The sequence below is a fragment of the Bradyrhizobium sp. Y36 genome, assembly GCF_002531575.1.
Classification (GTDB): domain Bacteria; phylum Pseudomonadota; class Alphaproteobacteria; order Rhizobiales; family Xanthobacteraceae; genus Bradyrhizobium.
Window position 1 is genome coordinate 56,108 of sequence record NZ_NWTI01000028.1, and the last position, 43,938, is coordinate 100,045.

The window sequence follows — 43,938 nt, forward strand, 5'->3', positions numbered from 1 at the left end:
CCGACCACGCCGGTCAGGCCGGGCTCGATGACGAAGTCCGTGGGCTCGACGAAGGACTTGAAGCCGTGAAGTCGCAGGCGGGTGATTTTCATAAGCACGCATCTCTGTTGGCAGGCGCGAATCCCCCTGCCGGGACAATACCATGGAAGGCAGTGTCGCTATCCGGGGCGAGTCGCGCGAGGCGCCTCATGCGGCTGGACAATGGCCGCGGTGCGCCGCGAGGGCAACCGGCGAAAGCCGCTTTTCCCAAGGGATTTATGCCGGGAAAGATACGGCTTTCGAGATGCGAATCAGGATCTTGACGAGCGAATCAGCTCTTCAGCAGCGGATTGATCTTCTTGGCGAACTCCTCGAACGAGGCCTCGCCCTTGATCTTCTCGCCGTTGATGAAGAAGGTCGGCGTCGAATCCACCTTGAGCACGTCGCTGGCGTATTTCTGGTCGGCGGCGATCTTGTCGAGCAGCGCCTGGTCCTTCAGGCAGGCCTCGACCTGCTGCTGGGTGAGGCCGGCCTGCTTGCCGATCCGCGTCAGGGTTTCCGTGGTGTTCTTCACCACCCAGTCGTTCTGCTGGCGGAACAGCATGTCGGTGACGGCGAAGTATTTCGGCCCATCGCCATTGGCGATGCAGCGCGACAGCATCGAGCCGGCGGCGGCTTTGATGTCGAGCGGAAACTCGCGGAAGATGTAACGCACCTTGCCGGTGTCGATGTATTCCTTCTTGATCTTGGGGAACACCTGCTCGTTGAAGGCGGCGCAGTGCGGGCAAGTCATCGAGGCGTATTCGGTGATGGTGACGGCGGCATCGTTCGGGCCGAGCGCCATGTCGGGCAGCGACACCGGCTTGGCGACGTCGGCGGCGGACTGCGCCGCGGCCTCCGAGATGAACCGCAGCGGCGAGAACCCGGCGAGCGCGGCAAGCCCGGTCAGCGACAGCATCGTGGTGAAGGCGCGGCGGGTGATGATCAAGGTCGGCTCCCGGATTGGTGTGGTCTTGCCCCAAGGACTTATGGCGGTTCCCGTTCGGGCGGCCTGTCGCTAGCTCGAAACGTCGATTGAGGCAATGGCGCGCGGCCGGGACAGGTCCAGATTGGCTGCGAAATAAGGCTCAATTTCGCTTGATGGCGGCCCCAAGTCGGGCCAGCGCCGTCTTCAGGTCTTCATCTTCGATGGCCCCGAGGCTCTCCGCCACCTTGGCGACGCTCTTGGGGTCCGGCGGGGCGGGTCGCTTCCGGGCCCGGGGCCGCGACAGGGGCGCCTGGCGGAAGGCAAGCCTGCCGACCGCGCTCCAGCCGAAGAAGCGGTTGACCCGCTCCAGGATCACGTCGGCTGAGTGCTGGATCTCCAGCGCCATCGGCCCCTCGACCCGCAGCACCAGGGTCGCCGGCTCCTGCGGCTGGCCCTCCACCGGCCGCGGCCATTGCATCTTGAGCGGCTCGGCATGGGCCGCGATTTCCGGCCCGGCGATCTGCTCCCACCGCGTCACCAGCTCGCGCGCTGCAAACCCCTGCTTGGCGTAGGCCTCGGCAAAGACGTCGTTGAGCAGGATCCCGAGCGGCTTGGCGCTGACGGGGCCGGGTTTGTAGATGGGAGGAAGCTTGGCCATGGGCCCTTATAGCACTCCGGGGCGCGACCCACAGACTCCTCGAGGTGAAGAAAGACGGGGATGCCCGCGAGGAGCGCGGGCATGACGTGGAGAGATCAGGCCGATGTCGCTACAGTGTGAGCATGAGCCCCAAATCCGCGCTGAAGGCGAAATCGGAACCCCGTCAGGCGGAGACCTCGTCGCGCCCCCTCGCGCTTCTCCAATGGTACGACCGCCACCGCCGCCGACTGCCCTGGCGAGCCGCCCCCGGCGAGACGTCGGACCCCTACCGTGTCTGGCTGTCGGAGATCATGCTGCAACAGACCACGGTGAAGGCGGTCGGCCCTTACTTCGAAAAATTCGTTGCGCGCTGGCCCGATGTGACGGCGCTCGGCAACGCCTCGCAGGACGACGTGCTGCGGATGTGGGCCGGGCTCGGCTATTATTCGCGTGCGCGCAATCTCTATGCCTGCGCGGTTGCCGTGACGCGCGAGCATGGCGGCAGCTTTCCGGATACGGAGGAAGGCCTTCGCGCGCTGCCGGGGATCGGGCCGTACACGGCGGCGGCGATCGCGGCGATCGCGTTCGATCGTCACACCATGCCCGTCGACGGCAATATCGAGCGCGTGATGTCGCGCCTGTTTGCGGTCGAGGAGGAGCTGCCGCAAGCCAAGCCGCTGATCCAGCAACTGGCATCGACACTGCTTGCCAATTCACGCGCCGGCGATAGCGCGCAGGCACTGATGGACCTCGGCGCTTCGATCTGCACGCCGAAGAAGCCGGCCTGCTCGCTGTGCCCGTTCACCGAGGATTGCGCGGCGCGCCTGCAAGGCACGCAGGAGACGTTCCCGCGCAAGGCGCCGAAGAAGAGCGGAACGCTGCGGCGCGGCGCCGCTTTCGTGGTGACGCGTGGGGACGAGCTGCTGGTTCGATCGCGGCCCGAAAAAGGCCTGCTCGGCGGCATGACGGAAGTGCCAGGTTCGGACTGGCGCGCGGGACAGGAGGATTCGGCCGCGAAGCAGCAGGCGCCGGACTTGAAAGGGCTGTCGCGCTGGCAGCGCAAGGTGGGCGTGGTCACCCACGTCTTCACCCATTTTCCGCTGGAGCTGGTGGTCTACACCGCGAAGGCGAAGGCGCACACGCGGGCGCCCGCGGGCATGCGCTGGGTTCCGCTCGCGACGCTGGCCGACGAGGCGCTGCCGAACGTCATGCGCAAGGTGATTGCGCACGCGCTCGACTAAGCCCCGTCAGGCCGCGCGGGCAGCGCGCTGGTCCTCCGCCGGCATCAGGAAGGTGCGGTTGCGCCCGGTCTTCTTGGCGACATAGAGGCCCTGGTCGGCGCGCTCGATGACGTCCTGCACGTCGCGATCGTTCTCGTCGAACAGCGCAAGCCCGACCGAGACGGTAATCGGAATGACGACGTTGTCGTGGCTGACCCTCGCGCCTTCGATTGCGGTCCGGATGCGCTCGGCGAGCAGCACGGCGGTCTCCTGGTCGATCTCGCGCAGCAGCACCACGAACTCCTCGCCGCCGAAGCGGGCGGCCTTGTCGGTGGTCCGGATCGACTGGCTGACGATCTCGGCGACGTGCTTGATGGCGTCGTCGCCGGCGGCGTGGCCGTGGGTGTCGTTGATCTTCTTGAAATGGTCGATGTCGATCATCAGCGTCGCCATGTTGCGCTTGTAGCGTCGGCAGAACGCCATCGTGTCGTCGGCAATTGCGAGAAAGGAGCGGCGGTTCATCAGGCCGGTCATGAAGTCGGTGTCGGCGAGCTGGCGCAGCTTGAGCATGTCCTCCTGAAGCTGCATCGCGTTTTCGGACGCGCGCAGCTCGGCTTCCTTGGTGCGCTCCTCGGCAAGGCCGATGCGGCGAAGCAGCGAGCGCAGCGCGCGCGAGAGCCGGACGACCTCGGCGGAGCCGCTCTGCCGCGCCAGCATGGTCGGGCCATGGGCGCGTCCGATGCGATCGGCTTCCTGCGTGATGGCGATGATGGGGCCCGCGATCCGGCGCGAGACCAGCCAGGCCAGCGACAGCGCGATCAGGGCAATGACCGCGCCGATCGCCAGGATCGTCTGCGCCGACGAGATCGCGGCTGCGAGCGCCACGCTCGCCGGCTGGCTCGCGGTGACGATCCAGTTCAGCCCCTGATAGTCGCGATAGCCGCGGCCGACATGGAACGCCGTCAGCAATTGCCGCCCGTCCGCCGTTTCCTGGAAAGTGCCGTCACGGGCGTTCAGGATGTCGGAGAGCTCGTTGCCGGCATAGCGGATGGTTTCCTTCTGCCGACCGACCAGCACCATGCCGCCCTTGCTGAGGATCGAGAGCTGGGTGTCGGTATTGCCGTCATTGGCTTCGGCGTCCTTGATCAGGTTGGAAGCCCAGTTCCAGTCCAGATGTCCGCCCAGCACGCCGAGCAGCTTGCCGGAGGCGTCATGGACGGGGACCGCAATGTCGACGAAGCGATACGGCTCGTTGTCGGCGCGCTGCATCAGCAAGGAGGCGAGCAGGATGGCCTCATGGACGTCGCCGATCGCTATTCGTTCAAGGCCCTGCTTGAACCATGGCCGCGCGGCCACGGACTTGCCCTGCAGCAGGCCGCCGGTCGAGGCGACGACGTTGCCGTCGAGATCGGCAAAGCCGATCCAGGCGAAGTCGAAGGAATGCTGGAGCGCCTCGAGCGCGCTGCGCAACTCGTCGGGATTGCCCTGCCACAACCGCTGCATCGGCTGAAGCTCGGCAAACAGCTTCATTTCCTGCTGCCGCGTCGCCATGAAGCGGTCGAGCCTGCCGGAGGTGCTGGAGGCGATCCCGGCCAGGCTGCTTTCGATCAGGGCGGAGGTGTTTCTGTAGCTGATGAGCGCCGCGCCGGCGGCCAGTGTCCCGACCAGCACGATGGACATCGCGGCAACGGCTGCGGCGATCTGCGTCCGCACGGTCAGTCGATCTTCGATGGCGTGCAGGCGGTCAGCTGCCTGCTGCAGAAAGGTCCGCATGGAAAGGCTCCGGTTTCGCCGTCGCTTTTCTCATGAGGTAACTGCCAACCGCTTACCGGCGGATTTCCCAATTGGATCGTATTGAACCGGTCGTAAATCCGCTTGGTTGAAGAGAGCTGAATTCACAGGGTTCCATGGGTTCCATTGTTGCAGGGGACGCTGGTCGGCCGCCTCGCGCTGCTGACAGGATGCTGTCAGCAGACTTGCGCTACCTCCAGACTGGAGGTGCCGCATGGTCAAGACCGCGCTCGACGATTTTCCAAGACCGCCCTGCGCCGAACTGCTCGGCTGGCGGCTGCTCGATGCCCGCCCCGCGGAAGGTTGGATCAGGCTTTCCTTCGAGGGCAAGACGGAGTTCTGCAATCCGGCGGGCTTCATCCAGGGGGGCATGCTCTCGGCGATGCTCGACGACACCATGGGCCCGGCCGTGCTGGTGATGAGCGAAGGCCGGCTCTACACCACCACGATCAGCATGACCGTGAATTTCCTCAGCCCCGCCAGGCCCGGCCCGATCATCGGCGAGGCTAGGGTCACGCAGCTCGGCAAGACCATTGCCTTTGTCGAAGCCAGGCTGATGGCGGAGGATGGCACGGTGTTGGCAACGGCGAGTGCGAGCGAGCGGCTGCTCGAAGCGGCAAGGGTGGTGGGGAAATAGTCTGGCCGCGCACTCCTGCCTTCTCCCTTGCGGGAGAAGGTGGCGCGGAGCGCCGGACGAGGGGGATTTCTCCGCGGATTCAAACTGTGAGTTCGACTCGCGGAGAGATACCCCCTCACCGAAGCGAGTTCGCATCTACCAGCGGCGCTGCCCTCTCCCGCAAGGGGCGAGGGCACATCAACGCGCATCCCGCTTCCCGCGCAAGCTCAACCGGCCGCGCGGGCGTCTCTGCTCACGATCGGCGGCTTGGCGTTCAGCGCCTCGACCTGGAATCCGGCGACGCGCTTGTAATTCGCGGCGATGTCTTCCAGCTCTTTCTGCGACAGCACATCGGTGACCACCTTGTACCCGTCGGGCGCGCGCTCCTCGACCAGCTGCATCACCTGCTCCGGGCCGTTCTTGCGGTTGAGCAGCACGAGGTCGGTGGTGGCGGGCCGGCGCTCGGCCTCATAGGCGAGCAGTGCCGCGGTGGTCGGACCATGCGCGAGAATCTCGCGGGTGATGGTGCGCGCGTCGAGGATCGCCTGCGAGGCGCCGTTCGAGCCGATCGGGTACATCGGATGTGCGGCGTCACCCATCAGCGTGACCTTGCCGAAGGTCCATTGCGAGACCGGGTCGCGGTCGACAAGCGGATATTCGTAGGCGTGTGGGCAGTTCCGGATCAGGCCGGGCACGTCGAGCCAGTCGAACTGCCAGCTCTCGAACCAGGGCAGAAACTCCTCCAGCCGCGCGGTGCGGTTATAGTCCTCGCGCCGCCATTGATAGGTCGGCGGCATGTGGCGCTCGGCGACCCAGTTGATCAGATGGTTGCCGGAGGCGTCCGGTTCCTTGCTGATCGGATAGCAGACGAACTTCAGGATCTCATGGCCGGCCATGATCATGGTGCGGCCGGTGAGGAAGGCTTTCGCCGGCGTGACGCCGCGCCAGAGGATGCGGCCGTTCCAGATCGGCGGTCCCTCGTTCGGATAGAGTTTTTCTCGCGCGGCGGAATGAATGCCGTCGGCGGCGATCAGGATGGCGCCTTCGTAGGTCCCGGCAGCCTTGCCGGTCGCCCGGTCGATGAAGTCGGCGCGCACGCCGTTTGTGGTCTCGGTCCAGCCGGTCAGGTGATGGCTGGTGAGAATGTTGTCGCGGCCGAGCCGCTCGATCGCGGTGTCGAGCAGGATCTGTTGCAGCGTGCCGCGATGGATCGAGAATTGCGGCCATTTATAGCCGGCCTCCAGCCCGCGCGGTTCGCTCCAGATCGGCTTGCCGTGCTTGGAGAAATAGGCGAGCTCGCGCGTCCGCACGCCGCTGGCGTCCAGCTTGTCCAGCAGCCCGAGCTCGATCAGCTCGCGCACCGCATGCGGCAGCACGTTGATGCCGACGCCGAGCGGCTTCAGCTCGGCGACGCTCTCGAACACTTTTACGGGAACGCCGATCTGGTGCAGGCTGAGCGCAAGCGTCAGCCCGCCGATGCCGCCACCGGCGATGAGTACCGTCATGACAAAATCCCCCTCCGATTGACGGCGTCTTCGCACGGCCGGGCGGCGGTGGGCAACTGCGAAAAGTCCCCTATGGACGGCGCGGCGGAGGGCCGTTAACCTCGGGTTTTCCCCATGAGGTCCGACATGCTCAAGCTCTACTACGCAACCGGCACCTGCGCGCTCGCCACCTACATCACCCTGGAGGAGGCCGGCGCCGACTACACGGCGGAACGGCTGAGCTTCAAGGACAACCAGCAGAACAGCCCGGATTATCTCAAGATCAACCCGAAGGGCCGCGTGCCGGCCCTGGTGACCGATCGCGGCATCCTGACCGAGACGCCGGCGATGCTGGCTTACGTTGCCCAGACCTTCCCCAAGGCGAAGCTCGCGCCGCTCGACGATCCCTTCGACTTCGCCCAGGTGCAGTCGTTCAACTCATATCTGTGCTCGACCGTGCACATCAACCATGCCCACAAGATGCGCGGTGCGCGCTGGGCGACGCAGGAGAGCTCGTTCGCCGACATGAAGGCGAAGGTCCCGCAGACCATGGCCGCCTGCTTCGCGCTGATGGAGCAGAAGATGTTCAGGGGACCCTGGGTGATGGGCGATCAGTACACGATCTGCGATCCCTATCTCTACACGCTCTCGACCTGGCTCGAAGGCGACAGTGTCGACATCAACGCGACGCCGAAGATCGCCGATCATTTCAAGCGCATGTCGGACCGTCCCGCCGTCGCGAAGGTGATGGCCGCGCAGAAGGCGTGACACCCTCGGTGTCGTCCCGGATCGGCGCTCCGCTTCGCTACGCTTGTCCGGGACGACACCGTGTTTGGTGAAGCAGTCTCGTAGGGTGGGCAAAGGCGCGAAGCGCCGTGCCCACGATCTCCCTCGACAACGACGGGATGGTGGGCACGCGTCGCTTTGCCCACCCTACGAGAGCTTGTGTCGGGCTTGCTCCAGCTCCCGCCCCGTCTGAAGCATCAGCCGCCGCAGCCAGATCGAGCCGGGGTCCATCTGCGCCCGCGTCGGATGGAACATGAATTGCTCGTCAATGCCGGGGTCCAGCGGCGGCGTCACCGCGACGAGACCGAGCCGTTTCGAAAGGGCCGCGATCAGCCGTTGCGGCACGAAGGCGACGAGGTCGGTGCGCGCGGCAACGTGCAGCGCTTCGAGATAGCCCGACACGACCAGCGAAATGTGCCGCTCGATGCCTTTGGCGCGCAGCCAGGTGTCGATCAGGTCCTCGGGCTGGCCGCGGATGATCACGCCGACATGGCGCGCCGCCAGGAACGTCTCGCGACGCTTCAGCTTCGTCGACTGCGGATGGCCGCGCCGCACCGCCAGGGCGTCGCGGTCGGTGTAGAGCAATTGGCGGTGGAAGCCCTTGAAGGCATTGCCGATCGAGATCACGAGATCGATGGTGCGGGCGAACTCGGCGTGGAAGATCGCAGGCCCTCGCCACGGCACGACGTCGATGCGGACGTTGGGCGCAAGGCGCGTCACCTTCTCCATCAGCGGCGGCATCAACAGCTCGACGGCGAGATCGGGCATCATCAGGCGAAACTGCCGCTCGCTGCGTGCCGCGTCGAACTCATCCGGCACGAACAGCCCGCGCACCTGGTCCAGTGCCTGCGCCAGCGGCGCGCGCAGGGCCTGGGCCCGCGGCGTCAACTCCATGCGGGCGCCGGTGCGCACCAGCAGCGGCTCGCCGAAGATGTCGCGCAGGCGTTGCAGCGCGTGGCTGGTCGCGGGCTGTGACAGGCCGATCCGCATGGCCGCGCGGCTGACATTGGCCTCGCGCAACAGCGCATCGAGCGCGGTCAGAAGATTAAGGTCGAGCGAATTCAAATTCATGAGGTGAATAGATATCATACCCGCTATCGATTTGAAGAATTATCCGGGCGCGGCGATGATCCCTGACGTTCTCACCGAAGGAGATGCCGCCATGAGCGCCGCCGCCAACAAGAAACTGATGCAGGATATTTTCGCCGCCGCCGCCAATCCCGATCCGGCCGCGCGCGATCGCGCCCTGTTCACCGCAAGCCTTGCCGAGGACGCCAAATGGGTCGTGACCGGCCAATATTCCTGGTCGCGCACATTTTCGGGCAAGGCGGCGATCCTCAACGACCTGCACGGCTATGTGCGCAGCCGCCTTCGCGACCGGACGCGCACGCTGGCTCACCGCTTCATCGCCGACGGTGACGTCGTCGTGGTGGAAGCCAAGGGCGACAACGTCACGCCCGAAGGCGTGCGCTACGACAACGACTACTGCCTGGTGTTTCGTCTCGAGGACGGCAAGATCAAGGAGATCCGCGAGTACTGCGACTCGATCCTGACCGAGCGGGCGCTGGGCCCGTTTCCGCAAGCAGCGGTGAGGGCTGCGGGCTGACCGGGGTGACTACCGTCTCGTCCGTCGACCGCTGCCGTCTCCACCAGTCGACGCGGTTGGTGCGGTTCTGGCGGGAACTGGCGAAAATGGTCCGCCTCAGGCGCGGGCGGTCCGTAGCGCGGTATCACCTCGCCGCCATGAGCGAGCGAGAGCTTCAGGATTGTGGAATGACCCGGGCCGAGATCGAGTACGAACTCTATCGGCCCCGGCGACGCGAATAGAGAAGGGCGGGGCGCGGGCCCCGCCTTTTTCCCAGCCCCAGCGGGAACCTTTGGGTTCCTCGCGGCGTTTTCTTCGCTTCCGGGGCAATCGCGCCCGCGGCATTGCGCGCGTTTGGGAATTTTATGCTGGCTGGGGCTTTGGACGTTTCAACGGGAGTAGGCCACAGCCTTACCGGACTTCGCGAACGATTGAGAGACGCCACTTCCGCGGCGCATCGGAAGCTCGATGCCCAGCTCTCTTCGTTCGATCTCACGGTCTTTTCCGGCTATCGTCGTTTCCTTCAGGCCAGCGCCGGCGCCCTGCTGCCGCTCGAAGCGGCCCTCGTCGAGGCCGGTGTCGCCAGGATGTTCCCGGACTGGCCCGAGCGGGCGCGCAGTCACGCGATCGCGACGGATCTGGCGCGGCTCGGCCAAGACGCGCAGGCGACCGTGTCGGTATCGCCGATGACGCCCGGCGGCGTGCTCGGTACGATGTATGTGCTCGAAGGCTCGCGCCTCGGGGCGAAATTTCTGCTCAAGACGATCGCGGATGCGACCGATTCGCGTGTCGCCGAAGCGACGGCCTATCTCAGCCATGGCACCGGCAAGCGGCTCTGGCAGAGTTTCCTGTCGAAGCTGCAGAGCGAAGAGCCCTGCGATGAGGATGAGGTGATCGAGGCGGCGAGGGCGGCCTTCGCCGCGTTCGAGCGGGCGGCGGACCGCGCATGAACGAGGCGGTCAATCTCACCAATTGCGATCGTGAGCCGATCCACGTTCCCGGCAGCGTGCAGCCGTTCGGCTTCCTGCTCACGGTGCTGTCCGATTTCACGATCTGCATGGCGTCCGAGAATGCCGGAAGCTTCCTCGGGACCGAAGTGGCCGATCTGCTCCAGCAGCCCCTGTCGAGGGTCTTCTCGGAAGCCGCGGTAGAGGCCATCCGCGGCCGCGTCGATCATCTGAGCGGTCCTGATGCGACGGAGCGCATGTTCGGCGTCGCGCTGCAGGACGGCAAGCCGGTCTACGATCTCTCGATCCATTTCTCCGGCGTCTATCTCGTGATCGAGGCGGAGCCCAGCGTCAACGAGCCCGGTGTCAATTCTGGGGAGCTCGTTCGCCTGATGCTGGAGCGCATCCGCAAGACGCGCGGCATGAGCGAGCTCGCGCGCGAAGCTGCGCGCCAGCTCAAGGTGCTGACCGGCTTCGACCGCGTCATGGTCTACCAGTTCCACCCGGACGGATCCGGGGAGGTCATCGCTGAGACCGCGGAAGCCGGGCTCGAATCCTTCCTCGGCCTGCATTATCCAGCCTCCGACATCCCCCGCCAGGCCCGCATCCTCTATCAGCGCAACTGGCTTCGCATCATCGCCGACATCAATTCCGTGCCGGCTCCGCTGACGTCCACCCCCACGCACAATGCCGGGCTGCTCGACCTTTCGATGAGCGTGCTGCGCTCGGTCTCGCCGATTCACATCGAATATCTGCGCAACATGGGCGTCGCCGCCTCGATGTCGGTGTCGATCCTGCGCGACGGCAAGCTGTGGGGGCTGTTCGCCTGCCATCATTATTCGCCGCGCTACATCTCGTTCGACAAGCGCACGGCCTCCGAGCTGTTCGGGCAGATGTTCTCCTGGATCGTCGAGGGACGCGAGCGCGAGGGCGACGTCGCCTATGAGGCCCGCGCCCATCAGGTTCAGGAGCGCTTGATCGAGATCGCGGCCTCGCACGACCACAGCCGCCGCGCCATCGTCGACTTCCTCGGCGACTATCGCAAGATGATCGACTGCGACGGCGTCGCGGTGTGGTCCGACAACAAGATCGCGATCGAGGGAGATACGCCGACCGAGGACGAGGTAAAGGACCTCGTCGCCTTCATCAACCGGACCTCGCCGGGGCGGATCTTCGCCAGCGCCGAGATCGCCAAGGTCTACGCCGCCGGGCAATCGTTTCGCGATCGCGCCGCGGGGTTTCTCGCCATCCCGATCTCGCGGACCCCGCGCGACTGCCTGATCTTCTTCCGGCGCGAGGTCACGCGGTCCGTGAACTGGGCGGGTGCTCCCGACAAGGTCTACGACGAGGGCCCGAACGGGCCACGGCTGACGCCGCGCAAGAGCTTCGAGCTCTGGCAGGAAACGGTGGCGGGCCAGTCGAAGCCATGGTCTGCGGCCGATATCCGCATCGCCGAGAGCCTGCGCGTCACGCTGCTGGAGGTGATCCTGCAATTGTCCGACCTTGCCGCGCGCGAGCGCCGGGGTGCGCAGGAGCGGCAGGAGCTGATGATCGCCGAGCTCAATCACCGCGTCCGCAACATCCTGAGCCTGGTCCGGGCGCTGGTGGCGCAGAGCAAGGACACCGCGACGAGCGTGGAGGAGTTTGCCGCTGTTCTCGGCGGTCGAATCCAGGCCCTGGCCCGCGCCCACGACCAGATCACCAATCTGAACTGGGCGCCGGTGGCGCTGCGGACCCTCGTCGAATCCGAGGCCGGCGCCTATCTCGGGGCGCGTGCCGGCCGGGTGAAGATGGGCGGGCCGGACGTCGCGCTCGATCCCAAGGCGTTTGCCACGCTGGCCCTCGTCGTCCACGAGATGATGACGAACTCCGCCAAATATGGCGCGCTCGCCGATTCCACCGGCAACGTCGAGGTGGTCTGGCGCCTCGATCCCTCGTCGAGCCTCGTGATCGAATGGAAGGAAAGCGGCGGTCCGCCGGTGCAGCCACCGACGCGGCGCGGCTTCGGCACCACGATCATCGAGCGCTCGGTGCCGTTCGATCTCAAGGGCGATGCCGAAATCCGTTTCGATCTTCTGGGCGTGCAGGCGAAGTTCGTCATTCCCGCCAACTTCGTCGAACTTGTGCCGTCAATAGCAGGAGCCGCCATGCGCATCGAGGAGCAGCAGTCCAATCGTCCCCGGATCTCCGAGACCGCGCTGATCGTCGAGGACAATCTGATCATCGCCATGGCGGCGGAAGTCATCCTGCTCGATCTCGGCGCCCGCCACGTCGACACCGCAGCCAGCGTCGACCAGGCGCTGCGCTCGATCGAGCGCACGCGGCCGAGCTTCGCCCTGCTCGATCTCAACCTCGGCAGCGAGAGCAGCATCAAGGTGGCGCAGAAACTGAAGGAAATCGGCGTGCCCTTCATCTTCGCAACCGGCTATGGCGAGCGCGCGCCGCTTCCTGCGGAGCTGGCCTCGGTGCCGGTGGTGCAGAAGCCCTACACGCTCGAGGTGGTCGAGCATGCGCTCGGCAAAATGCAGCAGGCCGCCGCCCAGTAAGGGCTCGCTGCCACGCTATGCATGCCGCCGCGGATTCTGGCGTGACTTCGCATGGCTGCCGATAAAATCAGCAGGTCTTGGCGGTTGCGTTGCGCATACGCGCGAAGAATTTGAAGGTTCAATTAACGAGTGTCCCCCATTGTGTCGCGGTGCAGCGTGGGTCGCAAGGATGCGACGCGCGGCTGCCGGGGTGGCCGGTGACGCTCGCCGGAATCGTTCGGCCGCTCGAAGTGGAATGCATCTGGGTGGACAGTGGGAATGCCGAAGTTTCGTTTGCGGATCAGGGGACGCCTGTACGCAGGCTTCATGGCCTTGGTGGCGGTTGGTCTCGTGATGGCGGTGGTCGCCGTCTGGAATTTGCGCTCGGTGCAGGATCAGGTCGCAAGACAATCTGCATTGTCGGACAGCACGGCCCGGGTTTTGGAGATATCGGCCCATCTTCAGGCGATCCAGCGCGCCAATCTGCGTTACGTCTACGACGCCAGCGAGCCCGCGATGAAGGAGGCGCAGGAGCGGGAAACCGCGGCGACCGAGCTGTTGCGGGTCGGCGCGAAGGGGACGCTCTCGGAGGAGCGGCGATCGCTTTACAACGGCCTCGTCGACGACATCGCCAAGATGCGACGCCTGCGTGACAACCTCGGTGACGCCGTCAACGAGGCGAGGACGGGCAAGGCGACCTTGCTGCCGAGCGGCGAGGACCTCGCCGTCAAGATGGGCAAGCTGGCCGACACGGCGCGCGCGGCCGTTGACGAGGACACCGCGGCCCTCGTTGCCGACCTCGAATCCAGGATCCTCCTCGTGCGGGTCGCGAACTGGCGCTTCCTGGCGCTGCGCGATGCGCAGGGTCCGGCGAATTTCCGGGCCAGCGTCGACAGGGCGGCACAACGGCTCGCGGCGATCGAGAAAAGCCCGCAGGCGACGGAGTTGCGCTCCACGCTGGGGCCGGTGAAGACCGCGCTCGGCGTCTACAAATCCGCGTTCGAGACGACCTCGGCCGCGATGCTTCAGGCCGACGAGATCTACCACAAGAACCTCGCCCCCCTCGTCGTCGACAGCATCGGGCGGCTCAAGGCCGCGGAAGCGACCCTGAAGAAGGATTATCAGGACTCGCGCAGCCAGGCCGAAGCCGTGATCGAAGGCACGACGACCGTTCAGGAGATCGCGGGCGGCCTTGCCGTCCTGTTCGGCGGCATCGTCGCCTTCATGATCGCCCGCAGCATCGTCGGCCCCCTGGCTTCGATGACGCGTGCGATGGGGCTGCTCGCCGGCGGCAATCTCGCGGTCGAGATTCCCGGCCGCGGCAAGGCCGACGAGATCGGCGACATGGCCAAGGCGATCCAGGTGTTCAAGGACAACATGATCGACACCGAGCGGATGCGCGGCGAGCAGTCCGAGCTCGAGGCGCGGCAGGCCGAAAGCCGCAAGAAGGACATGGTCAGGCTGGCCGACCAGTTCGAGCAGGCGGTGGGCGAGATCGTGAATACGGTGTCGTCGGCGTCGAATGAGCTCGAAGCCTCCGCCGGCACGCTGACCACGACCGCCTCGCGGGCGCAGAATCTGTCGACGGAGGTCGCCAGCGCCTCGCAGGAGGCCTCGGCCAACGTCCAGGCGGTGGCCTCGGCGACCGAGGAGCTCTCCTCCTCGGTGTCCGAGATCGCACGCCAGGTGCAGGAATCCGCGCGCATCGCCGGCGAGGCCGTCGGTCAGGCGAGCCGGACCAACGCGCGCGTCGGCGAGCTCTCCAAGGCCGCGGCACGGATCGGCGACGTGGTCGAACTGATCAGCACCATCGCCGGACAGACCAACCTGCTGGCGCTGAACGCCACCATCGAGGCGGCCCGCGCCGGCGATGCCGGCCGCGGTTTTGCCGTGGTCGCCTCCGAGGTGAAGGCGCTCGCCGAGCAGACGGCGAAGGCGACCGGCGAGATCGGCCAGCAGATCTCCAACATCCAGGCTGCCACCGAGCAATCCGTCGGTGCCATCAGGGAAATCAGCGGCACCATCGAGCGGTTGTCCGAGATCTCCTCGACGGTTGCGGCCGCGGTGGAGCAACAGGGCGCGGCGACGCAGGAGATCTCGCGCAACGTCCAGCAGGCGGCCCACGGCACGCAGAGGGTGTCGTCCAACATCGGCGACGTGCAGCGCGGCGCCTCCGACACCGGGTCGGCTTCATCGCAGGTGCTGTCCGCGGCACGCTCGCTGTCGGCCGACAGCAACCGCCTGAAGCAGGAGGTCGCCAAGTTCCTGAGCTCGGTCCACGCCGCCTGAGGCGTGAAAAGCAAAGGGCCACGCGTTTGCGCGTGGCCCGACAAGCGGCGTGTGCGCTCAGGCGACCTTGGTCGTCATATGCTTGAACATGTTGGCACGCGCCTCGTCGTCCATCTCGGCCTTGAAGGTGAACTTGTCCTTCAGCGCGATCGCGCGGGCTGCCGCCGGCCGTGCCGAGATCTCGTCCACCAGCCGCTTCACGTTCGGGTAGCGCGCGAAGGCGTCGTCGCCGAGCTTGAACGGCAGCATCCGCGCCCAGCCCCACAGCGCCATGTCGACGATGGAATAGCTGTCGCCGACCATGTAGCGGCGGCCGTTGAGGTGTGCGTCGAGAATCCCGTAGTGGCGATCGGTCTCGTACTGATAGCGGTTATGGGCGTAGTCGTGGTTCTGGTCCTTCGGCGCGAAATGCTTGAAGTGCACGGCCTGGCCCGAATACGGCCCGACGCCGGTCGCGATGAACATCAGCCATGACAGCGTCTCGCCGCGCACGCTGGCGGCAGGCAGGAACTTGCCGGTCTTCTCGGCGAGATACAGCAGGATCGCATTCGAGTCGAACACGATGGTCCCGTTGTCGTCGATCGCCGGCACCTTGCCGTTCGGATTGACCTTCAGATAGTCGGGCGTGAACTGCTCGCCCTTGCGGGTGTCGATCTTCACCGGCTCGAAAGCAAGGCCGGCCTCTTCCAGGTAGAGCGCGACCTTGGTCGGGTTCGGCGAGCCGTTGAAATAGAATTTGAGCATCACACATCTCCCCAGAGTTTCATGCCAATATCTCGTGCCGAGCGCGAACGCAGCATCCTTGCCGCTGGCGCCCTTCTCTTGCCCGAACCTCGTCGGAGAGGGCAACCGGCGAGTTTGCCGGGCGGTATCTGCGCTGTGCGCAGATCAGCCGGCGTAACAAAGGCCGATCGCCGCCGTAAGAACCATCGCCGCGCCGACGGCCTCCAGGCGCAGCCCGAGCCGCGCGGCAAGATGCATGTCGGAGGCCCGCGCCGCGCGCTCCGAGCCGCGGGCATAGCCGTGCACGATGACGTCGTGATTGAAATTGTCGTGCGCCTCGTTGCTGCCGGCGAGCCCGACGCAAATCACGAGCACCCCGAACAGCGCGAGGCCGAAGAAGCCGAGCAGGGCGATCAGGAACATCGGAAACATGCCGAGCAGGAAGATCGGCAGCAGCGGCACCAGCAGCAATGTCTCGGACTGTCGTCGCATGGGACCAGGCCGGTCAGGACGGGGCTGATCGGGGGAATCTAGTCCCGGCCGTGGCGGCTTTCAACCACTGCCGCCGTCATTCCGGGGCGCGCTTCTTGGCGAGCCCGGAATGACGGAGAAACTACTCCGTCCCCATACCCGCGCGGATCTCGGCGCGCAGCTCGTCGATCAGCTTGAGACCCTTCTTGGTCTCGATATGCCAGAACGTCCAGCCGTTGCAGGCCTGGGCGCCTTGCGCCACGGCGCCGATGCGGTGGATCGAGCCGACCTTGTCGCCGAACATGATGGCGCCGTCGGCACGGACCAGCGCGCCGAGCTTTTTCTTGGCGTCGAACAGTTTCGTGCCGGGCATGATCATGCCGCGCTCGATCAGCTCGGAGAACGCCACGCGCGGCGCTTCGCGTGCGGTCATGAACGGGGCGAGGCTCTCTTCCGGCAGCGGCTCGACCTTGGCGATGCGCTGCTCGGCGGCCTTCGCATACGTCTTGTCGCGCTCGAAGCCGATATAGGAGCGGCCGAGGCGTTTGGCGACGGCGCCGGTGGTGCCGGTGCCGTTGAAGGGGTCGATCACGAGATCGCCGGGCTTCGACGAGGACAGCAGCACGCGCGCCAGCAGGCCTTCCGGCTTCTGGGTCGGATGCACTTTCTTGCCGTCGGCGCCCTTCAGGCGCTCCTCGCCGGTGCAGAGCGGGATCAGCCAGTCGGAGCGTGCCTGCACGTCCTCGTTGGCGGCCTTCAGCGCCTCGTAGTTGAACGTGTAGCCCTTGGCCTTCTCGTCACGCGCGGCCCAGATCATGGTCTCGTGCGCGTTGGTGAAGCGGCGGCCGCGGAAATTCGGCATCGGGTTCGACTTGCGCCACACGATGTCGTTCAGGAGCCAGAAGCCGAGGTCCTGCATGATCGCGCCGACGCGGAAGATGTTGTGATAGGAGCCGATCACCCAGATCGTCGCCGACGGCTTCATCGCGCGGCGTGCGGCAAGCAGCCAGGCGCGGGTGAAATCGTCATAGGCGGAGAATGAATCGAACTTGTCCCAGTCGTCGTTGACGGCGTCGACGTGGGACTCGTCGGGGCGCTTGAGATCGCCCTTGAGCTGAAGGTTGTAGGGCGGATCTGCGAACACCAGATCGACGCTACCTGCCTGAAGCTTCGACATCTCGGCGACGCAATCACCGAGGATGATTCGATGCGACGGAGACTCAAAATTTGTGCGGGGCGCCCTTGCAGACGCCCCGCGACGCGACTCTACCATGACTCAAGAACTCTGACTCAGGCGACGCTGTCGGCGACGCGGGACCAAACAACCGACTGACCGTTACAATGAAGCGGCAAAGTAAAAATCGACTTAACCCGCCGTTTTGTTGAGCAGGCCGCGCATCGCGTTCTGCGTGCATGTCGACGTGCGCATTCGCTGTTTTTTACAGGGGATTTCGCGTTCGCCTGGGTTGGGGGAGCATCGTGGCTTCAAAAAGGCTGCAAATTTCTCTCGGAAAAAATTGCTCGACCCTCGGAAAAAATTGCTGGCTTCGGCGTGCTGTCGCACTAGGCAATAATTGCCGAGCGGGATATTGATAAAAGCAACGGAAATTTTACGTGTGTGGCGCGTTGAGCTTTCGCGCTTCTGCGCCCTAATGACGCCAATCGAGGACTGAGGGAAACCCGCCATGCGCTACGATGATTTCCGCCGCAGCGACGACATCGAGGATCGTCGCGACGATGGTGGAGGCGGCGGTGGCGGAGGCGGGTTCGGCCTGCCCATGGGCGGCGGCGGGCTCGGCATCGGCACCATCATCGTGCTCGGTCTGGTCGGCTATGCCTTCGGCATCGATCCGCGCATCCTGATCGGCGGCGCCGAGATCCTCACCGGCGGCGGCCAGGCGCCGAGCTACCAGACCGATCGCCAGTCGTCTTCGACCGCCAAGCGCGGCGCGCCGACCGACGAGATGGGCAGCATGATCGCCGGCATTCTCGGCGAGATCGACGACCGTTGGAGCGAGATCTTCCAGGCTTCGGGCCAGTCCTACACCGGCCCGAAGGTCGTGCTGTTCCGCAACGTCACCAATGGCGGTCGCTGCGGCCGGGCAGAGTCGGCGATGGGGCCGTTCTATTGTCCGCCGGATCGCACCATCTTCCTCGACACCTCGTTCTTCCGCGAGGTCGAGACGCGCTTCCGCGGCTGCTCCGGCAAGTCCGCCTGTAACTTCACCACCGCCTACATCATCGCGCATGAAGCCGGCCATCACATCCAGAACCTGCTCGGCATCATCCCGCGCGTGACGCGGCTGCAGCAGCAGGCCGGCTCGAAGGCGGAGGCGAATGCGCTCCAGGTCAAGGTCGAGCTGCAGGCGGATTGCCTATCCGGCGTCTGGGTCAATCGCGAGGCGAAGAAGCGTCCGAACTTCCTGGAAGCCGGCGATATCGACGCCGCGCTGACCACGGCGAGCGCGATCGGCGACGACACGCTGCAGCGCCAGGCCACGGGGCGCGTCGTGCCCGACTCCTTCACCCACGGCTCGGCGGCGCAACGCAAGCAGTGGTTCATGACCGGCTACCAGCAGGGCACGGTCCAGGCCTGCAACACGTTCGGCGGCGGGACGCAGTAACGACGATCGTGTGCCCCGGACGCAGCGCAGCTGTGAACTATGATGCGCGATTGCACGTCCGGGAATCCGGGAGTAGTGGCGTCATCCTGAGGTGCTCGCCGCTTCGGCGAGCCCTCGGGGGATGGCGAAGCCCGCGGGCCATCCTTCGAGGCTCGCTGTGCGGTGCGGTTGCACCGCGTAGCGCGCACCTCAGGATGACGGCGGCGGGTGGGAGAGAAGGTGCGGTTCAATGGCCTCCATCGACGAAACCAAGCAGTTCATCCCGCTCAACATCGCGGTGCTCACCGTATCGGACACGCGCGCGCTCGCGGACGACAAGTCCGGCCAGACGCTCGCTGATCGCCTGCTGGCAGCCGGCCATCATCTCGCCGCGCGCGAGATCGTCACCGACGACGTCGAGGCGATCCGTGCCGTTGTCCGCCGCTGGATCGCAGATGGCGGCGTCGACGTCGTCATCACCACCGGCGGCACCGGCTTTACCGGGCGCGACGTCACGCCGGAGGCGATCGAGCCGTTGTTCGAGAAGCGCATGGATGGTTTCTCGATTGCCTTCCACATGCTGAGCCACGCCAAGATCGGGACCTCGACGATCCAGAGCCGTGCCACCGCAGGCGTCGCCGGCGCCACCTACATCTTCTGCCTGCCGGGCTCGCCCGGTGCCTGCCGCGACGGCTGGGACGGCATCCTGGCCGCCCAACTCGACTACCGCACGCGCCCCTGCAATTTCGTCGAGATCATGCCGCGGCTGGACGAGCACCTGCGAAGGCCGAAGGCGCAAGGCGCGACGGCGTAGGGGCTTACTTCCCTTCTCCCCTCATGTCCGCCGAGGCCTTGGCGAAGGCGGATGTGGGAGAAGGTGGCGCGAAGCGCCGGACGAGGGGCATCTATCGGCGTGTACAATGCGAGAGAGTGCGTGCGCGGAGCCATACCCCTCACCCAAGTGAGTTTGTGTCGACCAGCGTCGCTGCCCTCTCCCGCAAGGGGCGAGGGCACATTTACGGGCATCTTGCTCGCTGCGTGATCGCTACAGATCCCGCTCCCACGTTTCCCCGATCAGATCCTGCCCGAAGCTGTGATGCGGCTCGGTGGCGACCAGCTTGAATCCGGCGCTCTTGTAGATGCCGCGCGCGGCCACCAGGATGCTCTGCGTCCACAGCGTCATCTTGCTGTAGCCCCTCTCACGCGCGCCCTGAAGGCATTGCTCGACCAGCGCGCGACCGACGCCGAGGCCTCGCGCCTTCTTCTCCACCTGCAGCAGGCGCAGCTTGGCGATCTCGTCCGTGGCCTTGACCAGGAAGATCGACCCGACCGGCTCGCCGCTCATTTCCGCGATCCAGCAGTGCTCGCGCGCGGGGTCGTAGTTCTTGATGAACTGCGCGCAGATCTCGGCGACCAGCGCCTCGTAGCTGATTTCCCAATTGTAGTCGGCGGCGTAGGCGGCGGCCTGTCGGGAGATGACCCAGCCCATGTCGCCGACGCGATGGCTGCGCAGCATGAAAGCCGCGGGCTGGCTGCGACGTTGCTCCAACACGGCCTCGATGGTCGCCATCGCCTGTGTGAGCCGCGTCGCGTCATCGGAAGAAAGCTCGGCCAGCATGGCGGCGACTTCGTTTTGCGAACTCTGATTGAGTTTGGCGAAGGTCTGTCGGCCCTTGGCTGTGAGGCTGAGCTGGTACTGCCTGCGATCTGCGGGCAGGGGCTTTCGCGTGATCAGCCCCTTCTCGTCGAAGTTCTGGACGATGCGGCTGAGATAACCGGGGTCAAGACCAAGCTCGATTCCGATCTCTTTCGCCGCCAAATCGTCGCGGTGAGCGAGTTCATAGAGCACCCGGGCTTCGCTGAGCGAAAACGGGCTCTTTCCAAGGTGCTGGTCGAGCACCCCGAGCTTGCGGGTATAGAAGCGGTTGAAGGCGCGGACCGCGGTGATGGGGTCGGTAGCTTCGAACGACATGGGGCACCTCGATACTTGCCATTGTCAAATAACTATTTGACTTTGGCAAGTATCGAGGTGGCCTCACGTGACCATGACGATCCGGCTGCGCAGCATGGTCCGGGACGATCGGCCGAGCCGCCGGAGCAGCCGCGCTTCGGAATGGCGGGCCTGCGGCGGGTAGCCGCCGATCCGGTCGTAATGATCACGCGCGATCAGGAGTCCCTGGTCGCCGAGCGGGCCGACAAGCTTGCGCGCCAGGGCCCGGAGGATGTCCCGCAAGCCGGTATCGGCGTAAGGCGAGCGCGCATAACGGAAGACCGCGGCCCGATCCCGGCCGCTGGTCGCAACGGCCTGGATGAACTGGGTGGTTTCCTCGATCCAGCCGGTTTCCAGCACCGCGCCCGCGGGCAGGAACATCAGCCAGGGCGAGCGGGCCTGGAGCGCGCCGGCCGCGAGGGCGGCGCCTTGCGAGGATCCCTCGAAGCCGACGAAACGGCAGCCTGCGACGTCGGCAACGCGCTCGATGACGCCGTTGCGGGTGCCGTCGACCAGGAGCACTTCCCGGATGATTCCGGCGGCGGCGCCGGGAACCAGCGCGGCCAGCGTGGCGACCGCCGTCTGCTCGACGCCTTCGGTCGGAATGATGACGCTCAACATGATTGAGGCTTCAATGTCTGCACTTCGGAAAGAAGCGGAGCTCGTTATGATGTTGTCATAAACATGCGGCGTTGCCGAGTGCAACTTTCCGGCCGCGCTTCAGCATGCGATGGTAAACCGTCGCCCGTCATCGCAGCCAAATGTGTCACGGGCGGGCCCGCGATATTGCCGAATGTTTCGGCATTACCCCGACTGTATTTACCGGAGCTGCGCGGCAACGGAGGTCTTGCATGAACGCCGATCAACTCGCCGTTGGTACGGCGCCAACTTCGCCGAAGCAGGGGGCTGCGCCGACCCTACGGGTCCGGGCGCTGATGCTGGGAGACCGCATCAATGCCTCCGGCCTGGAGATCGGGACGCTGGTCTCGTCCACTCCGGCCGCCTTCCGCGTCCACGCCGGTCTTGTCGTGATCTTCCGCTACGGCGTCGTGGTGCTGATCGGCCTGCTGCCTTCGGAGGAGAAGGTCCTCATTGACAATTTGAAGTCGCGCGTGACTGGCGAGCTCAGCCCGTATGAGGAGGAGATCGCCCAGGCACAGCTTTGCAACGACGAGGCCGCCGAGGCGATCCAGCCGGGCGGGCCGATCTGCCTCGCCAAGTTCTCCGACGACCGGCTGCTGGTGGTTGCCGACGCGCTCGCCAAGAGCACGTCGCTGGCGCGCGACGAGCGCCGCGTCGCCGCGGTCTTCGATGTGATCGAGCCGTTTGCGCGGGAGCTAGCCGAACACGGCCGCACGCCGCGTCGGCGCAAAGGCATTCTGCAACTGATCGGCAATGCCCTCCTGGTGCAGCAGCGCGTCGCCGGCCGCGTCGCGATCGCCGAGAAGCCCGACGTGCTCTGGGAGAAGCCCGAGCTCGACCGGCTCTATTCCCGTCTCGAGGACGAGTACGAGCTGAAGGAGCGCCTCGACACGCTCGAGCGTAAGCTCTCCGCGGTGTCGGAGACCGCCAATGCCCTGACCGACATCATCGACACCCAGCGCTCGCTCCGGCTCGAGATCGCGGTCGTGGTGCTGATCGTGATCGAGGTCGCGATCGGGTGTTTTCAGATCCTGACCGGCGTTCACTGAGGCGCGGCGACGTGCCTGCCATGTTGATCCGATTGGGCCTGCCACGATGCGATCTCGGCAAGCTCGGCTTCGGGCCGAGTCCGGATCGTCTCGCAGCGTCCGAGATAGAGCTCTCCGGCGTCGCCCTCGATCGTAATCCATTCGCCTTCGGCAAGGCTGAGATTGCCGACCCGGGCCCGCTTCGCGACAGGATCGATCTTCAGCTCGCGGCAGCCGACGACGCAGGGCTTGCCCATTTGCCGCGCCACCAGGGCCGCATGCGAGGTGCGCGCGCCAACTGACGTGACGATGCCCGCCGACAGGGCAAAGCCGGCGACGTCGGCGGTGCTGGTATCGGGCCGCAGCAGGATGACCGGTTCACCCGCCGCCGAGAGGCTTTGAGCGCCTTCGGACGAGAACGCCGCCCGTCCGATCCCGATGCCGCCGGAGGCGCCAATGCCGGTCGTCGCGGGCTCGCCTGATGACGCCAATCTGGTTTCGGTCAGCGCGGCGAGGTCGATCTCCGCAATCCGTTCCAGGGCCTCGTCTTTCGAGATCAGGCCTTCGTGCACGAGGTCGATCGCGATCCTGGCGGCGGCCCGCGGCGTGCGCTTTGCGGTGCGGGTCTGGAGGATCCACAGCTTGCCGTTCTCGACCGTGAACTCGACGTCCTGGACGTCGGCGAACGTGCGCTCGAGTTGCCTCAGGATATCGCCAAGCTCCGATTCGAGCTTCGGCAACTCGCGGGCAATGGCCTCCGCCGTATCGGGCGCGCGCCTCCCGGAAACGACGTCTTCCCCCTGCGCATCGAGCACGAGGTCGATCATCGGGCGCCGCGCGCCCGTCGACGGATCGCGCGAGAATGCCACGCCCGCCCCGGAGGCAAGACCGCCATTGCCGAAGACCATCGCCTGAACGGTCACGGCGGTGCCCTCGAGCGCTTCAAGACGTTGCAGGCTTCGATAAGTCTGCGCGCGCTCGCTCATCCAGGATTGATAGACGGCTCGGGCTGCCGCCTCCAACTGCGCGAAGGCATCCTCCAGCGAGCCATCGGCGCGATCCTCGATCAGCGTCTGCTCCCGGATGGCGAGCCGCGCCAGCGCCTCGCTGTCGAGCTCGCGGTCGCTGCCGGCGCTTTCGGCTGCGACGAGTTCGCAGATGTGCGTGGCAAATTCGGCCTGGTCGATATTGAGCACCGTCTCGCCAAAGCTTTCCAGGAAACGGCGCCGGCAATCCCAGGCAAGCCGCGGCCGGCCGGTCGCACGGATCAGGCCATGCACGGCGTCGGACGTGCAGCCGACATTGAGAACGGTGTCGAGCATGCCCGGCATCGATCGCGCCGCGCCCGAGCGCACCGACACCAGCAGCGGCTGCCGGCGGTCGCCAAAGCGCTTTCCGGTAGCGCTCTCCAGGAACGAAATTCCTTCCTCCAGGCCGTCGCGCAGATGTCGCGCGGCGTGGGCATGGCCGGCAACGATGTCGGCGCAGAGTTTGACCGGGAGCACGAAGGCAGGCGGCACCGGCAGGCCCAGTGACGCCATGCGGGCAAGGTTGGCGGCCTTGGCGCCGATCTCTTCGGCGGGGCGCAATTCGGAGGCGTCAGCGCCGATACGCACGATATGCATGGTGGCTTCCTCAAGCTGAGAGATCGATCATGATGTGACGGCGGAGCAGATGACCGAACGCGGCGAAGCGATCGGTGGCGCGCTCGACGGCGCGGGCGAGCTCGATCACCGACAGCGAGGTCGCGACGTCGAAGCCGCCGCCGAAGACCAGTGCGGTCGTCGCGCGCTCGCAATTGTCGGCGGCGTGTTCGGCATCGATCAGGCGGGTCACGGCGGCGAGCGCGTCCTCGGAATCGGCGTGCCGTCCTTCCGGCACGTCGATCGCGGCGGCGATTCCGCTCGCGGCGACTTCGGTCGCGGTCTCCGCCACGGCGCAAAGCCCGGCCAGCGCCGCCAGCAGGGATGGATCGGTTCTTCCCGGCATCAGCGAGGCGATGAACGCAGCCTGCTCCAGCTCATCGACGGCCTCCTCGGCGCGATCGATCAACTGGCCGATCAGCGGACGCGCATTGAGCCGGTCCACCTCGTTGCGGCCCTCGAATGCGATTCTGTCGGCCTTCTGCTCGATCATGCCGCAGCGCTGCGTCAGCAGGGCGGCGTCGGCGGGCTGGCCGGCGCGCAGGGCGGCGATATGGCGCGAGATCGCCGCGACGAGATCGTGGGCGAGGCCGATCTGGCGCAGCACAGCTGCCAGCAAGGCTCCGTCGACGCGGTCCAGATGCCGCATCAGGTCGGCTTCGATCTGGTCGCGCACCGTCCTGACCGAGCGGCCCGCGAGCAAGGCCTCGGTGGAGGCACGCAGCGAGGCCTTGAGAAAATCGATCGCGGCGCTGCGGCCGAGCGCCTGGTCGAGCCGCTCGCCGAAGCCGATGCGCGCCGGGGCGGCGTTCCGCACCGCAGAGCCCAGCAGATCGTTGCCGCCGAGCTCGAGGAAGCCGCGATGGCCGATCCGCTGCCGGGCCGCCCATTCCAGGATGTGGACCGCGTCCTCCTTGGCGACCCAGGTCCTCAGCAGCTTGCGCGCCTTGTTCCAGTCGATCAGAAACACCAGCGCGGCGCCGACCGCCGCGAGGAATTCGTTGCGATCGGCGGCGTGTCCGGTCTGATACTGGCCGGTGACGAGATAGAAGGAATTGTCCTCGCCGAGCCCTGCGGCGGTGTGGCGATCGAGGCCGCTCCAGCTCGCCTCGAACTTGTCGAACAGCGAGATGAAGAATTTGGCGCGGGCCAGGTGCACGTCGGTGTAGGTGACCGTGACCGCGTTCTTCTTCACCGCAATCACGACGACATGGGCGTCCGTGGTGCCGATGTCGTTCTGGATCAGCAGCCGGCCGTCGGTTCGCGTGGCCATGGTGTCGAGGCCCGGATGATTGAACTTGAGGCCGCGCGTCGCGTTCAGGCCCTTCATGAAAGCGGCGACCGCCGTGCGGTCCTCGCTGTGCAGACCGAAGACGTGGGCGCCGTCGAGCGTTTCTTCCGCGCAAGCCGTTGCCAGCCTGTTGAGCTGCTTGTGCAGATCCATGACGAGGCGATGCAGGCTGTCGCCGCCCGCGTCCGCGACGCCCGTCAGCCGTGCGATATGGGACATCGCGATCTCGCCGGTGGACTCGAGCAGGCCGGCCGCGCGGATCGTCTCGAGGCGCGCCTGCGCTTTTTCTCCTTCGTTAGCTGCGCCGGCGCCGACGGCGCGGATCATGGTCGCTGCGTCGTCCGCGATCTCCCGCATCAGCCTTGCAAGTTCGGGCGCCGCGAGCCGGCCGTGCCCGACCAGATGTGCGCCGCCGATCAGCGTCGCGATAGCGGTGGGGGCGATGCCGGCCGTCTGGCTTTCGATGCCGAGGTCGCTCGCGGGCCGGTTCGGCTCCTGCGCATGCTGGGCCGCCGCTTGCAGTGCGCTCATCCGCACCTTGATGCGATCGTTGGCGGCGAGCCCTTCCGCCACCAGTGCGGGCAACAGGATGCCGCCTTGTCCGAGCTCTTCGATGATGTGGGTCTTCATGATCTGTCCGCTCGCTGATTGATGCGGACTCCATGCCACGAGACGTAGACGGCCTCGTTGCGGCAGATCATTCATAAAAATGTCACGTGACGGGGCGTCCGCGGATCAGCGCGGCGCACTGCCGCGCGATCGTCAGTTCCTCGTTCGTCGGGATGACGAACACGTCGACCGCACTGCCGCCATCGCTGATCCGCTCGCGCGTCTCTTCGTTCGCGGCCGCATCGATCCGCACGCCGAGCCAGCCGAGCCGTTGGCCGATCGCGCTGCGGATCTCCCTGGCGTGTTCGCCGATGCCGCCGGTGAAGGCCAGGCCATCGAGCCCTTCGAGCGTGGCCGCCATCATCGCGATCGCTTGCGCCGCGCGGAACGTGAAGAGATCGACCGCCTCTCGCGCCGTTGGTTCGCTGCTCGCGAGCAGCGTGCGCATGTCGGCGGAGAGGCCGGAGACGCCGAGGAGGCCGGACTGGTGATAGAGCAGGTGCTGGACCTCCTCGGGCGACATCTTCTCGTGCTGTTGCAGGTAGAGCAGCACGCCGGGGTCGATCGTGCCGCAGCGCGTGCCCATCACGAGACCGTCGAGCGGCGTCAGCCCCATCGTGGTGTCGATGCTGCGGCCGTGGCGTAGCGCGCACAGGCTGGCGCCGTTGCCGAGATGGGCGATCACGGTGCGCTTTGCGATCAGCTCGGGCGCAATCTGGGCGAGGCGCCCCGCGACATATTCGAACGACAGGCCGTGAAAACCGTAGCGTCGGATGCCTCGCGCCTCGAAGCGCCGCGGGATCGCAAAGCGGTTCGCGGGCGGCACCATGTTATGATGGAAAGCGGTGTCGAAGCAGGCGATCTGCGTCAGCTCGGGCTTGATTTTCCCGATCGCGCGGACCGGCGCAAGGCAGCGCTGCTGGTGCAAGGGCGCCAGCGGCGTCAGCGCCGAAAGCTTCGCCATGACATCGTCCGTCAATACGACGGGGCCCGAGTAATCCGGTCCGCCATGGACGATGCGGTGGCCGGCCGCGCGCAAATTGCCCGCGCCGAACCGGTCCTCGATGAAGCCGAGCACGTCGGCGAACAGATGGGCGCCGTCGGTATCTGCCGCGTCCCGTCGGGTCTCGAACAGGTCTTCGCCCGCGGGGCCCTTCACCACCAGCCGGGGTTTGGCCTCGTGCTCGTCGAGCAGGCCCTTGCACAGCAGGCTCGGCTCGGTCGCCGAGATCTCGAACAGGCCGAACTTGATGCTCGACGATCCCGAATTGAGGACGAGGACCGTGTCCGGCATGGCTAGCCGCCGGCTCCGGCCGGACTCTTGCGGCCGGCGCTGTTGGGCCAGGCCCAGCCCTGGATTTCCGGCATGTCCTCGCCGTGCTCCCTCACATAGCGCGAATGCTCGATCAGCTTGTCGCGGAATTGCTGCTTGGCCTGCGCGGCCTTGGCCGCGAGCCCGGGCACGCGCTCGATCGCCTCGATCGCGAGGTGGTAGCGGTCGAGCTCGTTGAGCACGACCATGTCGAACGGCGTCGTCGTGGTGCCTTCTTCGGCAAAGCCGCGCACGTGCAGGCCGGCATGGTTGGTGCGGTTATAGGTCAGGCGGTGGATCAGATAGGGATAGCCGTGATAGGCGAAGATCACGGGCTTGTCCGTCGTGAACAGGCTGTCGAAGTCGCGATCCGAAAGCCCATGCGGATGTTGCTCCTTCGGCTGCAGCGTCATGAGGTCGACGACGTTGACGACGCGGATCTTCAGGTCCGGCAGCGCCTTGCGCAGGAGGTCGACGGCGGCGAGCGTCTCCAGCGTCGGGACGTCGCCGGCGCAGGCCATCACCACGTCGGGCTCGCTGTTCGCGTCCTCGTTGCCGGCCCAGCTCCAGATGCCGATGCCGGCATCGCAATGCGTGGCGGCGTCCTGCATCGACAGCCATTGCGGCGCCGGCTGCTTGCCGGCGACGATGACGTTGATGCGGTTATAGGTTCGCAGGCAATGGTCGGCGATCCACAGCAGCGTGTTGGCATCCGGCGGGAAGTAGATGCGGACGATGTCGGCCTTCTTGTTGGCGACGAGATCGACGAAGCCGGGGTCCTGATGGCTGAAGCCGTTATGGTCCTGGCGCCAGACGTGGGAGGTCAGCAGGTAGTTGAGCGAGGCGATCGGGCGCCGCCATGGCAGGTGCCGCGCCACCTTCAGCCATTTGGCGTGCTGGTTGAACATGGAGTCCACGATGTGGATGAAGGCCTCGTAGCAGGAGAAGAAGCCGTGCCGCCCGGTGAGCAGATAGCCCTCGAGCCAGCCCTGGCAGAGATGCTCGCTCAAGACCTCCATGACGCGGCCGTCCTGTGCCAGATGCACGTCGTAGGGCTCGATCGGCTCCATCCAGACCCGCTCGGTCTCCTCGAACACCGCGTCCAGCCGGTTTGACGCGGTTTCGTCCGGGCCCATGATGCGGAAGTTGCGCTCTTGCGCGTTGAGGCGGATGACGTCGCGCAGGAATTTGCCGAGCTCCCGCGTCGCTTCGCCGGTGACGGAGCCGGGCTGCGGCACGTCCACCGCAAAGCTGCGGAAGTCTGGCAGCTTCAGTTCCTTCCTGAGCAGCCCGCCATTGGCATGCGGATTGGCGCCCATGCGCCTGTGACCATCGGGCGCCAGGGCCTGAAGCTCGGGGATCAGCGCGCCGTTTTCGTCGAACAGCTTTTCAGGCTCGTAGCTGCGCATCCAGTCTTCGAGCACTTGCCGGTGCGCGGGATTTTCACGACAACCCGCGACAGGCACCTGATGCGCGCGCCAAAAACCTTCGACCTTCTTGCCGTCGACCTCTTTTGGGCCGGTCCACCCCTTCGGGCTGCGCAGCACGATCATCGGCCAGCGCGGCCGCGCGACGCTGTCGCGTCCATCGCGGGCATGCTGCTGGATCGAGCGGATGCTGGCGAGCGCGACGTCGAGCGCGTCCGCCATGGCCTGGTGCATCGGTTTGGGATCATCGCCCTCGACGAACAGCGGCTCGTGGCCGAATCCGCGGAAGAGATCGCGGATCTCGCTGTCGGGCATCCGGCCAAGCACGGTCGGATTGGCGATCTTGTAGCCGTTGAGATGCAGGATCGGCAGCACCGCGCCGTCATGGGCGGGGTTCAGGAACTTGTTGGAGTGCCAGGATGCGGCGAGCGGGCCGGTCTCGGCTTCGCCGTCGCCGACGACGCAGGCGACGATCAGATCAGGGTTGTCCAGCGCGGCGCCGTAGGCGTGCACCAGCGCGTAGCCGAGCTCGCCGCCCTCGTGGATCGAGCCCGGCGTCTCCGGCGCCGCATGGCTCGGAATGCCACCGGGGAAGGAGAATTGCCGGAACAGCTTGCGCATGCCGTCCGCATCGCGCGCGATATCGGGATAGATCTCGCTGTAGCTGCCTTCGAGATAGGTGTTGGCGACCATGCCCGGTCCGCCATGGCCGGGGCCGCAGACATAGATCACGCTGACGTCCAGTGCGCGGATGACGCGATTGAGATGGGCGTAGATGAAGTTCAGGCCGGGCGTCGTGCCCCAATGGCCGAGCAAGCGCGGCTTGATGTGCTCGGCCCGCAGGGGCTCGCGGAGCAGGGGATTGTCGAGCAGGTAGATCTGCCCGACGGAGAGGTAGTTTGCGGCACGCCAGTAGCGATCGAGGAGATCGAGATCATTGCTCGCTGAGGCCGATTGTTGTTGATTTGTCATGTTCTTGCCGATTGTTGCCGAGCTAAGCCCGCGATCGTCACCAACATTGTTCCGGCGCGATCGATCCCTGGACGGCATCAAACGAGATCGGTGCGACAGGCATGTTGCGTGAGGTCAAAGGACCGCGCCCGAAATTTGGGCGGGCTACTGTGCATGGGGTTGTTTTCCCATTTTTGGTTTGTGTTCTTGATTTGTTCCTTTGGCGTGCTATCTTGGCTTCATGAGTCCAGCAGCATCCTCTCATGCTCTCAAGCACCCGCCGGTCAAGGCGCCCTCCGAGCCGGCGGGTGTGGACTCTGATTTCCCGGAGCTTGGCGTTGCCATCGACCGCGTACGCCGGCGCGGACGGGGCGCGCAATCCAACGCCAGCGGCCGCTATGAGGCCGAGGCACGGGTCGCCTTCGACGACGGCTGGCAGAGCCTGGAAGAGCTGCCGCCGTTCAAGACGACGGTCGCGGTCGACACCTCGCGCAAGGTGATCACCCGCAACGATTCCCCCGATATCGGCTTCGACCGCTCGATCAATCCCTATCGCGGCTGCGAGCATGGCTGCGTCTATTGCTTCGCGCGGCCGACCCATGCCTATCTCGGCCTGTCGCCCGGGCTCGACTTCGAGTCGAAGCTGTTCGTGAAGCCGGAGGCGCCGGCGCTGCTGGAGAAGGAGCTCGCCGCGCCCGGCTACGAGCCGCGGATGATCGCGATCGGCACCAACACCGATCCCTACCAGCCGATCGAGCGCGAGCGCAAAATCATGCGCGGCATTCTCGAGGTGCTGGAGCGTGCCGGGCACCCCGTCGGCATCGTCACCAAATCGGCGCTGGTGGTGCGCGACATCGACATTCTCGCGCGCATGGCCAGGCGCAACCTCGCCAAGGTCGCGATATCAGTGACCTCGCTCGATCCAAAGCTGGCGCGCACCATGGAGCCGCGGGCCTCGACGCCGCCGAAGCGGCTGGAGGCGCTGAAGCAGCTCTCGGATGCCGGCATTCCCACCACCGTGATGGTGGCACCCGTGATCCCCGCGCTGAACGATTCCGAGATCGAGCGCATTCTCGATGCCGCCGCCCATGCCGGCGTCAGGGAAGCCTCCTACGTGCTGCTGCGGCTGCCGCTGGAGGTGCGCGATCTCTTCCGGGAATGGCTCATGGCGAACTATCCGGACCGCTATCGCCACGTCTTCACGCTGATCCGCGACATGCGCGGCGGCCGCGATTACGACGCGAAATGGGGCGAGCGGATGAAGGGCACGGGACCGATGGCCTGGACCATCGGCCGTCGTTTCGAGATCGCCTGCGAGCGGCTCGGGCTCAACAAGCGGCGCTCCAAGCTGACCGCGGATCACTTTGCGCGGCCGGAGCGGAACGGCGACCAGCTCAGCCTGTTCTGAGCGGGGGACGTGGACGGAGTAGTTATGAGTAGGGACCTTCACCCGCCGCTGCCGCGGCTCACCGTCATCACGCTCGGCGTCAGCGATATCCGCGCCAGCATCGCCTTTTACGACGCGCTCGGTTTCTCGCGCCGGCTGAAGGCGACCGGCGAGGCGGTTGCGTTCTACGATACCGGCGGGCCGGTGCTCGCGCTGTATCCTTGGCATCAACTCGCGGCCGATGCCAAGCTGCCTGACGATCCCAGGCCATCGACCTTCCGCGGCATGACGCTCGCATGGAACTGTGCCACGCGCGAGGAAGTGGATGCGGTGCTGGCCTTCGCCCTCGGCAAGGGCGCGAGACTGCTGAAGGCCGCGCACGAGACCGATTATGGCGGCTATTCCGGTTATTTCGCCGACCCTGACGGCCATCCCTGGGAGGTCGTGGTCGCGCCCGGCATCGAGGTCGGCGATGACCGGCGGGTGCATCTGGCGGAGTAGGGTACCAGCCTGAATATCGGGAATTGCGCGGGGTTCCCGGTTGCGCCGGCCGGGGCGGTTGCGCACGATCCCGGCCATGATTCGGGACAGATCCACGACGAAACCAGCCAAAGGCGCGCCGAAGAAAGACGTTGCGAAGACGTCTGCGGCGGCCAAGGTGGTTGCGGCCAAAACAAAGACCGCTCCCGCCGCAAAGGCCGGGAAGAAAGGCATCATCGCCGTCGCATCCCCGAGCTTCCGCCGCGAGCGCGCGCTGATCAAGCGCGGGATCTGGCCGGTCGCCGGCTGCGACGAGGCCGGTCGTGGGCCGCTCGCAGGTCCCGTGGTGGCGGCCGCCGTGATTCTCGATCCCGACCGCATCCCGCGCGGCATCGACGATTCCAAGCGCCTGACGGCCGAGGCGCGCGAAAGGCTGTTCGACAAGATCTGTGCGACCGCGCAGGTCTCCGTCGCCGTCGCCTCACCGTCGCGAATCGATCGCGACAACATCTTGCGCGCCTCGCTGTGGGCGCTGAAGCGCGCCGTGGTGGCGCTGCCGGAGGCGCCAAGGCATGTCCTCGTCGACGGCCGCGACCGGCTCGACACGGCTTGCGATTGTGAGGCCGTGATCGGCGGCGACGGTATCGTGCTGTCGATTGCCGCAGCCTCCATCGTCGCCAAGGTGACGCGCGACCGCCTGATGTGCGCGCTGGCGCAGGATTGCCCCGGTTACGGTTTCGAGCAGCACAAGGGCTACGGCGTCCCCGAGCACCTCGATGCGCTGAACCGCCTCGGCCCCACCGCCCATCACCGCAGCTTCTTCGCCCCCGTCGCCGCCGCCCGCGCCAAGCACATGCCATGGACGGTCGAGCCGGTGCCCGATCTGTTTGCGGTCACCGAGGTCGAAGTGCAGGCGGAAGCCAGCATCGAGATCGGCGCCGCGGCGAATCTCTAGGCTGGCCCCGCAGCTTCTCCGTCGGTCATGGCCGGACGAAGGACGGCGTCGCTTCCGCTCGCCGATGACCCGGCCAGCCACGTCTTTCCTGCGGTACGAGAACGTGGAAGCCCGGGCATCACGAGCAAACCGTCGTTGCCACGACGCATGACGCCCTTTATCAAAACAGATGTGAGCGAATAGGGCCGGCTGGACGGGTTGGCTGCATCTTTCGGGCGTTGCATGCGGTTTACCTCCCTGGTCATCGAGCTCATTCGCGCCCGGCCGCGGCTGATCGTGTGGATCGCCGTGCTGCTTCAGGCCGCAATGTGGTTGTTCGTGGCGCTGGTGTTCTACCGCAGCCCGCCCGGCACCCTGGCGACGCTCCTGGCTTTCGGACGCGAATACCAGGTCGGCACCGATCTCGGCCCGCCCTTGCCGGTTTGGCTCGCCGACATCGCCTATCGCGCCGCGGGCGGCCACATGTTCGGCGTCTATGTCCTCGCCGAGCTCTGCGAGATCGCGACCTTCATCGCGCTCTATCATCTGTCCCGCGCCGTGGTCGGCTCGCAGCAGGCGGTGCTCGCCGTGCTCCTGACCATGACGGTGCTCGCCTTCTCCTCGTCGGCGCTCGACTTCGGTCCCCTCGTCCTGGCCCGCCCGCTCTGGGCGCTGCTGCTGCTGCACTCCTGGCAGATCATCGGCCAGCGCCGCGGCAATGCTTGGTTCGCCTGGTCGATCGAGGCCGGCCTGTTGCTGCTGACGACGCCCGCCGCGATCTTCCTGCTGCTCCTGCTCGTCGTCTTCGCACTCTCGACCGCGGGCGGCCGCCGCACGCTGCGCGCGCTCGATCCGTTGTTCGCGTTGATCGTCGTGGCCGTGCTGGCGCTGCCCTATGCGGCCTGGCTGATGCGGGCGCAGACGCTGGTTCTGCCGGCCTTGCCTGAGGTCGCCGAGCTGAACGCCCGCGCGATCCACGCGGCATGGCTGCTCGGCGGCCTCGTGCTCGGGGCCGCCGCGATTCCGGCGCTGACCTTCCTCAACACCGGCCTGTTCGTCGCCAAGGGCGAGGAGGCGCCGATCATCTATCGTCCGCCGGTCGAGCCGCTCGCGCGCAATTTCGTTTACTTCTTCGCGCTGGCGCCGGCGCTCGGCGCCGTGCTGATCTCGGGCCTGCTGGGTCTCGATTCCGTCGTGGGCGGAGCCGGGGTCGTGCTGGTCCTGTCCGGGCTTGCCGTGGTCGTCGCGGCCGGCGACCTCATCGCGATGCGCCGCGCGCGGATGCTGCGGATGGTCTGGGCCGTCGCCGTCGTCGCGCCTGCCGTGGGCGTCGTGCTCGCCGTGCTGTTCCTGCCCTGGACCGGGGCCAACGAGATCGCGACCTCGATGCCCGCGCGCGCGATCTCGGATTTCTTCGACGAGAGCTTCGCCCGCCGCACCAACCACCGCCTGCGGGCGGTTGCCGGCGAGACCCAGCTGGCGAGCCTGATCACGCTGCATTCCGGCCGGCCGCATCTGTTCATCGACGCCAACCCCGCGCGCACACCCTGGATGAATCAGACGAAATTTGCCGAGACCGGCGGCGTCGTGGTCTGGCGCGCCTCCGATACCGCCGGCACGCCGCCCCCCGAAATCCTCGCGCGCTTCCCCGGCATCGTGCCCGAAGTGCCGCGCGCCTTCGAATGGCTGGTGACCGGGCGCCAGCAGCTGCTGCGCGTCGGCTGGGCCATCGTGCGGCCGAAGGGGTCGTAGGCAGCTCTCGTGCCCCGGACGCCGCGCAACGCCTCTTCGGCTCTGCGGAGCGTCACTGCGTGCCGCACCGCGTCCGGGACACGCGAGCATCAGCCCGCCAGCAATTTCGCGATCGCGCGCAGGTCCTGCCAGGCCAGCCGCTTGTAGGACGGCGAGCGGAGCAGATAGGCCGGATGGAAGGTCGGCAGCGCGCGGATGGTGCGTTGGCCCGTCTCGTAGTCGAACCAGCGCCCGCGCGTGCGCATGATGCCTTCGCGCGTTCCGAGCAGGGTCTGCGTCGAGGGATTGCCGAGCGTCACCAGCACGTCGGGATTCACCAGCTCGATCTGGCGCTGGATGAAGGGCAGGCACACTTGCGTTTCCTGCGGCGTCGGCGTGCGGTTGCCGGGCGGCCGCCAGGGTATCACGTTGGCGATGTAGGCGGTGCTGCGGTTGAGGCCGATCGCGCCGATCATGAGGTCGAGCAGCTTGCCGCTGCGTCCGACGAAGGGCAGGCCCTCGATATCCTCGTCGCGGCCCGGCGCCTCGCCGACGAACATGATGCGCGCCTGCGGATTGCCGTCGGCGAACACCAGCCGCGTCGCGGTGTGCTTCAGCGCGCAGCCCTCGAAATTCTGCATCAGCTCGCGCAGCGCCTCCAGCGTCGGCGCGGTGCGCGCCGCCTCGCGCGCCGAAGCAATGGCGATGTCGGGCGCAGGCGCGGCCTCGCCGCGCATCACCGCAGGCGCGGCCACCGGCCGAGGCGCCTCGGCTGGCGCTACGCGCGGGGCCGGCGGCGGTGCGTCGATTTCCGCCAGGCGGTCTATCGGTTCCTCCGCGAGCGCGCAGTCGACTCCCGCCTCCAGATAGAAGGCAAGCAGCTCTCGGACGGTGGGTGTGGGTTCGGGGATCATGGAAAGTCAGACTTTTATATCACTTTGGGGCGCCTTGCATCCCAGCGAAACGCATTTCCGCTGTTGTCCTGCCCGGAAAAATCGGAAACAAGGGGGCCGCAAACGACCGAGGACCGTCTCAAGGGCTGCGATCAGATGAGCACCGAAGAACTTCCCCCGCGCGAATCCATGGAATTCGACGTCGTCATCGTCGGCGCCGGCCCCTCGGGCCTGTCGGCTGCGATCCGGCTGAAGCAGCTCAATGCCGATCTGAACGTCGTGGTGGTCGAGAAGGGCTCCGAGGTCGGCGCGCATATCCTCTCCGGCGCCGTGATCGATCCCGCAGGTCTCGACAAGCTGGTCCCGGACTGGCGCGACGATCCCGATTGCTCGCTCAAGACCCAGGTGAAGGACGATCGCTTCTTCTGGTTCACCGAGACCAACGCGATCAAGCTGCCGAACTTCATTATGCCGCCGCTGATGAACAATCATCATTGCTACATCGGCTCGCTCGGCAATGTCTGCCGCTGGCTGGCGCGCAAGGCCGAGGCGCTCGGCGTCGAGATCTATCCGGGCTTTGCCGCCGCCGAGGTGCTCTATGACGAGGCGGGCAACGTCAGGGGTATCGCCACCGGCGACATGGGTATCGGCCGTGACGGAAAGCCGAAGGACTCCTTCACCCGCGGCATGGAATTGCTCGGCAAGTACACGCTGTTCGCGGAAGGCGCGCGCGGCAGCCTGACCAAGCAGCTGATCGCGAAATACGCGCTCGATGCCAAGAGCGAGCCGCCGAAATTCGGCATCGGCCTCAAGGAGGTCTGGCAGATCGATCCGGCCAAGCACCAGAAAGGCCTGGTCCAGCACGCGGTCGGCTGGCCGCTGAAGAACGATACCGGCGGCGGCCTGTTCTTCTATCATTACGACGAGAACCTGGTGTCGATCGGCTTCGTCGTCCACCTCAACTACAACGATCCCTATCTGTCGCCGTTCGACGAATTCCAGCGCGTCAAGAACCATCCGGCGGTGCGCTCGACGCTCGAAGGCGGCAAGCGGCTGGCCTATGGCGCCCGCGCCATCACCGAAGGCGGCTATCAATCGGTGCCGCGGCTGAGCTTCCCGGGTGGCGCGCTGATCGGTTGCGCTGCCGGCTTCGTCAACGTGCCGCGCATCAAGGGCGTGCACAATGCGATGGGCACCGGAATGCTCGCTGCCGAGCATGTGAATGCCGCACTGGCCGCGGGCCGCGCCAACGACGAACTCGTCGAATACGAAAATGCCTGGCGCGACTCCGTCGTCGGCAAGGACCTTTACCCCGTCCGCAACGCCAAGCCGCTGCTGTCGAAATTCGGCACCTTCCTCGGCGCCGGGCTCGGCATCTTCGACATGTGGTGCAACACGCTGTTCGGCGCCTCGCTGTTCGGCACCCAGTCTCATGCCAAGGCCGACCGCGCCACGCTCGACGCGGCGAAGAGCCACGCTCCGAAGACCTACCCGAAGCCGGACGGCAAGATCTCCTTCGACAAGCTGTCCTCGGTGTTCCTGTCCAACACCAACCACGAGGAGGACCAGCCGGTCCATCTCAAGGTCGCGGACATGAACCTGCAAAAGACCTCCGAGCACGACGTCTTCGCCGGTCCTTCGAATCGCTATTGCCCCGCCGGCGTTTACGAGTGGGTCGAGGAGGGATCGAGCCCGCGTTTCCAGATCAACGCCCAGAACTGCGTCCACTGCAAAACCTGCGATGTGAAGGATCCCAACGGTAACATCACCTGGGTTCCGCCGGAGGGCGGCGGCGGCCCGAACTACGAGGCGATGTAAGCGCGGGCCGGGCAGGCGGCCCCCGATCACACACCAAGGTGGTCCGGCGCACGTTCGCGTGAGGAGTGGGCCGCGGCCACGGGTCGCGGCCACGATAAGGCCATAGTGGCGGCGTCTTGGGGCTGCTCCCCGACCTGTTACTGGCCGATTTGGGGCGTGCGGAGGAGGACGTTCGGTCCGAATCCTTGCGGCGAAGCGCCAAAAGCGGCATTGTCGGCCTGACGGTTCCGGGTCCGGATGCCTCCGGCCGCGTTCGCATGCGATACGGCCTTCTGCTGCAAACCCAGGCACTACCAACTCAAGGCGAGCCCTGATGCTTTCAAATCGTTTCAACCGCTGGACTGTTGCCGCCATCGCCCTCATGGGCACAGCGATGGCAACCGTCCCCGGCAGGGTCCTGGCGCAGACGCCGGATCATCCCTCCGATACGGCGGCGCAGTTTCCGACCCGGAACGATCTGAAGTCGCTCACCACCGCCGGCAGCTATCTTGCCGCCCGCCATGCCAGCGTCGAGCGCGACGCCGCCTCCGCCGCCGCGTTTTATCGCTCGGCGCTGCGCACCGATCCGAAGAACAACGAGCTGCTCGACCGCGCCTTCATCTCCTCGGTCGCCGATGGCGACATCGAGGAAGCCGTCAAGCTCGCCGAGCGCATCCTCACCATCGACAAGACCAATCGCGTCGCGCGTCTCGTCGTCGGCGTGCATGACCTCAAGGTGAAGAAGTACGCGGCCGCGCAGAGCAACATCAACCAGTCGATCCGCGGTCCGATCACCGATCTCGTCGCCACGCTGCTGTCGGGGTGGGCCGCCTATGGTGCCGGCGATGCCAAGGGCGGTGTTGCCACCATCGACAAGCTGGCGGGACCCGAATGGTATCCGCTGTTCAAGGACCTTCACGCCGGCATGATCCTCGAGCTCTCCGGCAAGGAGAAGGACGCCGGCACCCGCTTCGAGCGCGCCTACAAGCTCGACGATTCCATGCTGCGCGTGACCGAGGCCTATGCGCGCTGGCTGTCGCGCAACAAGGATTCCGCCGCGGCGACCACGGTCTATCAGGCCTTCGACAAGAAGCTCGCGCGCCATCCGCTGATCCAGGAAGGCCTGCGTGATACCAAGGCCGGCAAGAAAATGCCGCCGCTGGTCGATTCCGCCCAGGCTGGCGCTGCCGAAGCGCTCTACGGCATCGGCGCGACGCTGACCCGCCGCGGCGGCGAGGATCTGGCGCTGGTCTATCTCCAGCTCTCGCTCTACCTGCAGCCGACGCATCCGCTCGCGCTGCTTTCGCTCGCCGATCTCTATGAATCGGTGAAGCGGCCGCAGATGGCGATCAAGGTCTATGAGCGCGTGCCGGCGAGCTCGCCGCTGAAGCGCAACGCGCAGATCCAGCTGGCGATCGACCTCGATTCCGCCGACCGTACCGACGAGGCGATCAAGATCCTCAAGGGCGTCACCGCGGAGGATGGCAAGGACCTCGAAGCCATCATGGCGCTCGGCAACATCGAGCGCGGCCGCAAGAGATTCGGCGATTGCGGCGCGACCTATTCGCGCGGCGTCGACGTGCTGCCGCCCGGCAACGACAAGGCCAACAGCGTCTGGTACTATTATCGCGGCATCTGCGAGGAGCGCTCCAAGGAGTGGGCCAAGGCCGAGGCCGACATGAAGAAGGCGCTCGAGCTGCAGCCCGACCAGCCGCATGTGCTCAACTATCTCGGCTATTCCTGGATCGACCAGGGCGTGAACCTCGACGAAGGCATGAAGATGATCAAGCGCGCCGTCGAGCAGCGTCCCGACGACGGCTATATCGTCGACTCCCTCGGCTGGGCCTATTACCGCATCGGCAATTACGAAGAGGCGGTGAAGAACCTCGAGCGCGCGATCGACCTCAAGCCGGAAGATCCGACCATCAACGATCACCTTGGCGATGCCTATTGGCGCGTCGGCCGCACGCTGGAAGCCAAGTTCCAGTGGTCGCACGCCCGTGATCTCAAGCCCGAGCCGGAGGAGCTTCCGAAAATCGAGGCCAAGATCGCCAACGGGCTCGCTGACGACAATTCGAACTCTTCGGCCGCGCAGGCGGAAAAGAAGAAGGACGACGGCAAGGGCGGCTAGTCTTGCGCGTGATCCGGAAAAGTGTGTAGCGGTTTTTCCGACAAGATCATGCGCGACAAGGAACTGAAGTTGGGGGCGTTTCGCCGATGCCGGCGTTGATTGAAGAAGGACGGGCGAAGGTCAATTTGAGCCTTCGCGTCGTCGGCCGTCGTGCCGACGGTTATCATGATCTCGAGAGCGTGGTCGCGTTTGCCGACTGCGCCGACCGGCTGACGCTGGCGCCGGGTGGCGAGCTCAAGCTCACCACCACCGGGCCGCTTGCCGCGGCCTGCGGCGATCCTTCCGACAATCTCGTGTTCAAGGCCGCCAGGCTGCTGGCCGAGGCGGTGCCGAACCTGAAGCTCGGCGCGTTCGCGCTCGACAAGGTGCTCCCCGTGGCAGCCGGCATCGGTGGCGGCTCGGCCGACGCCGCGGCGGCGCTGCGGCTCCTGGCGCGTCTCAACGATCTGTCGCTCGATGATCCCCGCCTGCAGAAGGTCGCGCTGGCGACCGGCGCCGACGTGCCGGTGTGCCTGTTCTCGCGCGCCTGCGACATGACCGGCGTGGGCGAGCAGCTGCTGCCGCTCAAGCTGCCCAGCATGCCCTGCGTGATGGTCAATCCCCGCGTGCCTGTTGCCACCAAGGACGTGTTCAGGGAGCTCGGCCTGCGTAACGGGGAGCTCCTGGTCGGTGCCACCTCGGTGCTCCGGGCGCCGGCCTGGCCGGAAGAGGGCGGATCAATCGCCGATTGGGTCGAGGTGCTCGAACGCGTTCCCAACGATCTCGAAGCGCCTGCATTGCGGATCGAGCCGGTGATCGGCGAGGTGCTGGACGGCTTGCGCGACTCCGCCGGCGTCAAGCTCGCCCGCATGTCCGGCTCGGGTGCAACGTGCTTTGCGATCTATGGTGCCGCCAACGAAGCGCATGCCGCCGCCGAGAAGATCCGTCGCGATCACCCCGGCTGGTGGGTGCATGCGGGGACGTTGAGCTAGCTCGTTCCGCGATCACGGTGCCGTAGGGTGGGCAAAGGTGCTCTTGCGCCGTGCCCACGACACTTCTGATGCGGTGACCGAGCGTGGGCACGCTCCGCTTTGCCCACCCTGCGGCAGCGGAGCTAACCCGCGCTTTCCTCGGCCAATCCCAGGAACCGCCGGATCTCGCCCAGCACCTCGTCCGGCTTGTCGTGCTGCAGCCAGTGCCCCGCGCCGGCGATGGTCTCGACGCGCGCATCCCGGAAATAGCGCTCGAGGCCCGCGGCCCTCGCGCCGCCGAGAAAGCTTTCGCCGGCATTGAGCAGCAGCGTTGGGCAGGCGATGCGGGACCACAGCGCGACGTGATCGTCCGGCCAGAGCCGATGCGGCGCCGAGGCGCGCTGATAGGGATCGAACTTCCAGCTATAGGTGCCGTCCTCGTTTTGCCGCGTGCCGTGCGTGGCGAGATGCAGCGCGAGGTCGCGGGCGAGGCGCTTGTTGTGGAGCACCATCTGCGCGGCGGCGGCCTCGAGGGTCGCATAGCGGCGCGGCGTGCGGTCGTGAAGCTTGTCGAGCTGGCCGACCCATTTGCCGATGCGCTCATGCGCCGGCGGTTTTGGCGTATCCGGCAACATCGTCACGCCGTCGAGCACGACCAGCTTCTTGATCTGCTCGGGAAACGCCCCCGAGAAGATCAGGCTCACCATGCCGCCCATCGAGTGGCCGATCAGCGTGACCTCCGTTGCAGCGATGACACGGAGGAGCTGGGTGAGATCGTAGACATATTCGGTCAGGGCGTAGCTGCCGCCGCGGGTCCAGTCGGAATCGCCGTGGCCGCGCAGGTCGGGTGCGACCACGTGAAAATGCGGCTGCAGCGACCGGGCGATGACGTCCCAGCTTCGGCAATGATCGCGGCCGCCATGAACCAGGATGAGAGGCGGTGCGGGCTCATTGCCCCAATCGGCGTAATGCAGCCGCAGGCCATGGGACTCGTAGAAGCGGCTTTTCGGGGCGGGCATCGCGGCGCTATCCATGTGCCGGCCGCCGAACCAGCGCGAGCGACAGGCCGAGGCCCGCGATGAAGACGCCGGAGCCCTGGGTGAGGCGCCGCATCAGATGCGGCCGTCCGATCAGCTGCGTGCGTGTTGCGGAGGCCATCAGCACCACGATGATGTCGGCGAGCGTGTTCAACGCCACCGAGGTCGCGCCGAGCACAATGAATTGCAGCGTGGGGCTCGCTCCCGCAGGATCGAGGAACTGCGGAATGAAGGCGAGGAAGAATGCGGCGGTCTTCGGGTTGAGCGCCTCGACCAGCACGCCGTCGCGGAACGCGCGCGTGTCACCGGCCGGCTCGCTGTCGAGCGGCAGCGCGCGGCCGGCGCTGCGAAAGGTCTTGATGCCGAGCCAGACCAGATAGAGCGCACCGGCGAACTTCACGGCGGCGAACAATTCGGCGCTCGCAAGGATGATTGCGGAGATGCCGAGGCTGCCGGCGGCCACGTGAACCAGCCCGCCCAGTGCCGTTCCCGCGGTCGATGCAAAACCGCTGGCCCGTCCTTCCGACAAGGTCCGCGCGGCGACGTAGAAGATGCCGGGGCCGGGGACGGCGGCAATGACACAGGCCGCGGCGAGGAACAGCCAGAAATTGGTTTCGATCATGCTGTTTTCGTAGCGGAGCGGGCCGCGATTGCAAGTCCTCTCGCTCAAAGTCCTCTCGCTCGAAGTCCTCTCGCTTGAAGGCCTCTGGCTCAAAGCCCTCTCGTTTAGCCCGTGCGGCGGAAGATCACGCTGGCATTCACCCCGCCGAAGCCGAAACCGTTGGAGATGGCGTGTTGCATCGGCATTGGCCGCGCCTGGCCTGCGACGATGTCGATGCCGTCAGCGCCCGCATCGGGGTCCTCCAGATTGAGCGTCGGCGGGGCGATTTGGTCACGCAGGGCGAGCACGGTGAAGATCGCCTCCAGGCCGCCGGCGGCGCCGAGCAGATGGCCGGTGGCGGATTTGGTCGCGCTCACCGCGATGCCGCGATTGCGGCCGAACAGCGCGGCGATCGCGCCGAGCTCGCTCTCGTCGCCGGCCGGCGTCGAGGTCGCATGTGCGTTCAGATGCTGCAGATCCGCGGGCGCGAGCCTGGCCTGCCGGAGCGCGATCTCCATGGCGCGGCGGGCGCCCTCGCCATCGGGCGGGCCCGACGTCATGTGATAGGCGTCCGCGGTGGTGCCGTAGCCGACGATCTCCGCGATTGGCGTCGCGCCGCGCGCTAGCGCGTGCTCGCGCTCTTCAACCACCAGGATTCCGGCACCTTCGCCCATGACAAAACCGTCGCGCTTGCGATCGAACGGGCGAGAGGCGCGCGCGGGCTCGTCGTTGAATCCGCTCGACAGTGCGCGGGCCGCGGCAAAGCCGCCGAGGCTGACGATGTCGATGCAGGCCTCCGCGCCGCCGCAGATCGCGACGTCGGCTTCGCCCGCGCGGATCATGCGCGCGGCGTCGCCGATCGCCTGCACGCCAGCGGCGCATGCGGTGACCGGCGTGCCCAGCGCGCCCTTGTAGCCGTATTTGATCGAGACGTGGCCGGCGGCGAGATTGGCGAGGAAGGAGGGAATCGTGAACGGCGAAAGCCGGCGTGCGCCGCGCTGCTCGGTGATGCGCACCGCCTCCGCCATCGCCGGGAAACCGCCGACGCCCGAGGCGATGATCGTTGCCGTGCGCTCCTGCGCGCTTGCATCCTGCGGGGCCCATTTGGCCTGCGCGACCGCTTCGGCCGTCGCGAGCAGGGCGAACAGGATGAAGCGGTCCATCTTGCGCTGGTCTTTTGGTGCGGCGGCCTCCGCAGGATCGAAACCGCCCTCGGAATCATCGGCCTTGTCGGGCACGCGGCCGGCAATCCGTGCCGGCAGCGCCTGTGCCCATTCGGGCAGGGGACGTAGCCCGCTCTGACCGGCCAGCAGCCGGCGCCAGGTCAGTTCGACACCGCAAGCCAGCGGCGACACCGCGCCCATTCCCGTCACGACGATCCGACGCATGTTTCAGTCTCCCGCCGGCACGACGGCCGGGTTCATGGCCTTGAGCGAAGCGATGCGGCGACGCATTCCGCGGCTGGCACGCGGCCCGGCAATCGCGACCGTGTTGGCGAGCGTGATGGGCTGCTTGCTGCTGGCGTCGACGACCACGGGATCGAGCGGGCGGACGTCGTCGCGGCTCGCCAGCAGAATGGCTTCGCCCCCCGGCGCGAGATGCCTGTTGCCCCAGGCCAGCAGCGCCACGACGACGGGAAAGAAATCCCGCGCCTTGTCCGTCAGCACATATTCGTAACGCGGCGGCCGCTCAAGATAGCGGCGGCGCACGAACATGCCGCTCTCGGTGAGATGGGCAAGCCGCCGCGACAGGATGTTCGGCGCGATGCCGAGGTTTTGCGAGAACTCGTCGAACTTCGTCGCGCCCTGAAACGCATCGCGCAGGATCAAAATGCTCCACCATTCGCCGACCGTCTCCACGGCGCGGCCGACCGGGCATTCCAGGATTGAGGGCGATTTGGGCTGCATGGCGGGGAGGTTAGGGTAGTTACTTGCAAAATGCAAGTGACTGGTGAAGTGCTGGTTGTTTGAGCAAGAGTGCGGTGAGAATACAGAGGCAGGTGGTAGGTATGTTGAGGCCGCGTCCCGACGGCTCTCGTGCCCCGGACGCAGCGCAGCGCTCCTTCAGCGGTGCGCTGCAGAGCCGGGGCCTATGTTGCCGATCTCCGGGTGTCGCGTGGGTCCCGGCTCTGCGCAGCAGCGTTGCACGCTGCAGCGCGTCCGGGATACGAGGAAGGGAGCGCCGCACTTTCCTCCGTCATTGCGAGCGCAGCGAAGCAATCCAGACTGTTTCCGCGGAGGGCTTCTGAATTGCTTCGCTGCGCTCGCAATGACGATGAGGGGACAGTGGGCGCCTAACTCACCAATGTCGTCCCTGCGAACGCAGGGACCCATAACCACAGGAAGGAGTTTGGCGAAGACTGCTCGTTGTCGGTACTGACACCGGGCTCTCTCGATGGATCACCCGGTATGGGTCCCTGCGTTCGCACTAGGTAGTGGACTCAAACCTAGCCCATAGACGGGTGGCGGCGAGCAGAACGGC

The 43,938-nt window shown here is 66.2% G+C and carries 38 protein-coding genes (1 of these 38 running past the window's edge); 18 read left to right on the forward strand and 20 right to left on the reverse strand.

Annotated features, from left to right (window positions below; genetic code table 11):
* From smc to CO669_RS32050, 3 genes are all read right to left on the reverse strand, one after another.
* Positions 1 to 92, reverse strand: partial view of a chromosome segregation protein SMC gene (smc, locus tag CO669_RS32040; RefSeq protein WP_097666171.1) — the start only. The gene continues 3,373 nt to the left of window position 1, outside the view; only the first 92 of its 3,465 coding nucleotides appear in the window; the start codon lies at positions 90 to 92; its stop codon lies beyond the left edge, outside the window.
* A 218-nt stretch (positions 93 to 310) separates the two neighbouring features.
* Complete coding sequence (locus CO669_RS32045; RefSeq protein WP_097666173.1) at positions 311 to 967, reverse strand: DsbA family protein; 657 nt, start codon at positions 965 to 967, stop codon at positions 311 to 313.
* A 139-nt stretch (positions 968 to 1,106) separates the two neighbouring features.
* Entirely contained in the window at positions 1,107 to 1,604 is a 498-nt protein-coding gene (locus tag CO669_RS32050) for a DUF721 domain-containing protein (RefSeq protein ID WP_097666175.1), read from the reverse strand.
* A gap of 122 nt (positions 1,605 to 1,726) precedes the next feature.
* Between CO669_RS32050 and mutY the strand changes: the two genes are divergently transcribed.
* Complete coding sequence (mutY, locus tag CO669_RS32055; RefSeq protein ID WP_198964370.1) at positions 1,727 to 2,824, forward strand: A/G-specific adenine glycosylase; 1,098 nt, start codon at positions 1,727 to 1,729, stop codon at positions 2,822 to 2,824.
* Positions 2,825 to 2,830: 6 nt separating this feature from the next.
* Here mutY and CO669_RS32060 read toward each other — a convergent pair whose 3' ends face one another.
* On the reverse strand, positions 2,831 to 4,576 hold the full coding sequence (locus CO669_RS32060; protein ID WP_097666179.1) for a sensor domain-containing diguanylate cyclase: 1,746 nt from the start codon (positions 4,574 to 4,576) through the stop codon (positions 2,831 to 2,833).
* A gap of 232 nt (positions 4,577 to 4,808) precedes the next feature.
* Between CO669_RS32060 and CO669_RS32065 the strand changes: the two genes are divergently transcribed.
* Positions 4,809 to 5,231, forward strand: a complete 423-nt coding sequence (locus CO669_RS32065) for a PaaI family thioesterase (RefSeq protein WP_097666181.1) — start codon at positions 4,809 to 4,811, stop codon at positions 5,229 to 5,231.
* A 206-nt stretch (positions 5,232 to 5,437) separates the two neighbouring features.
* On the opposite strand, the gene CO669_RS32070 is transcribed toward CO669_RS32065, so the two are convergent.
* Positions 5,438 to 6,715: a flavin-dependent oxidoreductase gene (locus tag CO669_RS32070; protein WP_097666183.1), complete on the reverse strand. Its 1,278-nt coding sequence runs from the start codon at positions 6,713 to 6,715 to the stop codon at positions 5,438 to 5,440.
* A gap of 126 nt (positions 6,716 to 6,841) precedes the next feature.
* On the opposite strand from CO669_RS32070, the gene CO669_RS32075 reads away from it, so the two are divergent.
* Positions 6,842 to 7,462 carry a glutathione S-transferase family protein gene (locus CO669_RS32075; RefSeq protein ID WP_097666239.1) on the forward strand — a complete coding sequence of 207 codons (621 nt, stop codon included), beginning with the start codon at positions 6,842 to 6,844 and terminating at the stop codon, positions 7,460 to 7,462.
* A gap of 165 nt (positions 7,463 to 7,627) precedes the next feature.
* Here CO669_RS32075 and CO669_RS32080 read toward each other — a convergent pair whose 3' ends face one another.
* Positions 7,628 to 8,551: a LysR family transcriptional regulator gene (locus CO669_RS32080; protein ID WP_097666185.1), complete on the reverse strand. Its 924-nt coding sequence runs from the start codon at positions 8,549 to 8,551 to the stop codon at positions 7,628 to 7,630.
* Between the two features lie 91 nt (positions 8,552 to 8,642).
* On the opposite strand from CO669_RS32080, the gene CO669_RS32085 reads away from it, so the two are divergent.
* From CO669_RS32085 to CO669_RS32105, 5 genes are all read left to right on the forward strand, one after another.
* The gene (locus CO669_RS32085; RefSeq protein ID WP_097666241.1) at positions 8,643 to 9,086 is read left to right on the forward strand and encodes a nuclear transport factor 2 family protein; all 444 of its coding nucleotides are present in this window, start codon (positions 8,643 to 8,645) and stop codon (positions 9,084 to 9,086) included.
* A 59-nt stretch (positions 9,087 to 9,145) separates the two neighbouring features.
* Positions 9,146 to 9,307 carry a YjiS-like domain-containing protein gene (locus tag CO669_RS32090; RefSeq protein ID WP_502694545.1) on the forward strand — a complete coding sequence of 54 codons (162 nt, stop codon included), beginning with the start codon at positions 9,146 to 9,148 and terminating at the stop codon, positions 9,305 to 9,307.
* Positions 9,308 to 9,430: 123 nt separating this feature from the next.
* The gene (locus CO669_RS32095; protein ID WP_097666187.1) at positions 9,431 to 10,015 is read left to right on the forward strand and encodes a biliverdin-producing heme oxygenase; all 585 of its coding nucleotides are present in this window, start codon (positions 9,431 to 9,433) and stop codon (positions 10,013 to 10,015) included.
* Positions 10,012 to 12,558: an HWE histidine kinase domain-containing protein gene (locus CO669_RS32100; RefSeq protein ID WP_097666189.1), complete on the forward strand. Its 2,547-nt coding sequence runs from the start codon at positions 10,012 to 10,014 to the stop codon at positions 12,556 to 12,558. The genes CO669_RS32095 and CO669_RS32100 overlap by 4 nt, the downstream gene beginning before the upstream one ends.
* A gap of 258 nt (positions 12,559 to 12,816) precedes the next feature.
* Positions 12,817 to 14,826, forward strand: a complete 2,010-nt coding sequence (locus CO669_RS32105) for a HAMP domain-containing methyl-accepting chemotaxis protein (RefSeq protein WP_198964371.1) — start codon at positions 12,817 to 12,819, stop codon at positions 14,824 to 14,826.
* A gap of 57 nt (positions 14,827 to 14,883) precedes the next feature.
* On the opposite strand, the gene CO669_RS32110 is transcribed toward CO669_RS32105, so the two are convergent.
* From CO669_RS32110 to CO669_RS32120, 3 genes are all read right to left on the reverse strand, one after another.
* Complete coding sequence (locus tag CO669_RS32110; protein WP_198964372.1) at positions 14,884 to 15,570, reverse strand: glutathione S-transferase family protein; 687 nt, start codon at positions 15,568 to 15,570, stop codon at positions 14,884 to 14,886.
* Positions 15,571 to 15,714: 144 nt separating this feature from the next.
* Positions 15,715 to 16,041, reverse strand: coding sequence for a hypothetical protein (locus tag CO669_RS32115; RefSeq protein WP_097666195.1), 327 nt, complete (start codon positions 16,039 to 16,041; stop codon positions 15,715 to 15,717).
* 121 nt (positions 16,042 to 16,162) lie between these two features.
* Positions 16,163 to 17,293, reverse strand: a complete 1,131-nt coding sequence (locus CO669_RS32120; RefSeq protein ID WP_097666197.1) for a site-specific DNA-methyltransferase — start codon at positions 17,291 to 17,293, stop codon at positions 16,163 to 16,165.
* 412 nt (positions 17,294 to 17,705) lie between these two features.
* On the opposite strand from CO669_RS32120, the gene ypfJ reads away from it, so the two are divergent.
* Both ypfJ and moaB read left to right on the forward strand, forming a co-directional pair.
* A complete protein-coding gene (gene ypfJ / locus CO669_RS32125) occupies positions 17,706 to 18,644 on the forward strand; it encodes a KPN_02809 family neutral zinc metallopeptidase (protein WP_097666199.1) in 939 nt (312 codons plus the stop codon).
* A 229-nt stretch (positions 18,645 to 18,873) separates the two neighbouring features.
* On the forward strand, positions 18,874 to 19,437 hold the full coding sequence (gene moaB / locus CO669_RS32130) for a molybdenum cofactor biosynthesis protein B (protein WP_097666201.1): 564 nt from the start codon (positions 18,874 to 18,876) through the stop codon (positions 19,435 to 19,437).
* Positions 19,438 to 19,668: 231 nt separating this feature from the next.
* Here moaB and CO669_RS32135 read toward each other — a convergent pair whose 3' ends face one another.
* The gene (locus CO669_RS32135; protein ID WP_097666203.1) at positions 19,669 to 20,595 is read right to left on the reverse strand and encodes a bifunctional helix-turn-helix transcriptional regulator/GNAT family N-acetyltransferase; all 927 of its coding nucleotides are present in this window, start codon (positions 20,593 to 20,595) and stop codon (positions 19,669 to 19,671) included.
* Positions 20,596 to 20,658: 63 nt separating this feature from the next.
* Complete coding sequence (locus CO669_RS32140) at positions 20,659 to 21,234, reverse strand: glycosyltransferase family protein (protein ID WP_097666205.1); 576 nt, start codon at positions 21,232 to 21,234, stop codon at positions 20,659 to 20,661.
* Positions 21,235 to 21,464: 230 nt separating this feature from the next.
* On the opposite strand from CO669_RS32140, the gene CO669_RS32145 reads away from it, so the two are divergent.
* A complete protein-coding gene (locus CO669_RS32145) occupies positions 21,465 to 22,304 on the forward strand; it encodes an RMD1 family protein (protein ID WP_097666207.1) in 840 nt (279 codons plus the stop codon).
* Here the strand turns inward: CO669_RS32145 and CO669_RS32150 are convergent.
* From CO669_RS32150 to CO669_RS32165, 4 genes are all read right to left on the reverse strand, one after another.
* The gene (locus CO669_RS32150; RefSeq protein ID WP_097666209.1) at positions 22,298 to 23,908 is read right to left on the reverse strand and encodes a PEP/pyruvate-binding domain-containing protein; all 1,611 of its coding nucleotides are present in this window, start codon (positions 23,906 to 23,908) and stop codon (positions 22,298 to 22,300) included. The two genes, CO669_RS32145 and CO669_RS32150, sit on opposite strands and share 7 nt — an antisense overlap.
* A gap of 10 nt (positions 23,909 to 23,918) precedes the next feature.
* The gene (locus CO669_RS32155; RefSeq protein WP_097666211.1) at positions 23,919 to 25,847 is read right to left on the reverse strand and encodes a hypothetical protein; all 1,929 of its coding nucleotides are present in this window, start codon (positions 25,845 to 25,847) and stop codon (positions 23,919 to 23,921) included.
* 82 nt (positions 25,848 to 25,929) lie between these two features.
* The gene (locus CO669_RS32160) at positions 25,930 to 27,120 is read right to left on the reverse strand and encodes an acetate/propionate family kinase (RefSeq protein ID WP_097666213.1); all 1,191 of its coding nucleotides are present in this window, start codon (positions 27,118 to 27,120) and stop codon (positions 25,930 to 25,932) included.
* Positions 27,121 to 27,122: 2 nt separating this feature from the next.
* Positions 27,123 to 29,537 carry a phosphoketolase family protein gene (locus CO669_RS32165; RefSeq protein WP_097666215.1) on the reverse strand — a complete coding sequence of 805 codons (2,415 nt, stop codon included), beginning with the start codon at positions 29,535 to 29,537 and terminating at the stop codon, positions 27,123 to 27,125.
* Between the two features lie 220 nt (positions 29,538 to 29,757).
* Here CO669_RS32165 and CO669_RS32170 point away from each other — a divergent pair, with 220 nt between their 5' ends.
* The 4 genes from CO669_RS32170 to CO669_RS32185 all read left to right on the forward strand — a co-directional run bounded on the left by CO669_RS32170 (position 29,758) and on the right by CO669_RS32185 (position 34,069).
* Positions 29,758 to 30,924 (forward strand): PA0069 family radical SAM protein, encoded by a 1,167-nt coding sequence (locus tag CO669_RS32170; protein ID WP_097666245.1) that lies wholly within the window; start codon positions 29,758 to 29,760, stop codon positions 30,922 to 30,924.
* Positions 30,925 to 30,948: 24 nt separating this feature from the next.
* The gene (locus CO669_RS32175; protein WP_097666217.1) at positions 30,949 to 31,404 is read left to right on the forward strand and encodes a VOC family protein; all 456 of its coding nucleotides are present in this window, start codon (positions 30,949 to 30,951) and stop codon (positions 31,402 to 31,404) included.
* A gap of 76 nt (positions 31,405 to 31,480) precedes the next feature.
* Positions 31,481 to 32,338, forward strand: a complete 858-nt coding sequence (rnhB, locus tag CO669_RS32180; protein WP_097666247.1) for a ribonuclease HII — start codon at positions 31,481 to 31,483, stop codon at positions 32,336 to 32,338.
* Between the two features lie 222 nt (positions 32,339 to 32,560).
* The gene (locus tag CO669_RS32185; protein ID WP_097666219.1) at positions 32,561 to 34,069 is read left to right on the forward strand and encodes a glycosyltransferase family 39 protein; all 1,509 of its coding nucleotides are present in this window, start codon (positions 32,561 to 32,563) and stop codon (positions 34,067 to 34,069) included.
* A gap of 89 nt (positions 34,070 to 34,158) precedes the next feature.
* Here CO669_RS32185 and CO669_RS32190 read toward each other — a convergent pair whose 3' ends face one another.
* Positions 34,159 to 34,962 (reverse strand): uracil-DNA glycosylase, encoded by an 804-nt coding sequence (locus tag CO669_RS32190; RefSeq protein ID WP_097666221.1) that lies wholly within the window; start codon positions 34,960 to 34,962, stop codon positions 34,159 to 34,161.
* A gap of 135 nt (positions 34,963 to 35,097) precedes the next feature.
* On the opposite strand from CO669_RS32190, the gene CO669_RS32195 reads away from it, so the two are divergent.
* The 3 genes from CO669_RS32195 (at position 35,098) to CO669_RS32205 (ending at position 39,840) form a co-directional block, all read left to right on the forward strand.
* Positions 35,098 to 36,759 (forward strand): electron transfer flavoprotein-ubiquinone oxidoreductase, encoded by a 1,662-nt coding sequence (locus CO669_RS32195; protein ID WP_097666223.1) that lies wholly within the window; start codon positions 35,098 to 35,100, stop codon positions 36,757 to 36,759.
* A 313-nt stretch (positions 36,760 to 37,072) separates the two neighbouring features.
* The gene (locus CO669_RS32200; RefSeq protein WP_097666225.1) at positions 37,073 to 38,869 is read left to right on the forward strand and encodes a tetratricopeptide repeat protein; all 1,797 of its coding nucleotides are present in this window, start codon (positions 37,073 to 37,075) and stop codon (positions 38,867 to 38,869) included.
* Between the two features lie 86 nt (positions 38,870 to 38,955).
* Positions 38,956 to 39,840, forward strand: a complete 885-nt coding sequence (locus tag CO669_RS32205; RefSeq protein ID WP_097666227.1) for a 4-(cytidine 5'-diphospho)-2-C-methyl-D-erythritol kinase — start codon at positions 38,956 to 38,958, stop codon at positions 39,838 to 39,840.
* 122 nt (positions 39,841 to 39,962) lie between these two features.
* Here the strand turns inward: CO669_RS32205 and CO669_RS32210 are convergent, their stop codons facing one another.
* The 4 genes from CO669_RS32210 to CO669_RS32225 all read right to left on the reverse strand — a co-directional run bounded on the left by CO669_RS32210 (position 39,963) and on the right by CO669_RS32225 (position 43,364).
* A complete protein-coding gene (locus CO669_RS32210) occupies positions 39,963 to 40,838 on the reverse strand; it encodes an alpha/beta fold hydrolase (RefSeq protein WP_097666249.1) in 876 nt (291 codons plus the stop codon).
* A gap of 7 nt (positions 40,839 to 40,845) precedes the next feature.
* Positions 40,846 to 41,478, reverse strand: a complete 633-nt coding sequence (locus CO669_RS32215) for a LysE family translocator (protein WP_097666229.1) — start codon at positions 41,476 to 41,478, stop codon at positions 40,846 to 40,848.
* Between the two features lie 104 nt (positions 41,479 to 41,582).
* A complete protein-coding gene (fabF, locus tag CO669_RS32220) occupies positions 41,583 to 42,845 on the reverse strand; it encodes a beta-ketoacyl-ACP synthase II (RefSeq protein WP_097666231.1) in 1,263 nt (420 codons plus the stop codon).
* Between the two features lie 3 nt (positions 42,846 to 42,848).
* The gene (locus CO669_RS32225) at positions 42,849 to 43,364 is read right to left on the reverse strand and encodes a winged helix-turn-helix transcriptional regulator (RefSeq protein WP_097666233.1); all 516 of its coding nucleotides are present in this window, start codon (positions 43,362 to 43,364) and stop codon (positions 42,849 to 42,851) included.
* Positions 43,365 to 43,938 lie beyond the last annotated feature (574 nt).

Coding starts and splice junctions, on each gene's coding strand:
- fabF (WP_097666231.1), bottom strand. CDS start 42,845: ATGCGTCGGATCGTCGTGACGGGAATGGGCGCGGTGTCGCCGCTGGCT.
- CO669_RS32165 (WP_097666215.1), bottom strand. CDS start 29,537: ATGACAAATCAACAACAATCGGCCTCAGCGAGCAATGATCTCGATCTC.
- CO669_RS32085 (WP_097666241.1), top strand. CDS start 8,643: ATGAGCGCCGCCGCCAACAAGAAACTGATGCAGGATATTTTCGCCGCC.
- ypfJ (WP_097666199.1), top strand. CDS start 17,706: ATGCGCTACGATGATTTCCGCCGCAGCGACGACATCGAGGATCGTCGC.
- CO669_RS32140 (WP_097666205.1), bottom strand. CDS start 21,234: ATGTTGAGCGTCATCATTCCGACCGAAGGCGTCGAGCAGACGGCGGTC.
- CO669_RS32170 (WP_097666245.1), top strand. CDS start 29,758: ATGAGTCCAGCAGCATCCTCTCATGCTCTCAAGCACCCGCCGGTCAAG.
- CO669_RS32155 (WP_097666211.1), bottom strand. CDS start 25,847: ATGAAGACCCACATCATCGAAGAGCTCGGACAAGGCGGCATCCTGTTG.
- CO669_RS32150 (WP_097666209.1), bottom strand. CDS start 23,908: ATGCATATCGTGCGTATCGGCGCTGACGCCTCCGAATTGCGCCCCGCC.
- CO669_RS32075 (WP_097666239.1), top strand. CDS start 6,842: ATGCTCAAGCTCTACTACGCAACCGGCACCTGCGCGCTCGCCACCTAC.
- CO669_RS32215 (WP_097666229.1), bottom strand. CDS start 41,478: ATGATCGAAACCAATTTCTGGCTGTTCCTCGCCGCGGCCTGTGTCATT.
- CO669_RS32175 (WP_097666217.1), top strand. CDS start 30,949: ATGAGTAGGGACCTTCACCCGCCGCTGCCGCGGCTCACCGTCATCACG.
- CO669_RS32225 (WP_097666233.1), bottom strand. CDS start 43,364: ATGCAGCCCAAATCGCCCTCAATCCTGGAATGCCCGGTCGGCCGCGCC.
- CO669_RS32065 (WP_097666181.1), top strand. CDS start 4,809: ATGGTCAAGACCGCGCTCGACGATTTTCCAAGACCGCCCTGCGCCGAA.
- rnhB (WP_097666247.1), top strand. CDS start 31,481: ATGATTCGGGACAGATCCACGACGAAACCAGCCAAAGGCGCGCCGAAG.
- CO669_RS32110 (WP_198964372.1), bottom strand. CDS start 15,570: ATGCTCAAATTCTATTTCAACGGCTCGCCGAACCCGACCAAGGTCGCG.
- CO669_RS32120 (WP_097666197.1), bottom strand. CDS start 17,293: ATGGTAGAGTCGCGTCGCGGGGCGTCTGCAAGGGCGCCCCGCACAAAT.
- CO669_RS32100 (WP_097666189.1), top strand. CDS start 10,012: ATGAACGAGGCGGTCAATCTCACCAATTGCGATCGTGAGCCGATCCAC.
- CO669_RS32050 (WP_097666175.1), bottom strand. CDS start 1,604: ATGGCCAAGCTTCCTCCCATCTACAAACCCGGCCCCGTCAGCGCCAAG.
- moaB (WP_097666201.1), top strand. CDS start 18,874: ATGGCCTCCATCGACGAAACCAAGCAGTTCATCCCGCTCAACATCGCG.
- CO669_RS32135 (WP_097666203.1), bottom strand. CDS start 20,595: ATGTCGTTCGAAGCTACCGACCCCATCACCGCGGTCCGCGCCTTCAAC.
- CO669_RS32080 (WP_097666185.1), bottom strand. CDS start 8,551: ATGAATTTGAATTCGCTCGACCTTAATCTTCTGACCGCGCTCGATGCG.
- CO669_RS32160 (WP_097666213.1), bottom strand. CDS start 27,120: ATGCCGGACACGGTCCTCGTCCTCAATTCGGGATCGTCGAGCATCAAG.
- CO669_RS32060 (WP_097666179.1), bottom strand. CDS start 4,576: ATGCGGACCTTTCTGCAGCAGGCAGCTGACCGCCTGCACGCCATCGAA.
- CO669_RS32195 (WP_097666223.1), top strand. CDS start 35,098: ATGAGCACCGAAGAACTTCCCCCGCGCGAATCCATGGAATTCGACGTC.
- CO669_RS32145 (WP_097666207.1), top strand. CDS start 21,465: ATGAACGCCGATCAACTCGCCGTTGGTACGGCGCCAACTTCGCCGAAG.
- CO669_RS32095 (WP_097666187.1), top strand. CDS start 9,431: ATGCTGGCTGGGGCTTTGGACGTTTCAACGGGAGTAGGCCACAGCCTT.
- CO669_RS32190 (WP_097666221.1), bottom strand. CDS start 34,962: ATGATCCCCGAACCCACACCCACCGTCCGAGAGCTGCTTGCCTTCTAT.
- CO669_RS32105 (WP_198964371.1), top strand. CDS start 12,817: ATGCCGAAGTTTCGTTTGCGGATCAGGGGACGCCTGTACGCAGGCTTC.
- CO669_RS32185 (WP_097666219.1), top strand. CDS start 32,561: ATGCGGTTTACCTCCCTGGTCATCGAGCTCATTCGCGCCCGGCCGCGG.
- CO669_RS32200 (WP_097666225.1), top strand. CDS start 37,073: ATGCTTTCAAATCGTTTCAACCGCTGGACTGTTGCCGCCATCGCCCTC.
- CO669_RS32115 (WP_097666195.1), bottom strand. CDS start 16,041: ATGCGACGACAGTCCGAGACATTGCTGCTGGTGCCGCTGCTGCCGATC.
- CO669_RS32210 (WP_097666249.1), bottom strand. CDS start 40,838: ATGCCCGCCCCGAAAAGCCGCTTCTACGAGTCCCATGGCCTGCGGCTG.
- mutY (WP_198964370.1), top strand. CDS start 1,727: ATGAGCCCCAAATCCGCGCTGAAGGCGAAATCGGAACCCCGTCAGGCG.
- CO669_RS32205 (WP_097666227.1), top strand. CDS start 38,956: ATGCCGGCGTTGATTGAAGAAGGACGGGCGAAGGTCAATTTGAGCCTT.
- CO669_RS32070 (WP_097666183.1), bottom strand. CDS start 6,715: ATGACGGTACTCATCGCCGGTGGCGGCATCGGCGGGCTGACGCTTGCG.